Here is a 56,506-nt window from a genome sequence, read left to right as displayed (position 1 = left end):
AAAACCTGCTGCTCGTCCTCGTAAAAAAGTTAAAAAGACAGTGGTTGATGGCATCGCCCACATCCATGCATCTTTTAACAACACCATCGTGACCATCACCGACCGTCAAGGTAACGCTCTTTCCTGGGCTACCTCCGGTGGTTCGGGTTTCCGCGGTTCCCGCAAGTCCACCCCGTTTGCTGCTCAAGTAGCTGCTGAACGTGCTGGCCAAGCTGCGCTGGAATATGGCCTGAAAAACCTCGACGTAAACGTCAAAGGTCCAGGTCCAGGTCGTGAATCCGCAGTCCGCGCTTTGAACGGCTGTGGCTACAAGATCGCCAGCATCACCGACGTGACGCCAATCCCGCATAACGGGTGCCGTCCGCCGAAGAAGCGCCGCGTGTAATCCAGGAGATTGTAAAGAATGGCTCGTTACATTGGTCCAAAATGCAAACTCGCTCGTCGCGAAGGCACCGATCTCTTCCTGAAGAGCGGCGTGCGCGCGATCGAATCGAAGTGCAACATTGAAGCAGCACCTGGTATCCACGGCCAACGCCGCGGTCGCCAGTCCGACTACGGCACCCAACTGCGTGAAAAGCAGAAGGTCCGTCGTATCTACGGCGTTCTCGAGCGTCAGTTCAGCGGCTACTACAAAGAAGCTGCTGGCAAGAAAGGTGCAACCGGTGAAAACCTGCTGCAACTTCTCGAATGCCGTCTGGACAACGTTGTATACCGTATGGGCTTTGGTTCGACTCGTGCCGAATCCCGCCAGCTGGTATCGCACAAGTCGATCAGCGTCAACGGTCAGACCGTAAACGTTCCGTCGTATCAGGTTCGTGCTGGTGACGTGGTTGCAGTTCGCGAGAAAGCAAAAAACCAACTTCGCATTGTCCAAGCTCTCGATCTGTGTGCCCAACGTGGCCGCGTAGAATGGGTAGAAGTAGACACTGAGAAGAAGTCGGGCGTTTTCAAGAACGTTCCTGCTCGCAGTGATCTGTCCGCCGACATCAACGAAAGCCTGATTGTCGAGCTCTACTCCAAGTAAGGGCTAGAAAATAGGTGCATCCATGCAGATTTCGGTAAATGAGTTCCTGACACCCCGCCATATTGATGTGCAGGTTGTCAGTCCAACCCGCGCCAAGATCACACTCGAGCCTCTCGAGCGTGGTTTTGGCCACACCCTGGGCAACGCGCTGCGACGCATCCTGTTGTCCTCAATGCCCGGCTGCGCAGTAGTCGAGGCCGAGATTGACGGTGTGCTCCACGAGTACAGCGCCATCGAAGGTGTACAGGAAGACGTAATTGAAATCCTGTTGAACCTTAAAGGTCTGGCCATCAAGCTGCACGGTCGTGACGAAGTTACGCTGACCTTGTCGAAGAAGGGTTCGGGGGTGGTTACCGCTGCCGATATTCAGCTGGATCATGATGTCGAGATCGTTAATCCCGATCACGTAATCGCTAACCTGGCGTCTAACGGCGCCCTGAACATGAAGCTCACTGTAGCTCGTGGTCGTGGTTATGAACCAGCCGACTCGCGTCAGAGCGATGAAGACGAAAGCCGCAGCATCGGTCGCTTGCAGCTTGACTCTTCGTTCAGCCCGGTTCGCCGTATCGCATACGTGGTGGAAAACGCCCGTGTCGAGCAGCGCACCAACCTGGACAAGCTGGTTATTGATCTGGAAACCAACGGTACTCTGGATCCTGAAGAGGCTATCCGCCGCGCTGCAACCATTCTGCAACAGCAGTTGGCTGCGTTCGTCGACCTCAAAGGTGACAGTGAGCCAGTGGTTGTCGAGCAGGAAGACGAGATCGATCCGATCCTGCTTCGCCCGGTTGACGATCTGGAACTGACTGTACGTTCGGCTAACTGCCTTAAGGCGGAAAACATCTACTACATCGGTGACCTGATTCAGCGTACCGAAGTAGAGCTGTTGAAGACTCCGAACCTGGGCAAGAAATCCTTGACTGAAATCAAGGACGTTCTGGCCTCCCGCGGTCTGTCCCTCGGCATGCGCCTCGACAACTGGCCGCCTGCAAGTCTTAAGAAGGACGACAAGGCGACTGCCTGATCGTCGTAATCACCGAACGTTGTGTTTGGTAAGGAATGAACCATGCGTCATCGTAAAAGTGGTCGTCACCTGAGCCGCACCAGCTCGCACCGCAAGGCCATGTTCCAAAACATGGCGGTGTCGCTGTTCGAGCACGAGCTGATCAAAACTACTCTGCCAAAAGCCAAAGAACTGCGCCGCGTTGCCGAGCCGCTGATCACTCTGGCCAAGACAGACAGCCTGGCTAACCGCCGTTTGGCTTTCGACCGTACCCGTTCGAAAGCTATCGTTGGTAAGCTCTTCAACGACCTGGGCAAGCGTTACGCTACCCGTGAGGGTGGCTACCTGCGCATCCTCAAGTGCGGTTTCCGCACTGGCGACAACGCGCCTATGGCGTACGTTGAGTTGGTTGATCGTGCTACTGCTGGCGAAGCTGTATCCGCCGAGTAAGACGTCAGTCTGAAACAAAAAACCGGGCCTAGTGCCCGGTTTTTTGTGCCTGTAAGAAATGCGCCGTCCGTACAAGCCTTCAATGCGTTCGGGCTGCCACTATGGACGGGGAAGCATAATTAGTAATTATCTATCGATGCGTACAAGTTAATGAATTTGTAGCTGTCACAACGATGATTAATAATCCCTACCAAGCCATTAGCCGGCAGTTTCAAGACAGACAGAGGAAGAGAAGACCGCATGAGCCAGACCAAAACGCTTACAACCGCCAGTGGCGCACCTGTCGCTGATAACCAGAATTCCCGCTCCGCCGGTCCTCGCGGTCCGCTGTTGCTCGACGACTTCCATCTGATTGAAAAGCTCGCTCACTTCAATCGTGAAAACATTCCTGAGCGTCGCGTGCACGCCAAAGGTTCGGGTGCCTACGGCACATTCACCGTGACCCGTGATATCACCGAATACACCAGCGCCAAATTATTTGAAACTGTAGGCAAGCAGACCCCAACCTTCCTGCGCTTTTCTACTGTGGGCGGCGAGCGTGGCTCTGCGGACACCGAGCGTGATCCACGTGGTTTCGCCCTGAAGTTCTACACCGAAGAGGGCAACTGGGACATCGTCGGTAACAACACGCCGGTGTTCTTCATCCGTGATCCTCTGAAGTTTCCGGACTTTATCCATACTCAGAAACGTCTTCCGCAGAGCAACCTGAAAAGTGCGCAGATGATGTGGGATTTCTGGTCGCATTCGCCTGAGGCGCTGCACCAGGTCACCATCCTGTTTTCTGATCGCGGCATTCCTGACGGCTACCGCCACATGCACGGCTTCGGTAGCCACACGTACAGCCTGATAAACGCCAAAGCTGAGCGTCACTGGGTCAAATGGCATTACAAGACCCAGCAAGGGATCAAGAACCTTGCGCCAGCAGAGGCTGCACGCTTGGCCGGTACCGATCCGGACTACGCCCAGCGAGACCTTTTCGAGGCGATCGAGCGCGGTGAATTCCCGAAATGGAAAGTCTGCATTCAGATCATGACCGAAGCCCAGGCGGCGGCTCATTACGAGAATCCCTTCGACGTGACCAAAACCTGGTCGCAGAAAGAATTCCCTTTGATTGAAGTAGGTGATCTAGAGCTGAACCGCAACCCGCTGAACTACTTCGCTGAGGTCGAGCAGGCTGCCTTCGGGCCGAGCAACATGGTGCCAGGCGTTGGGCTGTCGCCGGACCGTATGCTGCAGGGTCGCGTATTCGCCTACGCTGACGCACACCGCTACCGTGTGGGTACCAATCACCAGCAATTGCCGGTGAATGCGCCTCGCAGCCCGGTCAATACCTATCAGCGTGACGGGTCGATGGCTTTCGGCAGCAACGGTGGTGCAGCGCCGAACTACGAGCCTAACAGCTACGTTGAATCGCCCAAGCAAGCTCCGCATTACGCCGAACCTGCCTTGGCGTTGAGCGGTGCAGCTGATCGTTACGATCACCGCGAAGACACTGATTACTACAGCCACGCAGGCGCGCTGTTTCGCCTGATGAGCGACGAGCAACGCGCTTTGCTGGTCAGCAACATCGCGGGTGCAATGGCGGGTGTTTCGAGCGACGTCGTCGATCGTCAGCTGCAGCATTTCTACAAAGCCGATCCGGCGTATGGAGAAGCAATCGCAAAGCTGCTCAACGTACAGCTTAACGAAGTCTAAACGAGAAGCAGAACCGCCCTCATTTGGGCGGTTTTTGCGTTATTTGGCCTGCTTTTCTCGGAATATCTTCGCTTTTATTGCGCGTGGCGAGTGACCTTCCGGTTAGCTTGGTTCAAACTACAGACTTTCAGGAAGGGAGATGTAGGGCGATGCAAGGCCACCCAGATGTAATCGATTACCTCAATACGTTGCTGACCGGCGAACTGGCCGCGCGTGACCAATATTTCGTTCATTCGCGGATGTATGAGGACTGGGGGTTCACCAAGCTCTACGAGCGAATCAACCACGAGATGGAAGAAGAAGCCGGTCACGCTGATGCGTTGATGCGCCGGATTCTGATGCTCGAAGGCACGCCGCGCATGCGTCCGGATGACCTCGATGTCGGCACTACCGTGCCTTCGATGCTGGAAGCCGATCTGCGCCTCGAATACAAAGTCCGCGCTGCGCTGTGCAAAGGCATCGAACTCTGCGAGCAGCACAGAGACTACGTCAGCCGCGAGATCCTGCGGGTCCAGCTTAACGATACCGAAGAAGATCACACTTACTGGCTGGAAAAGCAGCTGGGCCTGATCAAGCTGATCGGTCTTGAAAACTACCTGCAATCCCACGCGTCCTGATTGCAGCTACAAAAAAGCCCCTGTCACTTAACCAGTGACAGGGGCTTTTTCATGCCTGACGTTTAAGCCCGATCGCGGATCAGTAACGGCTTGAGGTAATGACCTGTGTGAGATTTTTTCATCTCGGCCACTTCCTCCGGCGTACCGGTGGCAATGATCTGCCCGCCCTTGGAACCACCTTCGGGGCCGAGGTCCACCAGCCAGTCAGCCGTCTTGATCACATCGAGGTTGTGCTCGATTACCACGACCGTGTTGCCGTGGTCGCGCAAGCGATGCAGCACGTCGAGCAGTTGCTGGATGTCCGCGAAGTGCAGACCCGTCGTCGGCTCATCGAGGATATACAGCGTCTTGCCTGTATCGCGCTTGGACAGTTCGCGAGACAACTTGACCCGCTGTGCCTCACCACCGGAAAGGGTGGTGGCCGATTGGCCAAGCTTGATGTACGACAGACCGACATCCATCAACGTTTGCAGTTTGCGCGCCAGCGCCGGCACCGCGTCGAAGAATTCCCGGGCTTCCTCGATGGTCATCTCGAGGGTTTCATGGATGCTCTTGCCCTTGTATTTGATCTCAAGGGTTTCGCGGTTGTAGCGTTTGCTCTTGCACACATCGCAGGGCACGTAGATGTCTGGCAGGAAGTGCATTTCCACTTTGATCAGGCCATCGCCCTGGCACGCTTCGCAACGACCGCCCTTGACGTTGAACGAGAAACGCCCCGGGCCATAACCCCGTGAGCGCGACTCAGGCACGCCGGCGAACAATTCACGGATTGGCGTGAACAGCCCGGTATAAGTCGCCGGGTTGGAGCGAGGCGTACGACCGATTGGGCTCTGGTCGATATCGACGACCTTGTCGAGATGCTCCAGGCCTTTGATGCTGTCGTGAGCTGCGGCTTCCAGCGTGGTCGCGCCATTGAGTGCCGTGGCGCTCAGCGGGTACAGCGTGTTGTTGATCAGCGTTGATTTGCCCGAGCCCGACACACCGGTTACGCAAGTCAGCAACCCGATCGGTATTTCCAGATCGACGTTACGCAGGTTGTTGCCGCGAGCGCCCTTGAGCGACAGGGTCAGCTTCTTGTTGCGCGGCGTGCGTTTGGCCGGCACTTGGATCTTCACCCGACCTGACAGGTATTTGCCGGTCAGGGAGTCCGGGTGTGCCATGACTTCATCCGGCGTGCCTTCGGCGACGATCCGCCCGCCGTGCACACCGGCACCCGGGCCGATATCCACGACGTAGTCCGCCAGGCGGATCGCGTCTTCGTCGTGCTCGACCACAATCACCGTGTTGCCGATGTCACGCAAATGCTTGAGCGTACCGAGCAAACGATCGTTATCGCGCTGGTGCAATCCGATCGAGGGTTCGTCCAGGATGTACAGAACGCCGACGAGACCAGCGCCGATCTGACTGGCCAGGCGAATCCGCTGTGCTTCACCGCCGGAAAGCGTGTCAGCACTGCGATCCAGCGACAAATAGTCCAGACCTACGTTGACCAGGAACTGCAGGCGCTCACGAATTTCCTTGAGAATCTTGTCGGCGATTTCGCCACGGCGACCGGTCATCTTCAGCTTGCCGAAGTATTCGCAGGCATCACCGATCGGCAGATTGGTCACCGCGGGCAGCGTTTTCTCACCCACCCATACGTGACGCGCTTCTCGACGCAGGCGCGTGCCCCGGCAGTCCGGGCAGGCCTGATGGCTGAGGAACTTCGCCAGCTCTTCGCGCACGCTTGTCGATTCCGTTTCGCGGTAACGACGCTCCAGATTCGGCACGATGCCTTCGAACGGGTGCGAACGTTTGACGATGTCGCCACGGTCGTTCAGGTATTTGAAGTTGACGTTCTGCGAACCGCTGCCGTGCAGGATGAATTTCTGCTGGTCGGCCGGCAGTTCGTTGAACGGCTTCTCCAGGCTGAAACCATAGTGCGAAGCCAACGAGCCGAGCATCTGGAAGTAATAGACGTTACGCCTGTCCCAGCCGCGAATCGCGCCCTCGGCCAAAGTCAGGTCGCCGTTGACCAGTCGCTTGATATCAAAGAATTGTTTGACGCCCAGGCCATCGCAGGTCGGGCAGGCGCCGGCCGGGTTGTTGAAGGAAAACAGCTTCGGTTCCAGCTCGCTGATCGCATGGCCGCAGACCGGGCAGGCGAAGCGTGCGGAGAAGATCATTTCTTCGCCCGGCTCGTCGTCCATCGGTGCAACCAGAGCGATGCCATCGGCGAGCTTGAGTGCCGTCTCGAAAGATTCGGCCAGACGTTGCTGCAGATCGGCGCGAACCTTGAAGCGGTCGACGATGACATCGATCGAGTGCTTCTTCTGTTTATCCAGTTTCGGCAGCTCGTCGAGCTCGCAGATGCGGCCATTGACCCTGGCGCGGACGAAGCCTTGCGCACGCAGCTCTTCGAAGACCGAGAGGTGTTCGCCTTTGCGCTCGCGGATCACCGGCGCCAGCAGCATCAGCTTGCTGCCTTCCGGCTGGGCCAGCACCAGGTCGACCATCTGGCTGACGGTCTGCGCTTCCAGCGGGATGTCATGATCCGGGCAACGTGGCGTACCGACACGTGCATACAGCAGGCGCAGATAGTCGTAGATTTCGGTGATGGTGCCGACCGTGGATCGCGGGTTGTGCGAGGTCGACTTCTGTTCGATGGAGATCGCCGGCGACAAGCCTTCGATGGTGTCGACGTCGGGTTTTTCCATCATCGACAGAAACTGACGGGCGTAGGCCGACAGCGATTCGACATAACGGCGTTGCCCTTCGGCATACAGCGTGTCGAACGCCAGGGACGACTTGCCGGATCCGGACAGGCCGGTGATGACGATCAATTTGTCCCGTGGCAGGGTCAGGTCGATGTTCTTCAGGTTGTGGGTACGGGCCCCACGTATCAGGATCTTGTCCAAAGTGGCCTCGCTCGGCGGGCGTCGAAAACGTAGGAGTATACGGGCAAATACTGGATGGATGCACACTATCGAGCCAAGGGTTTTCTGCCCTTGATGAAGAGTGTTTCATCTATGCGTGGCAAAGCGTCGCGATATACCCCGTATTCCGATGGGACTGGTAGAATCGCCGCCGGTTCACACGAGGTTTTTCCATGCACGATCCCCACAGCGAACGCATGAGTGGCAGCGAGACCCGCGCGGCGAGCGGTCTGGCCCTGGTGTTCGCCTTCCGTATGCTTGGCATGTTCATGGTGTTGCCGGTACTGGCGACCTATGGCATGGACCTGGCAGGCGCGACCCCCGCGCTGATCGGGCTGGCCATCGGTGCGTATGGCCTGACCCAGGCAATCTTTCAGATTCCGTTCGGGATCATTTCGGATCGCATCGGTCGCCGCCCGGTGATTTATCTGGGATTGATCGTCTTTGCCCTCGGCAGTGTGCTGGCCTCGCAGGCCGATTCGATCTGGGGCGTGATCGCCGGCCGGATCCTGCAGGGCGCCGGGGCGATTTCCGCTGCAGTCATGGCGCTGCTTTCGGACCTGACCCGCGAACAGCATCGCACCAAAGCCATGGCCATGATTGGCATGACCATCGGCCTGTCCTTCGCCGTGGCCATGGTGGTCGGGCCACTGCTGACCCGTGCGTTCGGGCTGTCCGGACTGTTTCTCGCTACCGGCGGCATGGCGCTGGTTGGCATCCTGATTATCATGTTCATGGTGCCGCGCTCGACCGGGCCGCTGCAGCATCGTGAGTCTGGCGTTGCGCGCCAGGCGTTGATGCCGACGCTCAAGCATCCGGATCTGCTGCGCCTCGATCTGGGCATCTTTGTGTTACATGCCATGTTGATGTCCAGCTTCGTTGCATTGCCTCTGGCGCTGGTGGAAAAAGCCGGTTTGCCCAAGGAACAGCACTGGTGGGTCTACCTGACGGCGCTGCTGATTTCGTTCTTCGCCATGATCCCGTTCATCATCTATGGCGAGAAGCGACGCAAAATGAAACGAGTTTTGCTCGGCGCCGTCATGACGCTGATGCTGACTGAGCTATTCTTCTGGCAGTTCGGCGACAGCTTGCGGGCTCTGGTGATCGGCACGGTGGTTTTCTTCACCGCGTTCAATCTGCTGGAAGCTTCATTGCCATCGCTGATCAGCAAGGTTTCACCGGCAGGCGGGAAGGGCACGGCCATGGGCGTGTATTCCACCAGCCAGTTCCTCGGTTCGGCACTCGGCGGGATACTCGGCGGCTGGCTGTTTCAGCACGGCGGTCTGTCGGTTGTGTTCCTCGGATGCGCCGGTCTGGCTGCCATCTGGCTAGTCTTTGCTGTTACCATGCGCGAACCTCCCTACGTGACGAGCCTGCGCTTGCCGTTGTCGCCCGAAGCGATCCGCGAAGCGGGTCTGGTCGAGCGCCTCAAGGCCCTCGTAGGGGTAACGGATGCAGTGATAGTCGCGGAAGAGGCGGCTGTTTACATCAAACTGGACAAAGAATTAGTGGATCGTGACACCCTCGAACGCCTGGTGAACAACCCGGCCGGGGCTGCTTGCGAAGCCTAGGAGAACGTTATGGCCCGTGGGGTTAACAAAGTCATATTGGTCGGCACTTGCGGCCAGGATCCCGAAGTTCGCTACCTGCCTAACGGTAACGCCGTGACCAACCTGAGTCTGGCAACCAGCGAACAGTGGACCGACAAGCAAACCGGTCAGAAGGTCGAGAAGACCGAGTGGCACCGTGTTTCGATGTTCGGCAAGGTGGCCGAGATTGCCGGCGAATACCTGCGCAAGGGTTCGCAGGTTTACATCGAAGGCAAGCTGCAAACCCGCGAGTGGGAAAAAGACGGTATCAAGCGTTACACCACCGAAATCGTGGTCGACATGCAAGGCACCATGCAACTGCTCGGTGGCCGTCCTCAACAGGGCGAGCAACAGGGCGGTGGCAATAACTACCAGCAGCAGGCCCCACGCCAACAGGCTCCGCGCCCGCAGCAATCGGCTCCGCAGCAGCGCTCGGCCCCGGCCCCACAACAGGCCGCGCCGCAACCCGCTCCTGATTTCGACAGCTTTGATGACGATATTCCGTTCTGATTCCTGCTGAATCCGCAGTAACCGAAAAGGCCCGTCGCCTCAAGCGACGGGCCTTTTTTTGCGTAGAAATATTTGATCCCCGGATCACCTGTAGGCGCTGTCGAGTGAAACGAGGCTGCGATCGTCTGATCTCCAATCCCGGTCAAATCAAAAGATCGCAGCGTGCCGCAGCTGCTACAGGGGAGGCGTGTTTCAGTCGAGGATCAGATGCGGCAAGAAGCGGCTCGAGTCTTTTGTGATCAGGCTGTTGTCTTCCCGTACGCCGATTCCCGCAGCCTGATCGCCAATCACCCAAGAGCCGATCAGCGTGTAGCTGTCACCAAACTTGGGCAGCGGGGCAAACTCCTGCAGGATGAACGGCGCATCGGTGTAGGGCCCGTCCTCTTTTACGATCAGACCGTCAGCGGTTTGCAGTTCAATGTTTGCGCCTTCCCGGGAAAAGTACGGTTTGCGCACCCAGCCCCTGGGCACAGCACTCGCCGGGTCCGGATCCAGGTGCGCGGCGAGCAGGTTCGGATGGCCCCTGTGCAGTTCCCACAACAACGGCAACGCACCTTTGTTTGACAGGATCGCTTTCCAGGCCGGCTCAAAAAACTGCGTATCGCACTCGGCAATCGCTGCGCCGAACGGCTCGTGAAAAATGAACTCCCAGGCGTGCAGCTTGAACAGGTGCGGGATCCAGCGATCCTCCAGATCGACAAAGCGACCTTCAGCCGTCAGGCCGATGTCTTCGATGTCGATGTGCCGGGATTCGATGCCGACCTTTTCCGCGATCAGGCGCAAGTAATCCGTCGTGCCCTTGTCTTCGACAGAGTCTTTCATCGAGGCGAAGTAGAAAGGCCGCGTCAGCTTCAGTTCGGCAAAGGCCTGATGCAGTCGGGTGTCGATGCTGTTGAACTGGTCAGCATGGCGCGGCAGGGTGCCGCGCTCGATGCATTGCTCCAGCCAGCCCCACTGAAACGCCGCTGCTTCATAGAGGCTGGTCGGCGTGTCGTAGTTGAGTTCCAGCAATTTCGCCGGGCCGCTGCCGCTGTAGGAAAAGTCCATGCGCCCGTACAGATGCGGATGACCTTCGCGCCAGGAAGTGCGGATCATGTCGTAGTACGGGGCCGGAATACTCAAGCGATCCAGCAGTTCTTCGCTGTGCACCACACGGTCGACCAGGTCCATGCACATCTCGTGCAGCTCGGTGGTCGGGTCTTCGAGATCGTTCTCTATCTGCGCGAGCGTGAATTGGTAGTACGCGTTTTCGTCCCAATAAGGCTCGTCATCGATCGTATGGAACATGAAACCGAGACTTTCGGCCGTCTGCTTCCAGTCCGAGCGCTCGGCGCAATGGATCTTTTTCATGGTCAGCTGCTCGAGCGACCGGAGCTGCTGCCCCAGCCACCCCAACCGCTGCGGGCACTGGACTGGCTGCCGAAGCCGCCGCGAGAAGTCGAAGAGGCAACGTTGACCGGTTTGCTTTTACTGCTCTCGTAGTCCGGCTGGCTACGCGGTGCCGATTCGATCCTGCGGTACTGCGACGAGGTGTTGTAGGTCTGGCGCGTATCGCGGTCGCGGTCGCGGTAGACGGTGCGATTGGCGTTGTTGCTCAACGCATTGCCGATCAGCCAGCCGGTGAGCCAGCCATTACCGCCACCACCGGAGTAGTGCGAGGTGTTCTGGCTGGCCTGGCTGGCGGTGGTATCACCCGCTGGCATCTGCGCGTCGGCAATCGCGTCAAGGTCCTGCGCGGCTTCGCCGGCCTGCGGTATTTTGAAACCGCCGAGCCTGGGCACGAAGCGGCCATCGGAATTTTTCTGACACCAGTCGGCGGCAAAGTCGGCGTCGCACCTGGCTTTGTCGTCGTACGCCGGGGCAATGCGTCGATGTTCGGTCAATGCGGCAACATAGGCATTGGAGCAGACGTCGGCGGCCACTTCGGCATCGACGCACTGTTCCACGCTCTGAAAGTTGCGTGGCTGATCCACCGCCGCCGCTTCACCGGAAATGGCCATGGCCACCGACGCTGCGAGAGACAGCTGAACGTATTTGCTTCGTTTCATCTCAAGGCTTCTTGCCGATCAGTGGGACGGTGTCATGCACGCAGCGTTGAGCATGCCGACGCTGATCGCCACTGCCGCCACGTAAATGCCGGCAGCGATTTCCCCGTTGGCGATGCGCTGCGAGGTGCCCTTGAGCACCATTGTCGTGCCCAGAAACGCCAGCAGTTGCACCACTGCGGCGATGACTGCCCAGAGGACGAAGTCCACTACGTTGATCGAGTAGGCAATCACGTTGCTGGCGGGGATGGCGAAACCGATGATTGCACCGGCCAGGGCGATCGCGGCTGCGGTATTGCCAGCGCGAATCAGCTCGAACTCTTTGTGCGGAGTGATGCGGGTGTAGACGAACTGGAACAGCATGAACAGCAGAACGGCGCCGATCAGGTAGACGATGAAACCGGTCAACGCGGTTTTGTTCAGGGAAACGGCCAGCACTTCCAGCATGGAAAAACTTCCTTATTCAAATGGCGCTCAGGTCAGTCGTGTACAGCGAAATACCCAACGAAGTGCTCAGGCTGACGGTGCCTTCTTCGTCCTGCTCGACGGAGAACAGCAGCAGCTCGCGGCGATCGGTCAGGCCGGTTTCGCGGGCGTAGAGCATCGAATGATGCTTGATGGTGTAGCCCTCGTCGGGGTTGGCCACCTGTTCGGTCATCGGCACCAGTTCGGTCTGACCTTGTTCGGTGCCCCATTCGCGGGTGTATTCGACACCTTCGTGAAGGTAAGTGGGCAGGCCGATCAGGCTGTTCGGGCCGGCCAGGCGCTGGAGTTCGGCGTCGCTGTTGACCGTCACGTAGCTGAGGTAGTTGAACAGCGTGACCGATTCGATCTGATCGTCGCCGGTGACGTGGATCTGCAACCAGAACTCCTCGTCATTCATGTAATAGCGGCGCAGTTTGTTGGACTGGCCAAGCTCGATCCAGCCGGCACTCCAGATCGCTTGATCAAGGGGCACCCGCACCGTGGTCGATCCGTCGAGCAGCAACGCCAGCGTCGAATCGAATCTGACGCCTTTGCCCAGTGCCAGGCCAAGCGGCGCGCTGGCAACGGTGGGTGTCGGCGTCGGCGCAGCGGTCTGCCAGTTGCTGGTGCCCAGCAAGTCTTTAAACCATCCCATGGGTACGTTCCTTGAAGCGGGTGGAGGTGTTCGGTGGCGCAAAAGTGGCGGTAGTGTACCGGGCCGCGCGGGAACGAACAGGCAAAATGAAAGGTTGTGCGAGTGAACGAATCCCTGTGTAGGCGGTGCCGAAGGCTGCGATCTTTTGATTTTGTCTTTAAAAAAACATCAAAAGATCGCAGCCTTCGGCAGCTCCTGCACAAGTTGCGGTGTTACTGCGCGGACTTCTGCTTCAGACGCTCAAGAATCGCATTGGCGCTGCCTTCGTTCGGCGTGATGCCGGCGTCGCGCAGTTTGCGTTCCAGGTCGTTGCCGGTCGAGGCATCGGCCAGTTCGTCCGCGGCGCTCAGTTCCGCAGCGCGCTGCTGCTGTTTGGCCTGCAGGCGGTTCAGTGTGCCGACGGCAGTTTCCAGTTTGCCGTTGGCGCCGCCGCTGGCAATCGAAGCGCTGACTTGTGCCTTCTGCACGCTGTCGCGGGCCTTGGCCATGTCCACTTGCTGGCGCAGGCTCTTGATCCGCGATTCGGCTTTGCCGATGTCCTTGCGCATGTTGTCGGCGTAGGTGCCGAATTCATCGCTGAGCTTCTTCTCGGCGTTGAGGTCGTTGGTCAGGGTCGAAATCGCTTCGGCCACTTCCATCGCCAGGTCTTCGCGGCCGGCGTTCAGCGCGGCAACGGCCTTGGCTTCCAGATCCTTGATCTTGGCATCGTATTCGCTGACACGATCAGCGGCGAGTTTGTGCTTGGCCATGATCGTGACCAATTCGCGACGAGCGTTCGACAGCGCCGTGTCGGCGTCGCGGATTTCCTGGTCGAGGATGCGCAGGGCCTGCTGGTCGGCGATCGCTTCGCCGACTTCACTGGCGCCGCCGCGCAGCGCGGTGAACAACTTGCTCCAGATGGACTGAGTCATTGGATATTCCCTGTTGATTACTTGAAGAAGTGTTCGAAGGCTTCGCTGGCGCGCTGCACGTTGTCGACCAGGGTTTTCACCTCGGTGACGACGTTGGTCAGACTCGAATCGGCGCTGAGTGCGCCGAACATGTTGTAAACGGTCTGCCCGTTGGGCATCGACTCGATACCGATCGACGACAGCGGGAACATTTCCCGGCTGCGCAGTACGGCGTCGTTGAAGGCGTGAATGTCGGTGATCGAATCGATGTCCACCAGCACGGTGTCGACGATGATCTGCTGACCCGCCAGCGCGATGTGGATCGGCAGGCCGCCGAATTCGTTCATCTCCAGCTTGATGCTCGGTTCGGAGCTCTGGATCAGGGACAGCGAAATCTCTTGTGAAACCACCTCGTCCAGGGCCTTGAGGGCGCTGTGGAGGCTATCGATGGTCCAGTTGTTGCCTGCGCTCATGTAGTTCTCCGACATGAAAGAGCCAGCCAGAATCGGTTGGCGTAGCTGTTGTTCCATTTGCTTGAGCAAGCTTCGGTTTTCGGGAAGCACCCAGGTTTCGTGTTTCACATAACCGGCAGCCGCGAGGCCTGCGCGCATCTGCTTCATGTAAAAGCTCGACGGTTTTTTCGCGGACACTTTGGCGCGCTCGCCTTTTGGGCTTGCTGCGGCAGTCGTCGGGGAGCGGCTTTTCATGGCTTGGGTCCGGTTATGAACATCTCACGCGTGAGCCACACTACATCCAATCCAAAGTGCCATCAATGACTCACGCGTGAGATTTTGATGACAGACGCAAAAAGGCCCGCAACGTGGCGGGCCAGGGTGTTCTGCGTTTGTTGCTAGGCGTTGCGGCTCAGGAATTCTTCGGTCGACACCACGCTGGCGTAAGCGAAACCCAGCGCCGACATGAACGCCGCATGCACGCTCGCGGCCGGTACGGTCAGGCCATTGAATTCCAGATCCCGGCTGGCGCAGGCATCGTGGATCACCGTGACGCCATAGCCCATATCTGCCGCCGCGCGGGTGATGCCATCAATGCACATATGGCTCATGCTGCCGACGACTACCAGTTCACTGATGCCTTGTTCGTCGAGAATCGATTGCAGTTCGGTCTCACGGAACGAGTTGACGAAATGCTTGAGCACCACAGGCTCGTCAGCGCGGTTGAGCACTTTGGAATGCAGTTTGGCGCCCTCGGAGCCTGGAGTGAAAAACGGCGCATCCTCTGAGGTGAATTCGTGGCGAATGTGCGCCACCGAATCACCCGCCTCGCGAAAGGCTGCGATCAGTCGAGCGGCATTGTCGGCAGCGGCGTCGGCACCGGCCAGCGGCCACTTGCCTTGGGGGAAGTAGTCGTTCTGGATATCGACTACGATGAGCGCTTGCTTGGCCATGGGGGTGTCCTCGATGCAGTGATTGGGTGTGGCGTCAGTATTGGCGCTGGGCGAGGATTCGAGGATTGGCCGCACCGACAATAAACAGGGGAAAACTGACAATGGCTGCAGAAAGAGCCGCCACGGCGCAATTGGGCGTGCTGATTTATCCTGGCGCGCAAATGGCGGCGGTGCACGGTCTGACCGATCTGTTTGCAGTGGCCAACCGGATTGCCGCCGAGTATCAGGCTGCGCAATTGCCCTTGTTGCGGGTCAGTCACTGGCGCATCGAAGGTGATCAATTGCCGACGCGGGTTTACGACAGTCATCCGGGCGCCGAAGACGCTTTGCTGGCCGTGCTGATTCCGCCCTCGCTCGGCGGGTTCAGTGCGGCGCAGATGCCGGCGAGTCTGGCGCAGTGGCTGCGTGATCAACATGCACGCGGCGCGACCCTCGGCGGCGTATGCGTGGGATCGTTGATGCTCGCTGAAAGCGGTCTGCTCGATGGCCGTAGCGCCACCACCCACTGGACCTCGGCCCAGGCGTTTGCCGAGCGTTATCCGAACATCAAGCTCAAGGCCGATACGCCGATTGTCGATGACGGCGACCTGATCACCACGGCCGGCCTGATGGCCTGGTCGGAGCTGGGTTTGCGTCTGGTCGATCGCTTGCTCGGGCCGAGCATCGCCACCGCGACCGCGCGGTTTCTGGTAATGGAGCACAGCGACAGCGCCAGTGAGTGCGGGAGTAATTTCGCGCCGATCCTCAGCCATGGCGACGCGGCGATTCTCAAGGTGCAGCACTGGCTGCAAAGCACCGGGGCGACGGACGTTTCGCTGACGGCAATGGCAGAGCGAGCCGGGCTGGAGGAGCGCACCTTTTTGCGACGGTTTCGCGCCGCGACCGGTTTGAAACCGACCGAGTACTGCCAACATCTGCGTGTCGGCAGGGCGCGGGAAATGCTCGAGTTCACCAACGGTACGATTGATCACATCGCCTGGACGGTGGGCTATCAGGATCCAGGCGCGTTTCGTGCGATCTTCAAGAAGATTACCGGGCTGGCGCCGAGTGATTACCGGGGGCGGTTCGGGCTGACGCGCTAGCCCAAACACAGCAGCTCCCACAATGTTTTGCATGTGATCCGGGATCGTGCAATTTGCCGGATATTTACGCGCGGTCGTGCACATTGAAACAGGCGTCGTGCCAGCACCGTTTTGCCAACGGCCCGATTGCCGGGCGTTTCCAGCGGATCAGCCATTGGCCTGATCTCTGCACCTTTCCTGGCTGAACTCACGAACTGATGAAAGGGGAACGCATGACCCCGACACCCGGCAGGAAAATCGTTGTTGCTCATTCGGTGCGCGTCGACGCACCACAACATGAAATTCAGACCAACAAAGCCCTGGCCCGCTGGCTGGCGCAGATACTCGGGCTGAAGTTCGGCGGCAGCTATGATCCCGAGAAACACCGTGACCGCGAACTCTACTTGCTCCCGACGCAGACCATCGTCGGCTCAGCCCGCGCGAGGGAGCTCGGTATCAAAGGCCCGGACGATCTCTGGGGCGGATTCGTCGAGCACGACTTCATCTGCACCAAAGCCATCACCCACGGTTTGCGCAGCCATTTGGCTCAGGCGCCTGAAGGCTGGTCGCCGCTGTTTTCCGAGCGGGTGCGCAACGTCGTGCTCGACGGACTCAGCGTGTTTGCGCTTGAAGATGCGCGGCCGGCCGCCGAGCATTTGCTGTACGCCGGGCCGATCCGCTTGAAGCCGATTCATGCCTGCGCCGGCCGTGGGCAGGAAGTGATTAAAAGCCTCGATGGCTTCGACGAAATCCTTGCGCGGCCCGAGGCGCAACAGATCTTCAGCGAAGGCGTGGTGCTGGAGCAAGACTTGAGCGAAGTTGTCACCCACAGTGTCGGCCAGTCATTCATCGGTGGGAAAGTGTTGAGCTACTGCGGTGATCAATATTTGACCAGGGATGGTCAAGGGGAAGAGGTTTACGGCGGCTCGAATCTGTTGGCGGTGCAGGGCGGCTATGAACAATTGCTGGCGCTGGATCTGCCCGGCGACGTGCGTCTGGCCATCGAGCAGGCGCAGGTTTTTGATAGCGCCGCCGATGAAGCCTACCCGCGATTCTTCGCCTCGAGGCGCAATTACGACATTGCCCAAGGGCTGGACGCCAGTGGCAGGAAGCGCAGCGGCGTACTCGAACAATCCTGGCGCATGGGCGGCGCCAGCAGCGCCGAGGTCGCCGCGCTGCAAGCCTTTGCCAACGATCCGCAGATGCGCGCCATTCGGGTGTCGTCCGTGGAAACTTACACCGATCAGGCGCTGCCGGCGGACGCCATCGAGGTCTATCGCGGCCCGGCCGAAAACAGCGCGTTCCTTCTCAAATACGTAACGGTCAAATCCTATGACGGCTAGAAGCGAAAGCATTCAAATCGACATTGATGACGAACAGATGAGCGGGACGTTTCTCAGTCCCAAGTCGAAGGTGCCGGGCGTGTTGTTTGTCCACGGCTGGGGCGGCAGTCAGGAGCGCGACCTGGAACGGGCCAAAGGCATCGCCGGCCTGGGTTGCGTTTGTCTGACGTTTGATTTGCGTGGCCACACAGGGGGAACCGGCATTCCCCTGTCGCGGGTGACCCGCGAAGACAATCTGCGTGATTTGCTGGCGGCGTACGATCGTCTGCTGGCGCACCCGGCGCTCGATACGTCGGCGATCGCCGTGGTTGGCACCAGTTATGGCGGTTATCTGGCCTCGATCCTGACGTCATTGCGCCCGGTGCGCTGGCTGGCGTTACGAGTGCCGGCGCTGTATCGAGACGAGCAATGGCACACGCCCAAACGCGATCTGGACAAGGCGGATTTGCGCGACTATCGCGGCACATTGGTGCCCGCCGACAGCAACCGTGCGCTGCACGCCTGCTCGCAGTTCACCGGGGACGTTTTGCTGGTGGAGTCGGAAACCGATGACTTCGTCCCCCACGCGACCATCATGAGTTACCGCGCTGCGTGTCAGCAGACCCATTCGTTGACGCACCGGATTATCGATGGCGCCGATCACGCGTTGAGCGATCCGGTGTCGCAGCAAGCCTACACCTCGATTCTGGTGGACTGGATTACCGAGATGGTCGTGGGTGAGCGGTTGAGCATTATTCAATCCCGGTGATTCACTGCTTGTACCGGCCCCTTTGCGAGCAGGCTCGCTCCTACATTTGGAATGCGTCCAACCTGTGGGAGCGAGCCTGCTCGCGAAGGGGCCTTCAGCTTCAACAAAAACTCAGGAGGGTTTCTTCTCGATTCGCAGCGCTTTCGCCTTGGCTTCCACCACCAGATACATCACCACCGTAATCAACAACGGCAAGAGAAAGTAAATCGCCCGATACGCCAGCAGCCCTGCCACCAGACTGCCCCGTGATGCCTCATGCTGCAGCAGCGCGACAAACACCGCTTCCAGCACGCCAAGCCCTGCCGGAATGTGGGTAATGACCCCGGCAATCGCGCTGATCAACAACACACCGAGCACCAACGGGTAATCCAGCTTGCTTGGCAGCAAGGTGAAAATCACCGCCGCCATCAACGACCAGTTCAAAGCACCAAGCAGCAATTGCAGGACCGCCATGCGCAGTGAGGGCAGGTTGATTTCAACACCGCGAATCGTCCACTCGCGGCGTTTGGAGAACTGACACGCGGCCAGATATCCGGCGCTGACAAGCAGCAACACAACGCCCACCAGTTGCAGCGCATCGCTGCTCAGTTTCCAGCCCGGCGGCATGCGCACCAGACCGCTGCTGAATACGACGCCAGCGATGGTCATGTAGCCGAACCAGTTGGTTGCCAGGCTCAGACCGAGGATCTTGGCGATGTTGCCTTTACTCACGCCCAGCCGCGAATACAGTCGATAACGCATGGCGATGCCGCCGACCCAGGCGCTGAGATTGAGGTTGAACGCGTAACTGATGATCCCCACCGGCAGAATCTGTTTCCAGGTCAGGTCCTGACGGATGTAGGTGCGGCCGATCAAGTCGAAACTGGCGTAGGTGAGAAAGCTCAGCAACGTCACGCTGGCGGCGATGATCAGCGTGCGCACCTTGAAGTCGGCGAGGGTTTGCAGGACCTCGGCCCACTCGATGCGCGTGGCGAACATTGTCAGCAACACGATCAGCGCGAGGAAAAACAGGATTGTCAGCGGTCGTTTCCAGCGACTCCATTTCGACGGTGCTGCCGACGGCGAATGGCTACTGGAATGCGCTTCGGAATGACTCATGGGCGCGCACCTCGAAAAGGCTTCAGGCGCGGTTTGTGCGCCGGCAGCCAACCCGCCATCGCCGGGAAGTGCCGCAGGAAGTGAAACACCAGAAAACCGACCGTCATGTGCCAGATTCGCCCGCGCGGCAACAGCTTCGCGTCCATGGCTTTGCAGTGGTTCCGGCTGAGGTCTTCGAGGCGTTCGAACAGATGCTGATTGAAGGCGCGGTCGCGGATCAGCACGTTGGCCTCAAGGTTCAGCGACAGGCTCAGCGGGTCAAGATTGCTTGAACCGACCGTGCTCCAGTCATCGTCCACCAGCGCGACTTTACCGTGCAGCGGACGTTCGCAATATTCATGAATCTGCACCCCGGCTCGCAGCAGATAGTCGTAAGTCATCCGCGCCGCCAGTTTGGCCACCAGCATGTCCGGCTGGCCTTGCAGAATCAGCCGCACCTCGACGCCGCGCCGTGCCGCGTTGCGGATCTCGCGCAGCAAGCGGTAGCCGGGGAAGAAGTAGGCGTTGGCAATGATCACGCGGTGCCTGGCTTTGCGCAGCACCTGCAAATAGACGTCTTCGATATCAGTGTTGTGTTGGTCGTTGTCGCGGAATACCAGGCGCACCTGTCCGTCGTGCTCGGTGAAGGCCATGTCGGCGAGACGCTGACGCCGGCGCTGCCACCAGAACCGGGCGCGACCAGGGCGACCGCTTTGCAGCAGGGCGAAGTGATGGATGTCAGCGACCACCGGGCCCTGAATTTCTACCGAATAATCCTGTTTGGCTTCAGGGCCGAAATCGGCCAGGTGATCGCCGGAAAAATTGATCCCGCCAATGAATGCGACCAAGCCATCCACCACCACGATCTTGCGGTGCAGGCGCCGGAACCAGTTGGTGCGGATGCCCAGATGCTTGGGCGCAGGATCGAAGATCTGCAGATGCACGCCGGCGTCGCTCAACGCGGTGAGGTAACCGGTGCTCAACTCGCCACAGCCGAAGCCGTCGAGGCTGACCGTGGTGCGCACGCCACGCTGAGCGGCTTCGATCAGAATCTGCTGTAACTCGGCACCGACCTTGTCCTCGAAGACGATGAAGGTTTCCAGCAGGATTTCACTCTTGGCCGCGCGCATCGCTTCAAACACCCGAGGGAAGTATTCCTCGCCGTTTTCCAGCAACTGCACGCGGTTATTGCCGTGCCATTGATATTCGACATCGACGTGACCGGGCTCGCGTACCGGCGGGTTCAACGGCACGGGGTCCACGACGGCTTTTTCCAGTGGCGCACTGTTCATAGTTCAATCTCCACCGATAACGGTGCGTGGTCGGAAAGATGGGACCAGGGGCGGTTGGTCAGGACTTTCGGCCGGCTGGCCTTGAGGTTGCGCACGTAAATACGGTCCAGCCGCAATGCAGGCAGTCGCGCCGGAAAACTGCGCGCCGGTTTGCCGTGAAGCTCTGTAAATACCTCACGCAGGCCGCAGGGTTTGAGCTGCGCATCGGCGCGCTGGCGCCAGTCGTTGAAGTCACCGGCAACGATCACCGGGGCGTTCTCAGGCAGCTCGGCGAGGCGCTGCATGAGCAGATCAAGCTGGGCGTTGCGATGGCTTTCGCGCAGGCCCAGATGCACGCAAATCGCATGCACTTCGGCGCCGTCACCGGGCAGTCGCAGTACGCAGTGCAACAGCCCACGGTTTTCATGGCCGCTGATCGACACGTCGAGGTTGTCGTGGCGGATGATCTGGAATTTCGACAGCAACGCATTGCCGTGATCGCCCGCCGGGTACACCGCGTTGCGTCCGTAGGCAAACTGCGGCCAGAGGCTGTCGGCGAGGAATTCGTACTGCGGCATCGTCGGCCAATTGTCGTAGCTTTTCGGATGCTGCTCGTGCGTGCCGTGGACTTCCTGCAAAAACACCACATCGGCGGCAACGCTGCGCACCGCCTCACGCAGCTCCGGCAGGATGAAGCGCCGGTTGAGGGCGGTGAAACCCTTGTGGGTGTTGACCGTCAGTACGGTGAATGTGCGCACCGATGACTCCACGACAGCGCCTTCATCGGTGAACCCCACCGGTTCTGGAATGCTCATGACAGGACTCCTTCGGCGGCGACCTGGCCGGGAGCGGTGGCGAGGTTTTTATCGAGGCCGAAGTGCTGCAACAGGCTGCGGGCGTCGTAGGGCGCGCGGACTTTGATGTCGTTGTCGAAATAGCAGAACACTTGGCGGGATTTGCGCGCTCGCGGTTTCAGGCTTGGCGCGATCAGATGCGCATCGTCCGGCTGCCGGCCCTGATGCCAGGCGTCGATGCGTTCGGCCCAGCGTTTGATCGCGTCCGCCGAATAACCGCTGGCATAAAGCTCCTCGGCCCCGTGCAGGCGCAGGTAGACAAAGTCGCTGGTGAGGTCTTCGCGGTAGGGCCATTTCCCGGCAGTGTCGGCGACCACCAGCGCGGTGTTGTGACGCTTCAACAGGCGCACGAATTCGGGATCGATAAAGCTTTCGTTGCGGATTTCAACGGCATGACGCAGCGGCATTTTGCGCCAGGCTTTGACGCTGGCGTGGCCGGGCAGGTGTGAGTCGTGCTGGCGGGCGAGGGCGGCGGCTGCTTCAGTGTCGTGGGGCAGTTGCGCGAGAAACTGCTCGAAACGCTCAGTCTCGAATTTGAAATTCGGTGGAAATTGCCAAAGGATCGGGCCGAGTTTTTCTTTCAGTTCCAGTACCCCTGACGCAAAGAAATTCGCCAGCGGCTTTTCGATCTCGCGCAAGCGACGTACATGGGTGATAAAGCGCGGCGCCTTGACGCTGAAAACGAAGTCATCAGGGGTTTCGGCGTACCACTGGGCATAGCGTTCAGGTCGTTGCAGAGCGTAGAACGATCCATTGATTTCGATACTGTTGACCGCCCGGGAAGCGAACTGCAATTCGCGCTTCTGCGCCAGACCCTTCGGGTAGAAGTCCCCGCGCCACGGGGCGTAGCGCCAGCCTGAAATACCGATGTGAATCGTCGCCATCCCGTCCTCCCTTGGAAAGTCCTCGTGTTGCCGGTGTTTTGTGATGACTGTGGGCGAGGCGTGAAAGTTTCGATGGCGTTACGGACGGTCGATTCAGCCGGGCGACGCCGTCCCCCTGTGGGAGCGAGCCTGCTCGCGAAAGCAGTGTGTCAGTCAACGAGCTTTTCTCTGGCGGTCCAATTTCGCGAGCAGGCTCGCTCCCACAAGGGATTGTCTGGTGTTCATGGCTGAACTTGCCGCGCAATTACCGATCAGTTCCTTACCAGGGTCAGCCACGGGAGATCGGAGTTTTGCTCAATTTCAGGATCGCCATTCTGCTGGGAGCGCTGCTGTGCTTCGGCGTCAACACATCGCAAGCCGCCGCGCTGCCGGGCGTTCCGGCCCCTGCTGAAACGGCTGAAAAACCCGCCGAACCGGAACCGCTGGTTCAGGGCGGTCTGCTCGGGGCGATCAGTTCGAGCATCGATGATGTGCAGGAAAAACTCGACCTCAACGAACACCTGGTCGATGCCTGGCGACTGCGCGCCGATCGTGCGGCGGATGAGGTCGACCGGCTGGTCAAGCAGCCGTCGAACCGCTCAGGCTGGAGTGTGGCCGGGGACTTTCTTGCGCTGTCGGGTGTGTGGCTCGGCAGTTTCGCCCTGCTGACGGTCCTCGGCAGTCTGTTGACCAAGCGCCTGCGTGAGGGCCGCTGGCTGCGTACTCGCCAGCGCAGCCAGGATTTGCTCGGTTACGTACTGCCGTTCACTGTGCCGGCACTGATCTGTCTGCCGTTGACGCTGTATGTCAGCCATTTTTTACAAGGCTCGGTGGGCCGGGCGCTGGCGCTGTGTCTGGCCTATGCCACCAGCAGCGGTATCTTTTCGACCTCAATGCTGCTGTGCGTCGTGGTGATGTTCAACCTCGGCCACAAACGCACGGCCGCGCGGATCATCCGCGAGTACTGCCCGCGCCCGCTGTTTCTGATCGGCTTTCTCGCTGCCCTCAGCGATGCCTTGACCAGCCCACAGATTGCCCGGCAACTGGGTGGCAATATCACCAGCAGTATCGCCGTGTTCACAGGACTGATCGCCTCGGTCATCTTTGGCTTGTTGGTGATTCGCTTGCGCCGACCGGTGGCCCATCTGATCCGTAATCGTCCGCTGGCCCAGCGTCTGAAACAACCGTCGCTGCAGGAGTCGCTGCGGATTTTTTCCGGGCTGTGGTATTGGCCGATCGTGCTCATGGTGCTGGTCTCGGCGGTCAGTCTGATCGGCATCGGCGAGGACAATCAGAAAGCCCTGCGCTGTGCCTTGTTCACCACGGTGTTGCTGATCGCCACGGTATTTCTCAGCACGGTGTTGCAGCACCTGTTCAGGTCGCGCAAGGCCGAGGCGATCCAGCGCAGCAGTGCCTACAAGGAGCGTTTTCTCAGTTTGCTGCATGCGCTGCTGCGGATAGTGATTGCGATTGCCTTCATCGACATCCTCGGGCGGATCTGGGGCGTGTCGTTGCTCGATTTCGCCCAGAGCAGCACGGTCGGCCGAGCGATCAGCAATGCCTTGAGCAGCATCGGCCTGATCTTCCTGGTGACGTGGCTGCTGTGGGTGGTGCTCGACACAGCGATCCAGGAAGCGCTGAAACCGCCGCTCAGCAAACGCGCGGCCCGCCAGCCCAGCACCCGGGTGAAAACCATCCTGCCGCTGCTGCGCAACGCGATCAAAATCATCCTCGTGGTGATTTGCGCGATCACCACAATGGCCAATCTCGGCATCAACGTCGCGCCGCTGTTGGCCGGTGCCGGGGTGGTCGGTCTGGCCATTGGTTTTGGTTCGCAGCAGTTGGTGCAGGATGTGATCACCGGGTTGTTCATCATTATCGAAGACACCCTGTCGATCGGCGACTGGGTGGTGCTCGACTCCGGCCATGCCGGCACGGTCGAAGGCCTGACCATCCGCACCCTGCGCCTGCGTGACGGCAAGGGGTTCGTGCATTCGGTGCCGTTCGGACAAATCAAGGCTGTGACCAACCAATCACGTCAGTTTGCCTTCGCTTTTTTCTCGGTGCAGTTCACCTACGACACCGACGTCGACAAAGCCATCGAGCTGATTCGCGAGGCCGGCGATTCGATTCGTGAAGACCCGTTCCTCAAGTACAACCTGCAAGGGCCTTTGGATGTGTTTGGCGTGGACAAGATGGATCTGAACGGTGTGGTGCTGACCGCGCAGTTCAGGACGGTTTCCGGTGGGCAATACGCGGTCAGCCGGGCCTTTAATCAGCGCCTGAAAAAGCTTGTGGATAACACGCCGAATGTGCACTTTGCGCAGACTTATCCACAGCAGGTCTTTTTGCCGAAGCGGCGGCAGGCTGATGACGTGGCACCGGAGCATTCGGCGGTGGTGCTGCCGCAGGAATCGCGGACCTGAAGCATGATTTTTGTGGTGGCAGGGCCGGCCAACATTAATGCCGGGTCAGTCTCCTGCCCACCTGCTCCATGACCACCTGATCCAGCTCCACCCAGACCTGCGGCTTGCCGGCGATTACCGCCGCAACCGGTATCCCGTCGCGATACACCAGCCGGTTGCTCGCCAGCGCTGGCACTTTCACGCCGGGTAACAACGTCCCGGCCAGATTCAACGGATCAACCCCACACACCGCCACCAGGCTGCCGTCATGCGCACGCCGACGCACTTCGCGCAACAACGGGATGGCCTCAGGCAACGCAAACTGTTCGCCCGCCAGACCGCTGACAAACCGCCCGCCACGGATTTCGCCCCGCGCTTCCAGCCGATGAAACGTGCGCAGCAGTTCCCGCCAGCTCGGCAGCCAGTCCGCTTCGCGCTCGAGCAAGCGCCAGAACACCACGCCATAACGGCGCAACAAGGTCATGGCGACGTGCTCCAGTGTTTCGGACGCATCCACCGCCGAGCCGCGGCGCAGCAATGCCCAGCGCCCGGCATCGTCCATCCCGCCAATAAAGGCCCCGCGCCCGCGTCGACTGCTGCGTTGCTGGCGCTTGCTCGCCGGTGTGATCAGCGCGCGCAGGCCGGCGAAGCTGTCGGCATTCACCCGCCCGGCGGCCACTAGTTCCTGCAAAGCGATCTCCAGTTCGGTGCGCAACAAGTGCGCTTCGTGAATCAGCTCATCGAAAAACAGCGCACCGTGCTGACTCAACGCTTCGAGGACTTTTTGCGCTTTGGGCGACAGCTCACTCACTGGCGTCTGCTCGGCCAACGCGCACCACAGGCCGACCTGGCTGCGCGGCAGCAGGACAATCGGCGTACTGCGCAGCGCCGAGCCGCTGGTTTTCTGCCGCGCGCTGATCCGTGTCCACACCAGTTTGCCGTTGCGGCACAGGTCATCCAGCCAGCTCGGCGAATAGTCCTTGAGGCGTGCCGGCAGGATGTCGCTGTCCCACGCCGAAGCTGCCGCCGGGTAGCCTTCGAACTGGCCGACAATCGCCGGCAACACCGCGCTTCCCTGACCTTGAGTAACTGGCGTCAGATGCTGCCAGTCGAACAGGAAACGCACAAAATCCTGCAATGCCACCGGTTCGATTTCCCGGCGCAGGCGTTTGACCGTGTAGCGATGGATACGCGCCAACAGGTGGCGTTCGCACCACTCTTCTACGGCAGGGCCCGGCGTGAACTGACCGCGCAACACATACCCTTCGCGTTCCAGTCGGGCGAGGGCCTGAGTGACGTGCACCGCTGCCAGCGCAAGGGGGTCAGCGATGGCGGCCAACGGTATCGGCCCGAAGGCTCCGAGGCGGGCGCGGATCACTTCAACCAGCGCTTCATCGAATGTCCAGGGTTCGTCGAAACCCGGCAGTGCGACCGCTGCGGTCTGCAACGTGGCGTGTGGAAACAGCGCCTGCAGGCAACTCAACCGCTCGCGAGCCAGCCATAACCGATGGTCGGCATCGATCTGCAACAGGCAGGCGCGCCCACTGGTCATCAGCGTTTGCAGCCAGCCCGGCCAAGCCGCGTTGGCGCAAGCCTCGGCGTCGCTGATGCAGGCGAGGCTCATCAGCGCTTCGTGCATTTCATCGATGGAGTTCGGCGCCGGCCACGCCTCTTCCCGCACTGCCGTGATGGCATCGGCGTCCAGTGCGCCGAGGTCATCGGTCGATTGCGGATCGCTCCAGCGCCGGTTGATTACTGCCTGAGTGCGGCGTTCTTCCAGCGGTGCATCATCGAGAAAGGTGTACGGCCGGGCGCTGAGGATTTCTGCCGCCAGCGGCGAGGGCGCTGGCAGGTCACGGCTGATCAGGCGCACCTCGCCACGTTCCATGCGCCGCAGCAGCGCCAGCCAACCCTCGCTGTCCATCGCTTCGTGCAGGCAATCATCGAGAGTCTGTTCCACCAGCGGGTGTTCGGGGATCTCTCGCTCGCCGGCGAGGTTTTCCAGGCAGGCGATCTGATCGGGAAACACGCTGGCGATCAGGTCTTCGCTTTTCATGCGCTGCAACTGCGGGGCGACTTTGCGTCCGCCGGTGAAGCGCGGCAATGCCAGCGCCACCCCGGCATTCCAGCGCCAGCGCACGCCGAACAATGGCGCATCGAGCACGGCCTGGATGAGGATATGTTCGGCGCTGTTGCTGTGCAGATAACGCCAGACCTCGTCGAGCTCGAAACTGTGGCTGGTGGAGAGCGACAGCACGATTGCATCTTCGCTGGCGGCGGCCTGCAACTCAAAGTTGAACGTGCGGCAGAAACGCTTGCGCAAGGCCAGGCCCCAGGCGCGGTTGATGCGGCTGCCGAACGGCGAATGGATGATCAGTTGCGTGCCGCCGGACTCGTCGAAAAAACGCTCCATCAGCAGCGTGTCCTGCGAGGGCAGGGCACCGAGTGTCAGCCGCGCGCGGGCCAGATACTCGACCAGTTGCTCGGCGCTGGCGTGGTTGAGGCCGAGTGTGGCCGTCAGCCAATCGAGCGCCGGTTGCAGATCGCCGGGGCTGGCGCTGAGCAATGAATCGAGCTGCGCCTGCAAACGCGCGACGGCGCCCGATAGTTCATCACTGCGTCCCGGCGCTTCGCCGAGCCAGAATGGAATGGTCGGCGGCATGCCCTGCGCGTCCTCGACCCGCACCTTGCCGCTCTCCACCCGCAGGATGCGATACGAGGTGTTGCCGAGCTGGAACACGTCGCCGGCGATGCTCTCAACGGCAAAGTCTTCGTTGACGCTGCCAATGTTCAGACCCTGCGGTTCGAGCAGCACGCTGTAATCGGCGTTGTCCGGGATGGTGCCGCCACTGGTCACAGCGGTCAGTTGCGCGCCACGCCTTCCGCGCAACGTGCGGCTGACCGCGTCGCGGTGCAAGTAGGCGCTGCGGATGCCCTGCCGACCGTTATAACCTTCGGCGAGCATGCTCAGCAGGGCCTGATAGTGCTTTTCGTCCAGATCACGATAAGGCCAGGATTTGCGGAACATCGCGAGCAAGGCGTCTTCTGACCATTCCTGACAACTGACCTCGGCGATGATCTGCTGCGCCAGCACGTCCAGCGGCGCTTCGGGAATGTGCAGCGTATCGAGCTCGCCCCGACGTACGCAGTCGAGCAGGGCGGCGCATTCAATCAAGTCGTCACGGGTGGTGGCGAACAGGCGCCCCTTGGGCGTGCCGCCAACCTGGTGTCCGGAACGGCCGACCCGTTGCAGAAACGCGGCAATCGAGCGCGGCGAACTGATCTGGCAGACCAGATCGACTTCACCGATATCGATCCCCAATTCCAGCGACGCCGTGGCAATCAACACTTGCAGCTCGCCGCGCTTGAGACGCTGTTCGGCATCGAGGCGAAATTCCTTGGCCAGGCTGCCGTGATGCGCGGCCACTGCATGCTTGCCGAGACGTTCGCTCAGATGCCGGCTCAGGCGCTCGGCCAGTCGCCGGGTGTTGACGAAAATCAGTGTGGTGCGGTGCTCGCGGGCGAGTTCGGCGAGGCGATCGTAAACCAGCGCCCAGACATCGTTGGCCATCACCGCCGATAACGGCACCGCAGGCACTTCGATGCCCAGGTCCCGTGGCCGCGCATGGCCAATGTCGATGATCTCGCAGGGGCGGTCGTGACCGACAAGAAACTGCGCCACGGCGTCCACCGGTTTTTGCGTCGCCGACAGGCCGATGCGGGTCAGCGGCTCGCTGCACAGCGCTTGCAGTCGTTCAAGGCTCAACGCCAGATGGCTGCCGCGCTTGCCTGCGGCCATGGCGTGGATTTCGTCGATGATCACCGTGCGCGTGGTGCCGAGCATTTTGCGCCCCGACGCCGAGCCGAGCAGCACGTAGAGCGATTCCGGGGTGGTCACCAGAATGTGCGGTGCGACTTTGCGCATCGCTAAGCGATCTTTCTGCGGCGTATCACCGGTGCGCACGGCAGTGGTGATGGTCAGCTCCGGCAGGCCCATCTGCCGTAACTGCTCAGTGATGCCGGCCAGCGGGTTTTGCAGATTGATCTGGATGTCATTGGACAGCGCTTTCAGGGGCGAGACGTAGACCACGAGCGTTTCGGCGGGCAAACCGTCCGGGTGTTCAAGGCCACGGTGAACAAGGTCATCGAGCACGGCGAGAAACGCGGTGAGGGTTTTGCCCGAGCCGGTGGGCGCGGCGATCAGCGTCGAGCGGCGCTGGCGAATCAACGGCCACGCGCGAGCCTGGGCAGCGGTGACCGCCGGGAACGTATTGCTGAACCACGCGCTGACGGCGGGGTGAAAGCCAGCCAGGACGCTGGTGGCGGGGAGGGGCAGATTCATGGTTAAAGTTATGCGGGCGGGGGCGGGAAGATGCAAGTACCGTTCGGACCCCTTCGCGAGCAGGCTCGCTCCCACCTTGGAATGCGCTCCCCTGTGGGAGCGAGCCTGCTCGCGATTGCGCCAGTGAGGGCGATACAAATCCCCGCATCTACACTTTACGGATGACGGTTGCGCACTAAACCCGCAAAATGCAACGATTCCGGCAATTATCGACGACGGTTCTACTCGTCCCGTCGCCAAAGCCATCGTTCCAATCAGACTGGGCCTGCTGACTCTATGCGAATGCGCCTTATGTTACTGGGCGGCGGAAATGCCCTTGGGCAGGCGCTGATTCGCCTCGGTGCGGAAGAAGATATTGGTTTCCTCGCCCCCCGCCCGCCCGAAAACGGCTGGGATGCCGCAAGCCTCACGCAACTGCTCGACGACACCCGTCCCGATGCGTTGATCAACCTTGCCTACTATTTCGACTGGTTTCAGGCCGAGAGCGTGAGCGAAAGCCGCATGGCCGGGCAGGAACGCGCGATCGAGCGCCTGGCCGAGCTGTGCCAGCACCACAATATCGTGCTGGTGCAACCGTCGAGTTATCGGGTTTTCGACGGCTCTCGTGCCACGGCCTACAGCGAAAAAGACGAGCCGGTGCCGCTGGGCCTGCGCGGTCAGGCGCTGTGGCGTATCGAGCAAAGCGTACGCGCGACTTGCCCGCAGCATGTGTTGCTGCGCTTTGGCTGGCTGCTCGACGACAGCCCGGACGGCACGCTTGGGCGCTTCCTCGCTCGCGCCGAAAATCCGGAAGAGTTGTTATTGGCCGATGATCGACGCGGCAATCCGACGCCGGTCGATGACGCCGCGCGGGTGATCATTTCCGTGCTCAAGCAACTCGACTGCGCCGCGCCCCTGTGGGGCACTTATCACTACGCCGGCCACGAGGCGACGACGCCGCTGGCGCTGGGCCAGGCGATTCTCACCGAAGCACGCAGCCTGCACGCACTCGCCATCGAAGCGCCGACCGCCCAGGCGCACGCCGCGCGCCCGGACGCTGCCGAGGAGCCGCAACACGCAGTGCTGGCCTGCAAGAAAATTCTGCACACTTTCGGGATCAAGCCGCGCGCCTGGCGTGCAGCACTCCCGGGCTTACTGGATAGGTTTTATCGCCATGGCTGAAGGCACTGTTTTAATTACCGGCGGAGCCGGGTTCATCGGCTCGCACCTGACCGACGCCTTGCTCGCCAAAGGCTACGCAGTGCGGGTGCTCGACGACTTGTCCACCGGCAAGCGCAGCAACCTGCCGCTGGACAATCCAAAGGTTGAATTGATCGTCGGCAATGTTGCCGATGCGGTACTTGTGGCCCAAGCGATGCAGGGTTGTAACGCGGTCGCTCATCTGGCGGCGGTGGCTTCGGTGCAGGCGTCGGTGGACGATCCGGTGAAGACTCACCAGAGCAATTTCATCGGCACGCTGAATGTCTGCGAAGCCATGCGCCTGGCCGGGGTCAAGCGTGTGGTGTATGCCTCCAGCGCAGCGGTGTACGGCAACAATGGCGAAGGCGAGTCGATCGATGAGGACACACCGAAAGCGCCGCTGACGCCGTATGCCTCGGACAAACTGGCCGGTGAGCATTACTTCGATTTCTATCGTCGCCAGCATGGCCTGGAACCGGCGGTGTTTCGTTTCTTCAACATCTTCGGCCCGCGTCAGGATCCGTCGTCGCCGTACTCCGGCGTGATCAGCATCTTCAGCGAGCGCGCCCAGAAAGGCCTGCCGATCACCGTGTTCGGCGATGGCGAGCAGACGCGCGATTTTCTCTATGTCGGCGATCTGGTCGATTTGCTGGTACAGGCGATCGAAAAGCCCGAAGTACAGGAAGGCGCGGTCAATGTCGGCTGGAATCAGGCGATGAGCCTCAAGCAGATGCTTGAAGCCCTGAAAACCGTCGTCGGCGAGCTGCCGCCGATCAGCTATGCCCCTGCGCGCTCTGGTGACATCCGGCACTCGCGAGCCAACAACCGACGCTTGCTGGAGCGTTTCGACATGCCGCCGCAAACGCCGATGAGTGTGGGGCTGGCGCGGTTGTTGGGGCGTCCATGAAAAGCCCCTCACCCTAACCCTCTCCCGGAGGGAGAGGGAACTGACCGAGGTGACGGGGCGAGATGCGCCGACGTGAAATACCGAGTCGCACCCAAGTTGCAAACCACCCCGATGCCGAGCCGAACCCGGATCTTGAATAGCACAAAAATCGGCTCCCTTTCCCCTCGCCCCTTTGGGAGAGAGGGTTGGGGTGAGGGGGTAAAGATCTTGGCTCCACCACCGAGCCCCAGTCCAAATGAAAAAGGCGCCCTTCAACAGGCGCCTTTTTCACGGCCGGAATATCGCTATTCCTGTGGCAAGGGGACGTTATCCCCCGATCAACTGCGTACGGTCGCCGTCAGTTCCAGGCCTGCTCGCCACCCAGCCTCATTCACCACCACGTGAACGTTCGGTAAATCGGCTTAGAACTTATAGCCCAGACCGACCATGTAGATGAACGGATCGACGTCGACATTCACCCGTGCGCGAGTGCCTGGTGCAACGGCATTGTTCTCGACGGTGGCGCGGGTATCGATGTCGATGTAACGCACCTGGGCGTTGAGCATGATGTTGTCGGTGATCATGTAGTCGGCGCCGACCTGCCACGCCAGACCCCAGGAGTTTTTCGCCTTGAAGTTGCTGAAACCGTTGGCCTGGGCTTCGCTCCCAACGTGTTCATCGTAGATCCAGGTGTAGTTGATACCGCCGCCGACATAGGGCTGGAACGCTGATTTCGAATCCAGTGGGTAGTAGACGACGCTGAGGGTCGGCGGCAGGTGTTTCAGCGTACCGAGTTTGCCGTTGGCGGCGGGCAGGGCGGTGCCCTTGAGTTTCACGTCATGCTCGAACGGCGTGGCCGCGAGCAGCTCGAGACCGACGTGGTCGGTGAGCATGTAGGCGAAGTTCAGGCCCAGTTGCGTGTCGCTGCTCATGGTTGCCTTGCCACCCAGATTGGTGCCGCTCAGCGGACCCTGATCGACCTTGACGCTGGAGCTGTCGGCCTTCGGGTTGACGGTGATCGCACCTGCGCGAATCAGAATGTCGCCGGCCTCGTGTGCGTGGGCGAGCGGGGCTGCGAGCGCGAAAGCGAACAGCGAGGCGCTGAGCAAGGACTTGTTCATGGGGGCTCCAGAAGGACTCAAAAATATTCGATGTCCAATGGTACGAAGCCCTCTGATACGGTCTTTTGACTCAGCTCAATGAAACAGTGATGAGGCGTCTGTGCCGGCCTCTTCGCGAGCAGGCTCGCTCCTGCACTTGAATCGCAGTCCCCGTGGGAGCGAGCCTGCTCGCGAAGAGGGCCGTATAGCCAGCACAAAACTACCGGGATTCACTCCGGCAGCTCATACGCATAAATCTTGTCCGCCTCCATCTGATACCCGGCGTCCGCCAGTTCACTGCTCGATGCTTTCACCTGCAACGGCCCTTCAACCCAGTACGGCTGATACAGCTCATCAAGCTTCACACCGAGTTCGCTTTTCACGTGCACGATCTGGTTCGACGGCGGTGGCGGAACGTGGATGCAGGCACCGAAATATGGCACCAGCAGAAAGTCTGTGGTGCGGCCTTCTTCGCTCACTTCCAGCGGTACGATGTACCCCGGCAGGCGGATATTCTGCCCATCGAGACTCTGCACTACTGGCGCGTTCGGCATGTCCTGCTTCGCCGCAGGCGCGGCTTCGGCGGACAGCGCGTCGCCCATCTTCGACAGGTCGTGCAGCGGCGTCATGTTCGGTACTTCAGGCGCGGCGTCCGGCGGGATCATTTCCGACCAGGTCAAATCTTTTGGCGCCGCTGCCGACACGGGCAGGGCAATCAGCAACAGCAGCGCAAGCAAGGCGCGGGGCATGGTGAACATCCTCATAAACGGATCGACAAGCCATCGGCCAAGGATTGGCGATACGCGCGCCAGGCCGGCACGCTGCCCATCAGCAGCGCGGCTGCCAGAATGCCACCGAGCAGCGTCCATTCATACTCGCTCGGCCACGCCAGCGGCAGATACAAACCGTAATTGGCCTGCACATAACCTTGTGCGGCGGCGATGCCGATGTACAGCAACGCGAGCCCGGCGATCACCCCGGTCAGCGCCAGCGCGAACGCCTCGAGTACCAACAGGCTCGCGATATGCCACGGTCGCGCACCCACCGAACGCAGGATTGCCATCTCGCGGCGGCGCTCATTCAGGCTGGTCAGAATCGCCGTGAGCATGCCGATCAATCCGGTCAGCACGACGAACAGCGACACCACGAACAAGGCCTTTTCCGCCGTGCTCATCAGGCTCCACAACTCCTGCAGGGCCACGCCCGGCAGAATCGCCAGCATCGGCTCGCCACGGAACTCGTTGATCTCGCGTTGCAGTGCAAACGTGGAAATCTTGCTGTTGAGGCCAAGCATGAACGCGGTGATCGCCTGGGGTGTCAGGTCCATGTTGCGTGCCTGATCAGCGCTGATCCGCCCGTTGCCTCGTGCCGGCACGCCGTTGTGCCAGTCGATGTGGATCGCCTCCATGCCGCCGAGGCTGATGTGCAGCGTGCGGTCAACCGGCGTGCCGGTACGCTTGAGGATGCCGACCACGGTGAACGGTTTGTCGTCATGTTTGACCAGGCTGATCGCCGCCACGCCATGGGCCAGCACCAGCTTGTCGCCGAGCTTGTAATGCAGCGCTTCGGCGACTTCGGCGCCGAGTACCACTTCGAACGGATCGCTGGCGAAGGCGCGGCCATCGGCCAGCGCCAGATGTTGCTGGCGACCGTATTGGTAATGTTCGAAATAGGCTTCGGTGGTGCCCATCACGCGATAGCCACGGTGGGAATCGCCGAGGGACATCGGGATCGCCCACTTCACTTTCGGGTTGCTGGCGAAGTGTTCGAAGCTGTCCCAGCGGATGTTGTTGGTGGCATTGCCGATGCGGAACACTGAGTACAACAGCAGATTCACCGAGCCGGAACGCGCGCCGACGATCAGGTCGGTGCCGCTGATGGTGCTGGCGAAACTGGCTTTGGCCTCGGTGCGCACCCGCTCGACGGCGAGCAGCAGGCACACCGAGAGGGCAATGGCGAAGGCAGTCAGTAACGCGGTGAAGCGGCGGTTGGCCAGGCTGGCCATGGCCAGACGAAACAGATACATCTCAGACCTCGGCGGACGTGGCGGCGCGATTGAGTTCGGCCAGGGACAGATGACGATCGAACAGCGGGGCCAGGCTCTGGTCATGGCTGACGAAGAGCAGGCTCGATCCGGCTTCGCGGCATTCGGCAAACAGCAGGCGAATGAAGTTTTCGCGGGCGTCGTAATCCAGCGCCGAAGTCGGTTCGTCGGCGATCACCAGCTCTGGCTGACCAATCAAGGCGCGGGCAGCGGCGACACGTTGTTGCTGACCAATGGATAACGAGTCGGCACGACGGCCGAGCAGGCTTTCATCCTTGAGCCCCAAGTGGGCAAGCAGGGTGGCAGCGGCTTGATCGACGCTGCCATGACGTTGCTTGGCGCGTTGAGCACGCAGCTTTGAGAAGTGGCACGGCAGCTCGACGTTTTCGCGCACCGATAGAAACGGCAGCAGATTGAATTGCTGGAAAATGTAGCCGGTGTGATCGACGCGGAAAGTGTCGCGAGCGCCGGCGGACAGCTCGGTCAGTTCCTGGCCGAGCAGGCGAATACTGCCGCGACCGGGTTTCTGCACACCGCCGAGCAGGCCGAGCAGGGTGGTCTTGCCACTGCCGCTGGGGCCTTTGAGAAACAGGGTTTCACCGGGTTCGAGGCGAAACGCCGGGATGTCCAGCAGCGTCGGGTGCCCGGGCCAGTTGAAGCCCAGGTCGGAAAGTTCGATGAGTGCTTGGGTCATGGCGCCGATTTCATGGTTGGACATTAACCCCTGTAGGAGCTGCCGAAGGCTCGGGCCGCGATCGGACGATCTTTTGATCCTGGTTTTTTACAATCAAAAGATCGCAGCCTCGTTGCACTCGTCAGCTCCTACAAGGGATTTTCATTCTGTTCAGAATTTCAGCGCGGCCGATTTCGCCGTCACTTCCGTGCCCTGCTGACCATTCGCGCTGATCAGTTGTACCTGAATCTTCTGCGTGGCCGGGAAGGTCTTGAAGAGATTTGCCAGATCGAGCGTCTTCAACGCGCCCGGCGTGGCGCAACTGAATTGGAAATGCGCATGGATTTCGCTGTGGTCATGGTGATGCTCGTGACCATCCTTGTCGGCTTCATCTTCATGGTGGTCATCAGCATCCGGCTTGTCGCCAAACAGCGGGCTTTCCAGTTCCTGGCTGACCACTTTGCAACCGGCAGCGGCGGGTAGGCCGAACAGCGCCAGGGGTTTTTCCAGTTGCGCACGTGCGGCAGCCACCTTGGCCTTATCGGCATCGGAAGTCGCGGCGTGTTCAAAACCGACCAGATTCATCGCCGGGCTTTCCAGCTCCAGTTCGAGGGTCTGGCCGTCGAGCGCCGCGTTCAGCCGGCCGACGCCATGCTCATGGGCGCCAAGGCTGCCGTGTTCATGGTCGTGATCATGGTCGTGATCATGATCGTGCTCATCAGCCGCATGGGCAATGGCCAGCGGCAACAGGGCAAACGGCAAGGCAAGCAGCAAACGGCGCATGGCGGACTCCGGGAAGTAAAATGAAAAGTTTGTTATGTAATCTTATAACGAAAGCGCGCAGAGTTTGCCCGTGCGCTTGGCGTTGCACAAGTCCCGTGGGAGCATGCAGGTCATAAATGTGCAGGAGCGAACTCGATGTTGCGGATACGCGGAACGGTCGGCGAGGTGCCGGTGGATCTGACGGTTGAGCTGGATGACAGTGATTGGGCGAAGCTCGGATCGGCCTTGAATGGGCAGTCGCCAATGGCTCAACCTGAAGCGGTTGCTGGGACCCCTGCGGCGAAACCGGTGAATCAGGACGATGCGTTGTGGCAGGTTGCACGGGATCTGTTGCGCAAGGCCGGGCAGCTCAGCGGGCCGGATCTGCTTGAGCAACTCGAAAGCCTGACCGGCAATGCGGTGTCAGGCAAACGCCTGCTGGTGCGCCTGCGCCACAGTTCGGATGTGAAAGTGATCAGTGGTGGGGATACGCCGCTCTATAGCTGGATCGGGTAAGCCGTAAAAGATCGCAGCCTGCGGCAGCTCCTACAAAGGCGTATACCGTCCCAATGTAGGAGCTGCGGCACGCTGCGATCTTTTGACTTTAATAAAGCGCCGCAAACACCTTGCGCCGGTACACGTTCACCAGCGGATGATCATTGCCCAACAACTCGAATACCTGCAGCAAGGTCTTGTGCGGCAACCCTTCGCCATAGCTGCGATTGCGAATGAACAGCTTGAGCAGCGCATCGAGCGCCGCTTCGTACTGCTGGCGCGCCAGTTGCTGGATCGCCAGTTGATACGTCGCTTCATCGTCCTGCGGGTTCTGTGCCAGACGACTTTTCAGGTCGGCGGCGTCCGGCAAATCGCGGGCGAGCCCGAGGAATTTGATCTGCGCCTTGGCACCGGCGAGGGCGGCTTTGTGCTCATCGCTCTTGACCGCATCGAGCACGGTTTGCGCTTCGTCCAGTTCGCCGCGTTCGGTCAGGCAGCGTGCATACAGGATCAGCGCTTTGGCGTTTGAGTTGTCGTCGTTGAGCAAGACCACCAGCGCCGCTTCGGCGTCGGCGAAACGGCCTTCGTCAAATAACGCCTGAGCCTGTTCGAACGGATCGGCGGCGGCCGTTGGTGGCATCTGCACGTGAGGCTCAAGCAGGGCGCGCACGGCGGATTCCGGTTGTGCGCCGGCAAAGCCATCGACCGGCTGACCGTCCTTGAACAACACCACGGTGGGCAGGCTGCGAATGCCGAAGCGCGCAACGATGTCCTGCTCGACGTCGCAGTTGACCTTGGCCAGCAGCAACTCGCCCTGATAACTCTCGGCAATGCCTTGCAGCATCGGCATCAGTGCCTTGCAGGGCGCACACCATTCGGCCCAGAAATCCACCAGCACCGGTTTGTTGAAGGATGCTTCGATCACTGACTGGTCGAAATCAGCCGTCGTGGCGTCGAAGATGTACGGCGTTTGCTCACTCATGGGGGATCTCGTCAAAAAAGCCTAGATGGTGCAACTATAAGGCTTGGTGGGATGTAGCCGGAAGCGGGGCAGGTTTTGGAGATGTGTCCCCCCGGATGGCGCCTTCGCGAGCAGGCTCGCTCCCACACGAGACTTGCAAACGCCACAGATCCAATGTGGGAGCGAGCCTGCTCGCGAAGCTCTTAACCGCGCCGCGCATGGTACAGGCTGACATGCCGAAATTCTTCCGGCTCGGCGAGATCGGGAAGGGTCATCGCCTGGAGCATTTCCATGCGCTGATACAGCGGATGACGAAAGTCCCTGACCCGCGAATCCGCGACCAGTGCCTCGCGCCCGCGACTGAGAAACGCATCGAGCAGTGGCAAGTTCGCCCGGTCATACAGGACATCGGCCACCAGAATCAGGTCAAAGCGATCCGCTTCGGCAAAAAAGTCCGATGAGTAACTCATCTGCACATCATTGAGCTCGGCGTTTGCCCTGCATGCGGCGATTGCCAACGGATCGAGGTCACAGGCCACCACTTCCAGCGCCCCGGCTTTCACCGCTGCGATCCCGGCAATCCCGGAACCTGCGCCGAAATCCAGCACCCGTTTGCCGCGCACCCATTCGGGAAACGCCGCCAGATAGCGTGCCACCGCCAGACCGCTGGCCCAGCAGAAAGCCCAATACGGTGGCTCGTGCAGAATGCGCTGAATTTCTTCCTGGCTGAATTCGCGGGCCATGTTGTCGCCATCGATCAGCCACAACTGCAAATCGGTGTCCGGCAACGCGCAGGCTTTCAGTCTGGCGTCACCGAGCAACGCACCCAACGCCTGTTGCAGGTCGAGCGGTGCATTCATGGGGCTTTGACGAATTGCAGCTGGCCCAGCGCCTGCGTCGTTGGCTGGGTAATGGTCTGCGAGGGCAGGTGCAGGATCAGTTGGCCGGACTGGCTGGCGCGGCCACGCAGTTCAACCCGGGCACCGACTGGAAACGCCTCGGGGTTGAAACGCAGATGAAACGGCAGGATCTGGTTATTGCCGATCAGACTGGAGCTGGCGAGCAGTTGTTGCGGGCGGTCCTTGTCGTCGATCACCAGCAGCGCCAGTTCGACTTCGGCGCCAGCCGGCACGCCTTGCAGGGTGCCGCTCAGTTCGCGCTGATGCGCGGGCAGCGGGCCGAGTTCGGCGGCCTCCTTGGCTTTTTTCTGTGCTTGCGCGGGCGCGGGGCCTGGCGTCGGCGGTTGCGGCTTGGGTGCATCGCTGCCACAGGCCACCAACAGGCTGAAAAGGCTGAGCAAAACGAGCGGACGTAACGGCATTGGAGGCTCCGGCAGAATGAATTCCATGGATCAGACGATCATGCCGTTCTGTATACCGCAAAGCCTATGGCTTGTCTTGCCACGGGGATGCGCTACCATGGCCCTCCCATTTTTTGTTGCCAGCCACCATGCACTGTCCCTTCTGCGGTGCCAACGACACCAAGGTCATCGACTCGCGTCTGGTCGCCGAGGGCGAACAGGTGCGCCGCCGGCGTGAATGCCTGGCCTGCGGCGAACGTTTCACGACGTTCGAGACGGCCGAACTGGTGTTGCCGCGCCTGATCAAAACTGACGGCAGCCGCCAACCGTTCGACGAAGAAAAACTCCGCGCCGGCATGCAACGCGCCCTGGAGAAACGTCCGGTGAGCGTCGAGCGCCTCGAGTCCTCTCTCGTCCACATCAAGCACAAGCTGCGCGCCACCGGTGAACGCGAGGTCAAATCCCTCGTGGTCGGCGAGCTGGTGATGGCCGAACTGCAAAAGCTTGATGAAGTGGCGTACATCCGTTTCGCCTCGGTGTACAAGCGCTTCCAGGACCTCAATGAATTCCGCGAAGAGATCGACCGCCTCGCCCGCGAACCGGTGAAAGAATGACCACCGCCGCCGAGCAGGCGATCCTCGACGCCCATTTCATGGCCCGCGCGCTGGAACTGGCGCGCAAGGGTCATTACACCACCCACCCCAATCCACGGGTCGGCTGTGTTGTGGTGCGCGACGGACAGATCGTCGGTGAAGGCTGGCACGAGCGCGCCGGCGAACCCCATGCCGAGGTCCATGCCTTGCGCGCCGCCGGTGAACTGGCCCGGGGCGCGACCGCTTACGTCACTCTCGAACCTTGCAGCCACCACGGGCGTACGCCGCCGTGCGCCGATGCGCTGGTGAATGCCGGTGTCGCACGGGTGGTTGCCGCGATGCGCGATCCGAACCCGCAAGTGGCGGGGCGAGGTCTGCAACGTCTGGCCGATGCAGGCATCGCAGTTCATAGCGGTGTGCTGGAAGCTGAGGCGCGCAAGCTCAATGAAGGTTTCCTGAAACGCATGGAACTCGGCTTGCCGTTCGTGCGGGTCAAACTGGCCATGAGCCTCGACGGGCGCACGGCGATGGAGAACGGTGAGAGCCAGTGGATCACCGGCCCGGCGGCGCGTTCGGCAGTCCAGCGCTTGCGTGCACAGGCGGCCGTCGTGCTGACCGGCGCCGACACGGTGCTCGCCGACGGCGCGCGCTTGACCGTTCGTGCCGAAGAGCTGGGGCTGGATGCCGCGCAAACCGCGCTGGCCATGAGTCGCCCGCCGCTGCGAGTGCTGATCGACGGACGCCTGCGGGTGCCGCTCGACGCGCCGTTCTTCAGGGCGGGGCCTGCGCTGGTCGCGACGTGTGTGGCGGTTGAAGAACAATATGCCAATGGCCCGGAATGCCTGATCGTGCCGGGTGATGACGGGCAGGTCGATTTGCGCCAGTTGCTGATTGAACTCGGCAATCGTGGCGTCAACGAGGTGCTGGTCGAGGCCGGACCGCGTCTTGCCGGGGCGTTTGCCCAGCTCGGGCTGGTCGACGAATTCGTGATCTTCATCGCCGGCAAGTTTCTCGGCTCTACGGCGCGTCCGTTGCTGGACTGGCCGCTGGCGCACATGAAGGACGCGCCCGAGCTGAAAATCACTGAAATCCGCGCGGTGGGCGATGACTGGCGAGTCACTGCCATCGCGCTCCCGCCGGCAAGCGTATAATTCCCGGCCATTGCGTTTGCGCTGGCCCAGTTCTCAAGGAGAACCCCATGTTCACCGGCATCATCGAATCCATCGGCAGTATCCGCGCACTGACCCCCAAGGGCGGTGATGTGCGGGTCCATGTCGACACCGGCAAGCTTGATTTGAGCGACGTCAAACTGGGCGACAGCATCGCGGTCAATGGCGTTTGCCTGACCGCTGTCGAGTTGCCGGGCAACGGCTTCGCCGCCGATGTCAGCCGCGAAACCCTCGACTGCACCGCCATGAATGACCTGAAAAGCGGCAGCCCGGTCAATCTGGAAAAAGCCCTGACCCCGACCACGCGCCTCGGCGGCCACCTGGTCAGCGGTCACGTCGATGGCGTCGGCGAAGTGGTCTCGCGCAGCGATAACGCCCGCGCCGTGGAATTTCGCATTCGCGCGCCGAAAGACCTCGCCAAATACATCGCCCATAAAGGCTCGATCACCGTCGACGGCACCAGCCTGACGGTGAACGCAGTCGATGGCGCCGAGTTCATGCTGACGATCATTCCGCACACCTTGAGCGAAACCATCATGGCGTCCTACAAGCCGGGCCGCCGTGTGAACCTGGAGGTCGACTTGCTGGCGCGTTATCTGGAGCGTCTGCTGTTGGGCGACAAGGCCGCCGAATCCGTTGCCGGCGGCACTATTACCGAAAGCTTTCTGGCCCAAAACGGCTACCTCAAATCCTGAAGCTCAAAATTTCAAAAGAAAGGGGGTGCCTTGTGGCGCTCAATAGCATCGAAGAACTGGTTGAAGATATCCGCCAAGGCAAGATGGTCATCCTCATGGATGACGAAGACCGCGAGAACGAAGGCGACCTGATCATGGCCGCCGAGTGCTGCCAGGCTGAGCACATCAACTTCATGGCCAAGCACGCCCGTGGCCTGATCTGCATGCCGATGAGCCGTGAGCGCTGCGAACTGTTGAAGCTGCCATTGATGGCGCCGCGCAACGGTTCCGGTTTTGGCACCAAGTTCACCGTTTCGATCGAAGCGGCCGAGGGCGTGACCACCGGTATCTCCGCTGCCGACCGCGCCCGCACGGTGCAAGCAGCTGCCGCCAAAGACGCGAAAGCCGAAGACATCGTCAGCCCGGGCCACATTTTCCCGCTGATGGCTCAGGCCGGCGGCACCCTCGCACGCGCCGGTCACACCGAAGCGGCTTGCGACCTGGCGCGCATGGCCGGTTTCGAGCCAAGCGGCGTGATCTGCGAAGTGATGAACGACGACGGCACCATGTCCCGTCGCGCCGAACTTGAAGCCTTCGCTGCCGAACACAACATCAAGATCGGCACCATTGCCGACCTGATTCACTACCGGATGATCCACGAACGTACCGTTCAGCGGATTGCCGAGCAGCCACTGGACAGCGAACTGGGCCAATTCAACCTGGTGACCTATCGTGATTCCGTGGAAGGCGATGTGCACATGGCCCTGACCCTGGGCAATGTCTGCGCCGAAGAACCGACCCTGGTTCGCGTGCACAACATGGACCCGCTGCGTGACCTGCTGATGGTCAAGCAACCCGGCCGCTGGAGCCTGCGCGCCGCCATGGCCGCGGTAGCCGAGGCCGGCAGCGGTGTGGTGCTGCTGCTCGGTCACCCGCTCGATGGCGACGTGCTGCTGGCGCATATCCGTGAAACCGCTGATCAGGCGCCGGTGAAAAAACCGACCACTTACAGCATCGTCGGTGCCGGTTCGCAGATCCTGCGGGACCTCGGTGTGCGCAAAATGCGCCTGATGAGCGCACCGATGAAATTTAATGCGATATCCGGTTTCGATCTGGAAGTTGTAGAATACGTGCCCTCCGAATAATGACCGGCTGTTTGCGGACTTCAATTCGCGGCAAATAAATCACTGAGGGACGCGTAGCTGACGCGTCCCGGCTCTTTAAGAGAACTGACGAATGACCCTGAAGACCATCGAAGGTACCTTCATCGCCCCCAAAGGCCGCTACGCTCTGGTAGTGGGCCGCTTCAACAGCTTCGTGGTTGAAAGCCTGGTCAGCGGTGCCGTTGATGCCCTGGTTCGCCACGGCGTGAGCGAAGACGACATCACCATCATCCGCGCACCGGGCGCCTTCGAAATCCCGCTGGTTGCGCAGAAAGTCGCCCAGAAAGGCGAGTTCGCAGCGATCATCGCCCTCGGCGCGGTCATTCGTGGCGGCACCCCGCACTTCGAATACGTGGCGGGCGAGTGCACCAAGGGCCTGGCCCAGGTGTCCATGGAATTCGGCGTACCGGTCGCGTTCGGCGTCCTGACCGTTGATTCCATCGAGCAAGCCATCGAACGTTCCGGCACCAAGGCCGGTAACAAAGGTGCCGAAGCTGCCTTGTCCGCTCTGGAAATGGTCAGCCTGCTGGCACAGTTGGAGGCCAAGTGATTAGCGACGAAAGCGATCGTTTCAACCCGCGCGATCCGCGTCCAACGGACGCCGGCAAGCCTTCGAAAAGCGAAAAGCGCCGCGCTGCCCGTCAGTTGGCGACTCAAGCGTTGTACCAGCGCCACATGGCCAGTACTTCGCTGAACGAAATCGAAGCGCAGTTTCGTGTCGATAACGATTTCACCTTCGCCGATGCCAGCTACTTCCACGACATCCTGCACGGTGTTCCGGCCAGTCTGACCGAGATCGACACTGCGCTGGCGCCGTGTCTGGATCTGACCATCGAAGAGCTGGACCCGGTTGAACTGTGCGTACTGCGCCTGTCGACCTGGGAGCTGCTCAAGCGCGTTGACGTGCCGTACCGCGTTGTGATCAACGAAGGGATCGAACTGGCGAAAGTCTACGGTTCCACCGACGGTCACAAGTTCGTCAACGGCGTGCTCGACAAGCTGGCCCCGCGCCTGCGTGAAGCTGAAGTCAAGGCGTTCAAGCGCTGATCCGCGCTTGATAGTCCTATGGGTGAGTTCGAGCTGATCCGCAATTTCTTTGCCGCCGCGCCATGTGCGCAGGGCGGCGAAGGCGTTGCACTGGGGATCGGCGACGACTGCGCCTTGCTGGCTGTGCCCGGCGGGGAGCAGTTGGCGGTTTCTACCGATACGCTGGTGGCCGGTGTGCATTTCGCCGACCCCTGCGATCCGTTTCTGCTCGGTCAGCGTTCGCTGGCCGTCGCGGTCAGCGATCTGGCCGCCATGGGCGCCACGCCCATTGCCTTTACCCTTGCCCTGACCTTGCCGACGGTAACCGCCGATTGGCTGCAAGCCTATGCCCGTGGTTTGAACCGCATGGCGCAGAGCTGCGGCGTAGCGTTGGTCGGCGGCGACACCACGCGAGGGCCGTTGAGCCTGACGGTGACCGTGTTTGGTCGGGTGCCGGCTGGCCAGGCGCTGACCCGCAGCGCCGCGCGTCCGGGCGATCTGCTGTGTGTCGGCGGTGAGCTCGGCAATGCCGCCGGTGCCTTGCCGCTGGTGCTGGGCCAGCGTGACGCCAAACCCGAGATCGCCCAGCTGCTGCTTGATCACTACTGGTCGCCGCAACCGCAACTGGCGCTCGGTCTGGCCCTGCGTGGCAAAGCGACTTCGGCGCTCGATATCTCTGATGGCTTGCTTGCCGATTGCGGCCACATCGCCTTGGCATCGAAGGTACAACTTGAAATTGAACGCGAGCGCGTACCGCTGTCGGATGCATTAGTCGCGTTTCTCGGTCAACGAGGTGCCGAGCGTGCGGCATTGAGTGGTGGCGATGATTACGTGCTGGCTTTCACCTTGCCATCTGCCGAATTGCCGGCACTGATGGCCGACGGCTGGCCGATTCATGTGATCGGCCGCGTCAGCGAGGGCCAGGGCGTGGTGCTGCTGGACCGAGACAGGCACGACATCACCCCGCAAATCCGCGGCTACCAACATTTTCAGGAGACACCGTGACAGATCACCCGAAACAGGTACCGGCCGAATTCGTGCCGCCGTCGGTCTGGCGCAATCCGTGGCATTTTCTCGCGTTCGGCTTCGGCTCCGGCACGCTGCCCAAGGCGCCAGGCACGTGGGGCTCGTTGGTGGCGTTGCCGTTTATTCCGTTGTGGCAGATGCTGCCCGACTGGGGTTACTGGCTGATGCTCGGCATCACCATGCTGTTCGGCTTCTGGCTGTGCGGCAAAGTCGCCGACGATCTGCGGGTTCACGACCACGAAGGCATCGTCTGGGACGAAATGGTCGGCATGTGGATCACCCTGTGGCTGGTGCCGGAAGGCTGGTACTGGCTGCTCGCGGGTTTCCTGGTCTTCCGCTTCTTCGACATTCTCAAACCGTGGCCGATTCGCTGGATCGACAAGCATGTGCACGGCGGCGTTGGCATCATGCTCGATGACGTGCTGGCCGGTGTGTTCGCCTGGCTGGCGATGCAGGGGCTGGTGTGGATTTTCGTCTGAGCCTATACGGGCCGGGTGCCGTGTGAGGAGGCTGGGAATGGCTCGACGCTGGTTGGCGTTTCTGATTCTGGCTTTGCTGGGTACAGTCGCCAGTGCGCACGAAGTTATGCCGAGGCCTTCGGTCATCCATCTGGCCAGCGAAGAATGGGAAGACTACACCGCCGCCGACGGTCATGGCTTGGGGTGGGACGTGTTGCGCAAGGTCTTCGAGCCGGCCGGAGTGAGGCTGGATATCCGCACCGAACCCTACACGCGCGCCATGGGGCTGGCGCGGCGTGCCGAAGTCGATGCCTGCGTCGGCGCCTATTTTCAGGAAGACAGCGGCCTGCTGTATCCGCGCTGGAATTTCGATACCGACCACGTGTATGCATTGGGCCTGGCCAGCAGCCCGACACCCACGGCACAGACGTTGGGCAACTACCGACTGGCCTGGGTGCGCGGCTACGATTACCAGAAATACCTGCCCAATGTGCGCAGTTTCAACGAAGTCATCCGGCGCACCGGCATCCTGTCGATGCTCACCTATAAACGCGCCGACTATTACATCGACGCGTCGACCGAGGTCGACTACGTGCTCAGCCGTGCCCGGGATCCCTCGCTTTTCCGCCGCACGCATGTCGCCGAGTTGCCGCTGTATCTGTGCTTCGCCAACACGCCACGGGCCCGCTCGCTCATGACGCTGTTCGATCAGCGCATGGAGCAATTGGTGAGGAGCGGCGAGCTGAAGCCGATATTCGAGAAATGGAAGCAGCCGTATCCGTTTGACTCGAATCGAAGTCAAGACAAATCCTTGTAGGCGCTGCGGCACGCTGCGATCTTTTGATCTTGAGTTCACAAGCCAGATCAAACGATCGCAGCCTCGTTTCACTCGACAGCTCCTACATTGAAGCGGCAGTGCTGGCCGGGCTGTCATCAAACTTTTTGATCGTTATGCCCGATAATTCAGCCTAAGCGTCTGTAAGAACCTGCTGTTACAATGCCGCCCAGCGAATCTTCAGACTTTTTTAGATCAGGAGCACACCGGTGCCTGTCGTTTTTGTCGCCGCTTCCAAGCTGCCAACGCCTTTTGCGCAATTCACCATGCACGGGTTTCTCGACGAGAGCACTGGCCGCGAGCACGTGGTCCTCAGCCTGGGCGATTTTGCCGACGGCGCCCCGGTGCTAGGCCGCCTGCACTCCGAATGCCTGACTGGCGATGCCTTGTTCAGCCAGCGCTGTGACTGCGGCTCGCAACTGGAGGCCGCGCTGCAGGCGATCGCCCGTGAAGGGCGTGGCGTGCTGCTGTACCTGCGCCAGGAAGGTCGCGGTATCGGTCTTCTGAACAAGATCCGCGCCTACGAATTGCAGGACGGCGGTGCCGACACCGTTGAAGCCAACGAGCGTCTGGGTTTCGCCGCCGACCAGCGCGACTACGCCATGTGCCTGCCAATGCTCGAGCACCTGGGCGTGAAATCCCTGCGGCTGATGACCAACAACCCGCGCAAGGTCAAAGCCATGACCGACATGGGTATCGTCGTCGCCGAACGCGTGCCGTTGCACACCGGTCACAATCCGCACAACAAACTCTATCTGGCGACCAAAGCCAGCAAGCTCGACCACATGATGGGCAACGAGCATCAAGGCGAGGTCGACCGCGCGTGACCCGCGGTCAGGTGCGGCGCCGGTTGTCGGTGGCCTGGTGGCAATACCTGGCGCTGGCCCTGCTGCCGCTGTTTGTGCTCAACGCGCTGTTCGGCGAGGGCGAAGGCCTTCTGCCCGTGCTGGCGATGCCATTGTTCATCGCCGGCATCGCGTCGATGTTTGTCAGTCTGAAGTATTTCGGTCGCTACAAGCATGCGCTGATCGCCACGCAAAAAGCCCTCGACACCGACGATGAACCGGCCGCATGGATTGCCCTTGCCGCTCGCCGACGTGCGGCGCTTCTCGTGGCGTCCTTGCCTGCGTGGATTGGCGCACTGGCGGTGTTCGTCGGTCTCGAAGCGGTGCCGCTGATGCTGCTGGCGCTGTCCACGGCAGTGCTGTTCTACCTTTATCGAATTCCGCGTCAACTCGGTTGATGCGCCGTCTGTGGCTGGCGGTTCTGCTGCTGGCTGTCAGCGGTTCTGCGCTGGCTGGCCTGCGCGTCGTCAGCCTCGCGCCTTCGCTGTCTGAAATCGTCGTTGAGCTGGACTCGGCCGATTTGCTGGTCGGAGTGCTGGACGCCGGCGAACGGCCTGCCGTCATCGCGAACGTTCCGTCGGTGGGCCGTTATGGCCAGCTCGACATGGAACGCCTGCTCAGCCTCAAGCCTGATTTGCTGTTGCTCTGGCCCGGCAGTGTCGGCCCCGCCCAGCGGGACCAACTCAAGCGCCTGAACATTCCTACTTTTGTCGCCGAGCCACACACATTGGCGCAACTCACGACGCAAATCGAAGCGATCAGCGAACAGATCGGGCGCCCTGAGCGTGGGGCGAAACGAGCAGCCGAATTGCGCAAGGAGCTGAATGCACTGCGCCAGCGCTATCACCGGGATTCCCCGCTGCGCGTGTTCTATCAGGTTTGGGACAGGCCGCTGTACACCGTCGGTGGCGGCCAGATCATCAGCGATGCGCTCGAAGTGTGCGGCGCGCGCAATGTGTTCGCTGACCTGAGCCTGCCGGCTCCGCAGGTGAGTATTGAGGCGGTATTGCAGCGTGATCCGCAAGTGATTCTGGCGGGTGATCAGGCGCAGCTTGAGGCGTGGCGGGCATGGCCGCAGGTGGCGGCGGTCAAGCAAGGCAGATTGCTGCGGGTCACCGACAAAGGCCTTGAGCGACCGAGCGGACAGATGATCGCGGCGACCGCGCAGCTTTGCCAATCACTCGCCTCTGATCGCTGATCATGTAGGAGCTGCCGAAGGCTGCGATCTTTTGATCTTGTTTTCAGCGATCCTTACCATCAAAACCAAGATCAAAAGATCGCAGCCTTCGGCAGCTCCTACAGTTGGAGTTATCGGAGTTCAGGGGTCCAGGTCACCCCGAACATCCACGCCCGGCCGTCTTCGCGATAGCCATACTGGCTGCCTTCATAGCTGTAATTGGCCCGGCTATAGCCCTTGTCCAGAACGTTATCCACTTTCAGATCCAGCTTGATCTCTCGGCTCAACGCCCAGCTGCCGCGCAACCCGAACAGCGCATAGCCGCCCAATGATTGCTGGTTTTCACGGTCGTCGTAGCTGCTGCTCACTGCCTGCCAACTGGCGCCGAGGCTCAGTCGGTCAAACTGGCGATCCAGATCCCAGCTCAACGTGCGCCGAGCCCGTCGCGCCAACGTGTGGCCGCTGTCACGGTCACGCGGATCGATGATCGACACACCGAGATTGCTCTGCCAGCCGAGCAGGTCCTGCTTCAGCGCCGCTTCAAAGCCATTGATTCGTGCCGACGCCACGTTCTCGGGACGCGAGTTGCTGCCGAAGATGATCGCGTCTTCCAGGTCGGTGCGGTAAATCGAGGCTTCCAGACGCGTGCTATCGCTTAATTGGCTGCGCCATTGCAACTCGTAGCTTTTCGAAGTTTCCGGTTTCAGGTTCGGGTTACTGAAGTCCGGGTAATACAGATCGTTAAAGGTGGGAGCGCGGAAGCCTTCGCTGTAGCTGAGCAACACGTCATTGTCCGGATTCAGCGGCAAAGTGAAGGTGCCGCTCCAGGTGTTCTGACTGCCGAATTGCTGGTTGTCGTCGTGACGCAGGCCCAGTTCGGTGGAGAAACTGTCGCCCTGATAACGATGCTGAATGAAGGCGGCGCGGTTCCAGCGGCTGTCTTCGTCGAACGCGGTGCTGCTGTTGACCCGGTCTTCGTACCAGTCGCCGCCGACGATCAGGCTGTTACGCGCGTCCAGCGTCAGGTCGTTCTGCCAGTTCACCGAGTCGCGATAGGTATTGAACACCGTGCGCTCGTCGCTGAGTTTGTCGAAAGTTTTTTCGCGGTTTTCGGTATGCCCGAACTCGACGCGGGTTTTCCAGGTTTCGTTGACGCGCGCATCGACATAACTGCTGACGCTGCTGACATTGAAATCGCTGTAAGGCTGCTGCTGCACCGACTCGAACGTGTTCATGTCGAAGCGGCCGAACGGATTGTCGAACTCGCTCTTGCCGCGGTTATCCAGCAGATTGGCGCCGACCTCAATGTCGTCGGTCAGCGCATGGCTCAGGCTCAGGCTGAGGGATTTGTTGCGGTACGCGTCGTGATCGCCGTCGCTAGGATACGAGTCGTGTGTGCGGTCGATCCCGGCGGTCTCATCGAGGCTGGCGCCAAGATTGAAGCGGGTTGTCTCGTCGCCACCGGACAGGCCGAGGCTACGCTCCCAGCTTTGGTGACTGCCGAACCCAAGGTGCAGGCGTGGCTGCAGGCCTTGCTCAGTGCCGCGCCGAGTGAAAATCTGGATCACTCCGCCAATGGCATCGCTGCCGTAAATCACCGAGCGCGAACCGCGCAGCACTTCGATGCGTTCGATCTGCTCGATGTTCAAATGCTGCAGATTGCTGTCGCCGGAGGTGGAATTGCCGATGCGTTGGCCATCCACCAGCACCAGGCTCTGCGCCGACTGCGTGCCTCGGATGTAGATGCCCGGCAAGCTACCGCGCCCGCCGGTCTGCGCCACTTGCACACCCGGTACACGACGCAGCAGGTCGGGCACGTCGCTCGGCTGCAGGCGGTCGATGTCTTCGCGGGTGAACACGGTGTTGGCGGCGCTGCTGTCGTTGCGCGCCTCGACCTGGCGGTTGGCGCTGATCAGCATGTCCGGCAGCTTCAGCGCCTGATCGCGTTCGAATGTGTCAGCGAGGGCGCTGGCGGCGGGCAGCAGCAGGAAGGGCAGGGCGAGGCGCGAGAGGTTCATCGGTGATCCGTAGGTATTTCATGTGTTCGCAAATCAAATGTGGGAGCGAGCCTGCTCGCGAATGCGGTGTATCAGTCAGCACTGATGACTGACAGTCCGCATTCGCGAGCAGGCTCGCTCCCACAGGGTATGGCGTTTTACTTGTTGAGCAATTCCAGCCGCCCGCGAACCGAAGCCTCGATCCCGGCCTCGTCCAGCCCGCATTCCGCCAGCATCTGCGCCGGTTTTGCGTGCTCAACGTAAATGTCCGGCAAGCCCAAGTGCAGCATCGACTTGAGGATGTTCTCGCGCGCCAGGAATTCGCTGACCGCGCCACCGGCGCCGCCCATGATTGCATTCTCTTCGATCGTCACCAGCAACTCGTGGCTGCCGGCAATCTCACGCACCAGCGCCTCATCCAGCGGTTTGACGAAACGCATGTCGACCACGGTCGCATCGAGTTTTTCGGCAACCTTCAGAGCCTCGGTCAGTTGCACGCCAAACACCAGCATCGCGACGTTGCTGCCCTGACGACGGACGATACCCTTGCCGACTTCGATCGGTTCGAGATCTTTGTCGATAGTCGCGTTCGGGCCGCTGCCGCGCGGGTAACGCACCGCCGCCGGGCCGTTGTACAGATGGCCGGTGGTGAGCATTTTGCGCAGCTCGTTTTCATCGCTCGGGGTCATGATGACCATGCCCGGGATGCAGCGCAGGTACGACAGATCGAAGCTGCCAGCGTGGGTCGGGCCGTCTTCGCCAACCAGACCCGCGCGGTCGATGGCGAAGAGCACGTCGAGGTTTTGCACCGCCACATCATGAACAAGCTGGTCGTAACCGCGTTGCAGGAAGGTCGAATAGATCGCCACCACCGGTTTCGCGCCTTCGCAGGCCATGCCGGCAGCGAACGTCACCGCGTGCTGCTCGGCGATCGCCACGTCGAAATATCGCTCGGGGTAACGCTCGCTGAACGCCACCAGATCCGAGCCTTCCTTCATCGCCGGGGTGATCCCCACTAGGCGGGAATCAGCCGCAGCCATGTCGCACAGCCACTCGCCAAACACCGCCGAATACTTCGGCCCGCCGGCTTGCTTCGGCGCGGCGGCCGGGGCGTCGAGGGGCTCGAGCTTGGTGATGGCGTGGTAACCGATCGGGTCGACTTCCGCCGGGGCGAAGCCCTTGCCTTTTTTGGTGACGATGTGCAGGAACTGCGGACCTTTGAGGTCGCGCATGTTGCGCAGCGTGGCGATCAGCGTCGGCAGGTCGTGGCCGTCGATCGGGCCGATGTAATTCCAGCCCAGTTCTTCGAACAGGGTGCCGGGCACCAGCATGCCTTTGGCATATTCTTCGGTGCGACGGGCGATCTCCCAGGCGCCAGGCAGGCGCGACAGGACTTTCTTGCTGCCCTCGCGCATGCTCGCGTAAGTGCGGCTGGAAAGGATCTTCGCCAGATAATTCGACAGACCGCCGACGTTGCGCGAGATCGACATGTCGTTGTCGTTGAGAATCACCAGCATGTTGGCGTTCACTTCTGGCGCGTGGTTCAGCGCCTCGAAGGCCATGCCGGCGGTCAACGCGCCATCGCCGATCACGGCGATGGCCTTGCGATCGCTGTCCTGCAGGCGGGCGGCAATGGCCATGCCCAGTGCAGCACTGATCGAGGTGCTGGAGTGGCCGACGCCAAAGGTGTCGTACTCGCTCTCGGAACGGCGCGGGAACGCAGCGATGCCGTCCTTCTGGCGCAGGCTGGCCATGCGCTCGCGGCGCCCGGTGAGGATCTTATGCGGATACGCCTGATGACCCACGTCCCACAACAGACGGTCGTCTGGCGTGTCGAAGACGTAATGCAGCGCGATGGTCAGCTCGATCACGCCCAGGCCTGCACCGAAATGCCCACCGGTCTGGCCGACCGTGTAGAGCAATTCCAGGCGCAACTCATCGGCCAGGGTTTCCAGCTCGGCTTCGCCTAACCGGCGCAGGCCGTCCGGCGTGTTCGCGCGGTCGAGCAGGGGCGTGGTCGGGCGCTTGCGGGGAATCTCATGAAACGTCGTGGGCATCAGGCGAATCGTTATAGGTATAGAAGATGCGGCAGTTTACCTGATGCATCGCCCCCTGCCCACGCGTTGGTCTTTTTTGGCTGATACGCCGTCAGTTGCGCCGCTCGACGATATACCGGGCCAGCTCGCGCAACGGCTCGGCTGCCGCGTCAAACGGTCGCAGGGCGAGCAGGGCCTGATCGCGCAGCTCCAGCGCGTAGTCCTTGGCTGCGTCCAGACCCAACAGCGCCGGGTAGGTCGGCTTGTCGCGGGCGATATCGGCGCCCTGGCGCTTGCCGAGGGTGGCGGTATCGCTTTCGACGTCGAGAATGTCGTCCTGCACCTGGAAGGCGAGGCCGATGGCTTGCGCATAAGTCTGCAGGGCTTGCAGTTGCGCCGGCTCGGCACGACCGCTGGCGAGGGCGCCTAGCCTCACGCTGACCTCAATCAACGCGCCGGTCTTGTGCCGGTGCATCTGTTCGAGCGCCTGCTGATCGAGCTTCAGTCCCACCGAGCCAAGGTCGATGGCCTGACCGCCGACCATGCCTGCCGGGCCGGCCCCGAGGGACAGCGCGGTGACCATTTGCAGGCGGATATCACTGGCACAATCGCTCAGGCGCGGATCAAGCAGGGCGCTGAACGCCAGGCTGTGCAAGCCGTCGCCGGCGAGGATCGCGCAGGCTTCGTCGAATTTTTTGTGGGTGGTCGGCTGGCCGCGACGCAGATCGTCGTCGTCCATGGCCGGCAGATCATCGTGAACCAGCGAATAAGCGTGGATCAGCTCGACGGCACACGCCGCGCCGTTGGCCTGCTCGGCCTTGCCACCGAGCGCTTCGCAAGCGGCATAGGCCAGCAGGGGCCGCACGCGCTTGCCGCCGTTCATGACGCTGTAGCGCATGGCTTCGTAAAGCCGCGCCAGTTCGGGCAACGGCGCGATGAACAGGGTTTCCAGTGCCGCGTTGACCCGCGCCTGGCTGGTCGCCGTGTACGCTGCAATCATTCTGGCTGTTCCGCGTCGAAAGGTTCTTCGGCGAGCTCGCCATCACGCTCCAGCAGCACCTGAACCTTCTGCTCGGCCTGCGCCAGCGCCGCCTGGCAGTCACGGGTCAGGCCGATGCCCTGCTCGAAAGCGGTCAGCGAGTCTTCCAGCGACAGTTCACCGTTCTCCAGACGCTCGACCAGTGTTTGCAGGTCGGCGAGGGACTGTTCGAAATCCAGTGCAGCTTTTTTGCGGGCCATGGCGGCAATTTCCGGTAGACGTTAAACCGGCGCGACACTAGCAGATAGGGGGGGTATGGGCAAATGAGAGGGCCATCGCCACCCCCCTCCTTAAGGGTCGACGAGTCAGTCTGGATAGTTGATTTTGTAGCGCGTACTGCGTCCGCCGCCTGGCAAACGTTGCAAGCAGCCTTTGTCCAGCAACTCCGCCAGATGTCGCGTCGCGGTGGCTTTGGACACCTTCGCAACCGCCTGATACTGCGCGGCGCTGAGTCCCTGTTCGAAACCGCGCTCACCGCCATCGAGCAAGCGATTGAGTACCTTGATCTGCTCCGCTGAAAGGTCGGATTCGCGGTACGTCTGCCAGAAGCGGGTTTTGCTCAATACCGAGTCGATCCGGATGATGGCTTGCTGCAGGCTGCGCAGCAAAGTCTGCAAAAACCACGTCAGCCAATCGGTGATATCGAGCGTGGCCTTTTGGCTCGACTCGAGAATCCGGTAATAACCGGCGCGATTCTCGAGAATGCTTGCGGACATGGCGTAGAAGCGGATCGCCTGCGCTTCGCCTTGAGCCAGCGCCAGATCGGTGATGGTGCGGGTCAGACGACCGTTGCCGTCATCGAAAGGGTGCAGAGTCACAAACCAGAAATGAGCGATGCCGGCGCGTAACAGCGGATCCAGCGAAACCTGATCGCGGCTGGCTTCGAACCAGTTCAAAAATCGCTCGAGTTGCTGTTCCAGCCCTTGGCGGGGTGGTGCTTCAAAGTGAACCGTTGGCCGGTCAAGTCGTCCGGACACCACCTGCATCGGTTCGTCGCCGCGTAAGGTACCGACGAGCATAGGCCGTGCGCTAAACATCGCTTCCTCGGCCGGGAAAAGCCAGGTGTGCCATTCCAGCAATCGGGTGAGGGTCAGCGGTTGCTCGAAGCCGTGGGTGGCATCGAGCATCAATTGCGCCAACCCTTCGCTACGCTGGCTGACGCTGTCGCGATCAGCCCATTCCAGGCCCAGGCGTCGGGCCAGAGAAGAACGCACGGAGCCGACATTCAGTTGCTCACCTTCGATGGCGGAAGAGGTCACGATGTTCTCAAGCAACGCATCGAGTTCGCTCTGTGCGCTCATCGAGTCGCCCACTGAGCCGGCCATTCCCAAGAGTCGGCCCTGCGTCAGCACGCACTCGCGCAGCAGCGGTGCGAGGCATTCGGCCTGCCAGTTGAAATGGGGCCAACCGGGTTGTTGCCAGATCCAATGCGCAGTCATTGATCACCTGTGAGGAAGCGTGAGCCGAATAAAAAAGATATTCGGCTCATTTGGTGAGCCGAATATGACGACTATTCGGCTCACCGTCCACCCGACTGGCTTGATTCCTACAGCATCAGCCGCTGTATCCGATTGTTAAAAAACTGCCGAATCGCTAATCTTCGCGCCTTCTACGGCCCGATACTCATGGGCCTTTCAGACGGAACGCAGCTTCATCGCTGCGAAGCGCCGAGGATAGGGCGCAAGGTTTCGTTCAAGGCATGGCAGGAGGCGTCACATGCGTTCATTTCTTTTGCTGCTGATCGGCCTCGCCTGCGCGCCTGCGCTCTGGGCGGCGCCGACTGCAGAATTGTCCGAGCCGGTCGGCGGCTGGCGCTATCACGGCTTGCTCGATCGCTCGGAAAACCCGCAAGTCGCCTACCCGACGCCGCCAATCGATCGCGGCGTCCAGCGTAATCGCACGATGATCCAGGGCCGGCTCAAGGCGCTGGGCCATGTACGCCCGCCGCACAGTCTCGCCGTGAATGGCAATCCGTTGAATCTGTACACCGACGATCAGGGTCGTTTTGCGCGGCCCTATGCGTTCGGCGCCGGCTCCAACAGCGTTGAAGTGATCAGTGCAGGCGGCGAATCGCTCAAGCGCGTGCAGTTTTACGAAGCCAATAACCTGCGCACCCCGGCGCGCATTCGTCTTGTTCTGGGCTGGGACGACCCGAAAGCCGAGCTCGATCTGCACATTGTCACGCCCGACGGTCAGCATGCGTTCTGGGCGCGGCCGGCACTGAGCAATGGCGGCGGTCTCGACCCGGATGGCGTCGATGGCCCCGGCCCCGAAATGTTCACCATGACCGCGCCGCTGCACGGTATCTATCTGGTTTACGTCAACTATTGGGGCAACTTCGGCAACGGCGGCTATAACTTCGAGGAGACCAGCAACCAGAACGAGGTGATCACCTCGCAAATCACGCTGGTGCTCAACGAAAACACCGTCGACGAAAAACGCGAAACCTTCATCGTGCCCCTGCGGGCGATCGGTGATCTGCTGCTGGTCAAGACTTTCAACTATTAAGCATCCCGCCACGGATGAATTCGGATGTTGTGCACATGAGCGATAACACTGTTACTCCGGCTGCCGACTCGCCAGCAGCCAAACCCTCGCGGCGCTGGCCGTTGCTGGCGCTCGGGCTTTGCCTGGTCGCCGGCGTGGCGGGCGGTTTTGGCTGGCTGCTGCTCAAGCCCAAGGCGCCGTCCGCTGAACTGGCGGGTGACAAGCTCGGCCTGAGTCGCCCAGATGCCTTGCTCGAATCCCGCTCACTGAGCCAGTTGCCCAAAGATCTGCTGACGGTGCCGTTCCTCAAGGCCACGCTCACCGAGGATTTCGTCTTCTATTACGAAACCCACGCCGACCGCCTCGGGTTGATCGGCAGTCTGCGCCGGATCATCTACGAGCATGATCTGAAACTGCAGGACAGCCTGATCGAGCAGCTTTTCGATCAGCCGGCCGACGTGGCGCTGTGGCGCGGGGTGGATGGCCGTTTGAAGGATTTCCTGTTGGTGATGGATCGCGGCGGGCTGGCGAAGCTGCTTGAACCGTTGGCAAAAGTCGCGCTGGACGACACGCAGCTCAGCGTCTTCGGCAATCTCAAAGTCGGCAGCGACGAGGTGCCGCTGTATCAACTCAGCTACAACGCGAGCAAGTCCCTGCTGTTCGCTTCTCGCGGCGACAAGCTGGTGGTGCTGTCCAACCCTGCCAAGTATTACGACCCGCAAAGCGGCGCGTCCGAAGAATCGGGCCATGTCTCGCCGCAAGCACTGGCGGCACTGCTCAACGGTGAGAAACTGTTCCCCGAAGCCTTCGGCCTGCCAGCGAAGAGCCCAGAAACCAAACAGCGGCTGTCGGTCAATTCCAGCGTTCTGGCGATGGGGTATCAGCGCTTTATCCCCAACTTCGCCGGGCTGCGTTTCGACATGGACGACAAAGGCTGGCACAGCTACCTCGCCATGGATGAGCTGGAAAACCAGCCTGACTTCGATTTCAAACCGGTCTGGCAAGCGATGCCGCTGGGTGCCAGCGCTTGTGTGACCCTGCCGGTGGCGGCCGAACCGCAGAAACCGATTTTGATGAAGCTCGGCGCAGAAGAAACCGTGGCGCAGGCCCTGACCGAACACGTGGCCGGCGCGGCAGGGCTGTGCTGGTACGCCGACTCTCGGTTGTATACGCCGCTGCTGGTCGCCAGCCTCAAGGATGAAGACAGCAGCAAACTCGACGGCGATCTGGGCAAACTGTTCGGCTCGATGGTCGGCGCGTTCGAGTCCCGCGTTGAAGGAAACGTCTTCCCGGTGGTCGAGAAACAGGAAGGCCAAAGCCACGTCTGGCAGCGTCAGGTCAGCTCCAGTTTCGG

General features: G+C 60.8%; 55 protein-coding genes (2 of these 55 only partly in view). 29 read left to right on the top strand and 26 right to left on the bottom strand.

Annotated features, from left to right (window positions below; all coding sequences use genetic code 11):
* The 6 genes from rpsK to bfr all read left to right on the top strand — a co-directional run.
* On the top strand, positions 1-385 hold the 3' portion of the coding sequence (gene rpsK / locus HU727_RS14545) for a 30S ribosomal protein S11 (protein WP_002555466.1). The gene continues 5 nt to the left of window position 1, outside the view; only the last 385 of its 390 coding nucleotides appear in the window; the start codon falls outside the window, past its left edge; the stop codon is at positions 383-385.
* An 18-nt stretch (positions 386-403) separates the two neighbouring features.
* Positions 404-1,024, top strand: a complete 621-nt coding sequence (rpsD, locus tag HU727_RS14540) for a 30S ribosomal protein S4 (RefSeq protein ID WP_003176404.1) — start codon at positions 404-406, stop codon at positions 1,022-1,024.
* 22 nt (positions 1,025-1,046) lie between these two features.
* Entirely contained in the window at positions 1,047-2,048 is a 1,002-nt protein-coding gene (locus tag HU727_RS14535; protein WP_003186012.1) for a DNA-directed RNA polymerase subunit alpha, read from the top strand.
* A gap of 42 nt (positions 2,049-2,090) precedes the next feature.
* Positions 2,091-2,477: a 50S ribosomal protein L17 gene (gene rplQ, locus HU727_RS14530; protein WP_007918448.1), complete on the top strand. Its 387-nt coding sequence runs from the start codon at positions 2,091-2,093 to the stop codon at positions 2,475-2,477.
* 240 nt (positions 2,478-2,717) lie between these two features.
* Complete coding sequence (locus HU727_RS14525; protein WP_186532291.1) at positions 2,718-4,172, top strand: catalase; 1,455 nt, start codon at positions 2,718-2,720, stop codon at positions 4,170-4,172.
* Between the two features lie 149 nt (positions 4,173-4,321).
* Positions 4,322-4,789, top strand: coding sequence for a bacterioferritin (bfr, locus tag HU727_RS14520; RefSeq protein ID WP_186532292.1), 468 nt, complete (start codon positions 4,322-4,324; stop codon positions 4,787-4,789).
* 62 nt (positions 4,790-4,851) lie between these two features.
* On the opposite strand, the gene uvrA is transcribed toward bfr, so the two are convergent.
* Positions 4,852-7,686, bottom strand: a complete 2,835-nt coding sequence (uvrA, locus tag HU727_RS14515; RefSeq protein WP_186532293.1) for an excinuclease ABC subunit UvrA — start codon at positions 7,684-7,686, stop codon at positions 4,852-4,854.
* Between the two features lie 191 nt (positions 7,687-7,877).
* Between uvrA and HU727_RS14510 the strand changes: the two genes are divergently transcribed.
* A complete protein-coding gene (locus HU727_RS14510; RefSeq protein WP_186532294.1) occupies positions 7,878-9,275 on the top strand; it encodes an MFS transporter in 1,398 nt (465 codons plus the stop codon).
* Between the two features lie 9 nt (positions 9,276-9,284).
* A complete protein-coding gene (locus HU727_RS14505) occupies positions 9,285-9,803 on the top strand; it encodes a single-stranded DNA-binding protein (protein ID WP_095109681.1) in 519 nt (172 codons plus the stop codon).
* Between the two features lie 192 nt (positions 9,804-9,995).
* Here the strand turns inward: HU727_RS14505 and HU727_RS14500 are convergent, their stop codons facing one another.
* From HU727_RS14500 to HU727_RS14470, 7 genes are all read right to left on the bottom strand, one after another.
* Positions 9,996-11,153: a glutathionylspermidine synthase family protein gene (locus HU727_RS14500; RefSeq protein ID WP_186532295.1), complete on the bottom strand. Its 1,158-nt coding sequence runs from the start codon at positions 11,151-11,153 to the stop codon at positions 9,996-9,998.
* Between the two features lie 2 nt (positions 11,154-11,155).
* The gene (locus HU727_RS14495; protein ID WP_186532296.1) at positions 11,156-11,851 is read right to left on the bottom strand and encodes a DUF1190 domain-containing protein; all 696 of its coding nucleotides are present in this window, start codon (positions 11,849-11,851) and stop codon (positions 11,156-11,158) included.
* An 18-nt stretch (positions 11,852-11,869) separates the two neighbouring features.
* On the bottom strand, positions 11,870-12,295 hold the full coding sequence (locus HU727_RS14490; RefSeq protein WP_186532297.1) for a DUF350 domain-containing protein: 426 nt from the start codon (positions 12,293-12,295) through the stop codon (positions 11,870-11,872).
* Positions 12,296-12,311: 16 nt separating this feature from the next.
* Positions 12,312-12,968 (bottom strand): DUF2491 family protein, encoded by a 657-nt coding sequence (locus HU727_RS14485; protein WP_186532298.1) that lies wholly within the window; start codon positions 12,966-12,968, stop codon positions 12,312-12,314.
* Between the two features lie 212 nt (positions 12,969-13,180).
* Positions 13,181-13,879, bottom strand: coding sequence for a PspA/IM30 family protein (locus tag HU727_RS14480; protein ID WP_186532299.1), 699 nt, complete (start codon positions 13,877-13,879; stop codon positions 13,181-13,183).
* A gap of 17 nt (positions 13,880-13,896) precedes the next feature.
* Positions 13,897-14,565, bottom strand: a complete 669-nt coding sequence (locus tag HU727_RS14475) for a YjfI family protein (RefSeq protein ID WP_186532300.1) — start codon at positions 14,563-14,565, stop codon at positions 13,897-13,899.
* A gap of 143 nt (positions 14,566-14,708) precedes the next feature.
* Positions 14,709-15,263 carry a cysteine hydrolase family protein gene (locus HU727_RS14470; RefSeq protein WP_186532301.1) on the bottom strand — a complete coding sequence of 185 codons (555 nt, stop codon included), beginning with the start codon at positions 15,261-15,263 and terminating at the stop codon, positions 14,709-14,711.
* A 101-nt stretch (positions 15,264-15,364) separates the two neighbouring features.
* Here HU727_RS14470 and HU727_RS14465 point away from each other — a divergent pair, with 101 nt between their 5' ends.
* The 3 genes from HU727_RS14465 (at position 15,365) to HU727_RS14455 (ending at position 18,415) form a co-directional block, all read left to right on the top strand.
* Positions 15,365-16,345, top strand: a complete 981-nt coding sequence (locus tag HU727_RS14465) for a GlxA family transcriptional regulator (RefSeq protein WP_186532302.1) — start codon at positions 15,365-15,367, stop codon at positions 16,343-16,345.
* A 212-nt stretch (positions 16,346-16,557) separates the two neighbouring features.
* The gene (locus HU727_RS14460; protein ID WP_186532303.1) at positions 16,558-17,667 is read left to right on the top strand and encodes a DUF3182 family protein; all 1,110 of its coding nucleotides are present in this window, start codon (positions 16,558-16,560) and stop codon (positions 17,665-17,667) included.
* Positions 17,657-18,415 (top strand): alpha/beta hydrolase family protein, encoded by a 759-nt coding sequence (locus HU727_RS14455; protein WP_186532304.1) that lies wholly within the window; start codon positions 17,657-17,659, stop codon positions 18,413-18,415. Before HU727_RS14460 ends, HU727_RS14455 begins: the two co-directional genes overlap by 11 nt.
* 111 nt (positions 18,416-18,526) lie before the next feature.
* On the opposite strand, the gene HU727_RS14450 is transcribed toward HU727_RS14455, so the two are convergent.
* From HU727_RS14450 to HU727_RS14435, 4 genes are read right to left on the bottom strand one after another with little or no spacing between them, the layout of a single operon-like run.
* Positions 18,527-19,513, bottom strand: coding sequence for a lysylphosphatidylglycerol synthase domain-containing protein (locus HU727_RS14450; protein ID WP_186532305.1), 987 nt, complete (start codon positions 19,511-19,513; stop codon positions 18,527-18,529).
* The gene (gene clsB, locus HU727_RS14445; protein WP_186532306.1) at positions 19,510-20,784 is read right to left on the bottom strand and encodes a cardiolipin synthase ClsB; all 1,275 of its coding nucleotides are present in this window, start codon (positions 20,782-20,784) and stop codon (positions 19,510-19,512) included. Before clsB ends, HU727_RS14450 begins: the two co-directional genes overlap by 4 nt.
* Positions 20,781-21,578, bottom strand: a complete 798-nt coding sequence (locus HU727_RS14440) for an endonuclease/exonuclease/phosphatase family protein (RefSeq protein ID WP_186532307.1) — start codon at positions 21,576-21,578, stop codon at positions 20,781-20,783. Before HU727_RS14440 ends, clsB begins: the two co-directional genes overlap by 4 nt.
* Complete coding sequence (locus tag HU727_RS14435; RefSeq protein WP_186532308.1) at positions 21,575-22,501, bottom strand: DUF72 domain-containing protein; 927 nt, start codon at positions 22,499-22,501, stop codon at positions 21,575-21,577. The genes HU727_RS14440 and HU727_RS14435 overlap by 4 nt, the downstream gene beginning before the upstream one ends.
* A 290-nt stretch (positions 22,502-22,791) precedes the next feature.
* On the opposite strand from HU727_RS14435, the gene HU727_RS14430 reads away from it, so the two are divergent.
* The gene (locus HU727_RS14430) at positions 22,792-24,906 is read left to right on the top strand and encodes a mechanosensitive ion channel family protein (RefSeq protein WP_186532309.1); all 2,115 of its coding nucleotides are present in this window, start codon (positions 22,792-22,794) and stop codon (positions 24,904-24,906) included.
* Positions 24,907-24,940: 34 nt separating this feature from the next.
* Here the strand turns inward: HU727_RS14430 and HU727_RS14425 are convergent, their stop codons facing one another.
* Positions 24,941-29,227: a DEAD/DEAH box helicase gene (locus tag HU727_RS14425; RefSeq protein WP_186532310.1), complete on the bottom strand. Its 4,287-nt coding sequence runs from the start codon at positions 29,225-29,227 to the stop codon at positions 24,941-24,943.
* Between the two features lie 276 nt (positions 29,228-29,503).
* Between HU727_RS14425 and HU727_RS14420 the strand changes: the two genes are divergently transcribed.
* Both HU727_RS14420 and HU727_RS14415 read left to right on the top strand, forming a co-directional pair.
* Positions 29,504-30,388: a sugar nucleotide-binding protein gene (locus HU727_RS14420; protein ID WP_186532311.1), complete on the top strand. Its 885-nt coding sequence runs from the start codon at positions 29,504-29,506 to the stop codon at positions 30,386-30,388.
* On the top strand, positions 30,381-31,313 hold the full coding sequence (locus HU727_RS14415; protein WP_186532312.1) for an NAD-dependent epimerase/dehydratase family protein: 933 nt from the start codon (positions 30,381-30,383) through the stop codon (positions 31,311-31,313). The genes HU727_RS14420 and HU727_RS14415 overlap by 8 nt, the downstream gene beginning before the upstream one ends.
* A 401-nt stretch (positions 31,314-31,714) precedes the next feature.
* Here the strand turns inward: HU727_RS14415 and HU727_RS14410 are convergent, their stop codons facing one another.
* The 5 genes from HU727_RS14410 to HU727_RS14390 all read right to left on the bottom strand — a co-directional run bounded on the left by HU727_RS14410 (position 31,715) and on the right by HU727_RS14390 (position 35,892).
* Positions 31,715-32,413, bottom strand: coding sequence for an OmpW/AlkL family protein (locus HU727_RS14410; protein WP_186532313.1), 699 nt, complete (start codon positions 32,411-32,413; stop codon positions 31,715-31,717).
* A 209-nt stretch (positions 32,414-32,622) separates the two neighbouring features.
* Complete coding sequence (locus HU727_RS14405; protein ID WP_186532314.1) at positions 32,623-33,141, bottom strand: DUF3299 domain-containing protein; 519 nt, start codon at positions 33,139-33,141, stop codon at positions 32,623-32,625.
* Positions 33,142-33,152: 11 nt separating this feature from the next.
* A complete protein-coding gene (locus HU727_RS14400; protein WP_186532315.1) occupies positions 33,153-34,418 on the bottom strand; it encodes an ABC transporter permease in 1,266 nt (421 codons plus the stop codon).
* Between the two features lies 1 nt (position 34,419).
* Complete coding sequence (locus HU727_RS14395; protein ID WP_186532316.1) at positions 34,420-35,130, bottom strand: ABC transporter ATP-binding protein; 711 nt, start codon at positions 35,128-35,130, stop codon at positions 34,420-34,422.
* A gap of 150 nt (positions 35,131-35,280) precedes the next feature.
* Positions 35,281-35,892: a DUF2796 domain-containing protein gene (locus HU727_RS14390; protein ID WP_186532317.1), complete on the bottom strand. Its 612-nt coding sequence runs from the start codon at positions 35,890-35,892 to the stop codon at positions 35,281-35,283.
* Positions 35,893-36,027: 135 nt separating this feature from the next.
* Here HU727_RS14390 and HU727_RS14385 point away from each other — a divergent pair, with 135 nt between their 5' ends.
* A complete protein-coding gene (locus HU727_RS14385) occupies positions 36,028-36,387 on the top strand; it encodes a hypothetical protein (protein ID WP_186532318.1) in 360 nt (119 codons plus the stop codon).
* An 88-nt stretch (positions 36,388-36,475) separates the two neighbouring features.
* Here HU727_RS14385 and trxA read toward each other — a convergent pair whose 3' ends face one another.
* The 3 genes from trxA to HU727_RS14370 all read right to left on the bottom strand — a co-directional run bounded on the left by trxA (position 36,476) and on the right by HU727_RS14370 (position 38,648).
* Complete coding sequence (gene trxA, locus HU727_RS14380; RefSeq protein WP_186532319.1) at positions 36,476-37,348, bottom strand: thioredoxin; 873 nt, start codon at positions 37,346-37,348, stop codon at positions 36,476-36,478.
* A gap of 182 nt (positions 37,349-37,530) precedes the next feature.
* A complete protein-coding gene (locus tag HU727_RS14375) occupies positions 37,531-38,187 on the bottom strand; it encodes a class I SAM-dependent methyltransferase (RefSeq protein WP_186532320.1) in 657 nt (218 codons plus the stop codon).
* Positions 38,184-38,648: a YbaY family lipoprotein gene (locus tag HU727_RS14370; RefSeq protein WP_186532321.1), complete on the bottom strand. Its 465-nt coding sequence runs from the start codon at positions 38,646-38,648 to the stop codon at positions 38,184-38,186. The genes HU727_RS14375 and HU727_RS14370 overlap by 4 nt, the downstream gene beginning before the upstream one ends.
* A gap of 128 nt (positions 38,649-38,776) precedes the next feature.
* Here HU727_RS14370 and nrdR point away from each other — a divergent pair, with 128 nt between their 5' ends.
* The 12 genes from nrdR (at position 38,777) to HU727_RS14310 (ending at position 47,614) form a co-directional block, all read left to right on the top strand.
* Positions 38,777-39,241 carry a transcriptional regulator NrdR gene (nrdR, locus tag HU727_RS14365; protein WP_007910946.1) on the top strand — a complete coding sequence of 155 codons (465 nt, stop codon included), beginning with the start codon at positions 38,777-38,779 and terminating at the stop codon, positions 39,239-39,241.
* Positions 39,238-40,371 carry a bifunctional diaminohydroxyphosphoribosylaminopyrimidine deaminase/5-amino-6-(5-phosphoribosylamino)uracil reductase RibD gene (gene ribD, locus HU727_RS14360; protein WP_186532322.1) on the top strand — a complete coding sequence of 378 codons (1,134 nt, stop codon included), beginning with the start codon at positions 39,238-39,240 and terminating at the stop codon, positions 40,369-40,371. The genes nrdR and ribD overlap by 4 nt, the downstream gene beginning before the upstream one ends.
* 47 nt (positions 40,372-40,418) lie before the next feature.
* Positions 40,419-41,084: a riboflavin synthase gene (locus HU727_RS14355; RefSeq protein WP_186532323.1), complete on the top strand. Its 666-nt coding sequence runs from the start codon at positions 40,419-40,421 to the stop codon at positions 41,082-41,084.
* Between the two features lie 32 nt (positions 41,085-41,116).
* Positions 41,117-42,208 carry a bifunctional 3,4-dihydroxy-2-butanone-4-phosphate synthase/GTP cyclohydrolase II gene (gene ribBA, locus HU727_RS14350; protein WP_186532324.1) on the top strand — a complete coding sequence of 364 codons (1,092 nt, stop codon included), beginning with the start codon at positions 41,117-41,119 and terminating at the stop codon, positions 42,206-42,208.
* A gap of 91 nt (positions 42,209-42,299) precedes the next feature.
* Positions 42,300-42,776, top strand: coding sequence for a 6,7-dimethyl-8-ribityllumazine synthase (gene ribH / locus HU727_RS14345; protein WP_186532325.1), 477 nt, complete (start codon positions 42,300-42,302; stop codon positions 42,774-42,776).
* Positions 42,773-43,273, top strand: coding sequence for a transcription antitermination factor NusB (nusB, locus tag HU727_RS14340; protein ID WP_008081844.1), 501 nt, complete (start codon positions 42,773-42,775; stop codon positions 43,271-43,273). The genes ribH and nusB overlap by 4 nt, the downstream gene beginning before the upstream one ends.
* 18 nt (positions 43,274-43,291) lie before the next feature.
* Positions 43,292-44,257: a thiamine-phosphate kinase gene (gene thiL / locus HU727_RS14335; RefSeq protein ID WP_186532326.1), complete on the top strand. Its 966-nt coding sequence runs from the start codon at positions 43,292-43,294 to the stop codon at positions 44,255-44,257.
* Complete coding sequence (locus HU727_RS14330; protein WP_186532327.1) at positions 44,254-44,757, top strand: phosphatidylglycerophosphatase A family protein; 504 nt, start codon at positions 44,254-44,256, stop codon at positions 44,755-44,757. The genes thiL and HU727_RS14330 overlap by 4 nt, the downstream gene beginning before the upstream one ends.
* Before the next feature lie 37 nt (positions 44,758-44,794).
* A complete protein-coding gene (locus tag HU727_RS14325) occupies positions 44,795-45,553 on the top strand; it encodes a transporter substrate-binding domain-containing protein (RefSeq protein WP_186532328.1) in 759 nt (252 codons plus the stop codon).
* Positions 45,554-45,780: 227 nt separating this feature from the next.
* Positions 45,781-46,398, top strand: coding sequence for a GTP cyclohydrolase II (gene ribA / locus HU727_RS14320; protein WP_186532329.1), 618 nt, complete (start codon positions 45,781-45,783; stop codon positions 46,396-46,398).
* Entirely contained in the window at positions 46,395-46,814 is a 420-nt protein-coding gene (locus HU727_RS14315; RefSeq protein ID WP_186532330.1) for an MFS transporter, read from the top strand. The genes ribA and HU727_RS14315 overlap by 4 nt, the downstream gene beginning before the upstream one ends.
* A complete protein-coding gene (locus tag HU727_RS14310; RefSeq protein WP_186532331.1) occupies positions 46,814-47,614 on the top strand; it encodes a cobalamin-binding protein in 801 nt (266 codons plus the stop codon). The genes HU727_RS14315 and HU727_RS14310 overlap by 1 nt, the downstream gene beginning before the upstream one ends.
* A gap of 110 nt (positions 47,615-47,724) precedes the next feature.
* Here HU727_RS14310 and HU727_RS14305 read toward each other — a convergent pair whose 3' ends face one another.
* The 5 genes from HU727_RS14305 to HU727_RS14285 all read right to left on the bottom strand — a co-directional run bounded on the left by HU727_RS14305 (position 47,725) and on the right by HU727_RS14285 (position 54,104).
* Positions 47,725-49,611: a TonB-dependent receptor domain-containing protein gene (locus HU727_RS14305; RefSeq protein ID WP_186532332.1), complete on the bottom strand. Its 1,887-nt coding sequence runs from the start codon at positions 49,609-49,611 to the stop codon at positions 47,725-47,727.
* 137 nt (positions 49,612-49,748) lie between these two features.
* Complete coding sequence (gene dxs, locus HU727_RS14300) at positions 49,749-51,647, bottom strand: 1-deoxy-D-xylulose-5-phosphate synthase (RefSeq protein ID WP_186532333.1); 1,899 nt, start codon at positions 51,645-51,647, stop codon at positions 49,749-49,751.
* 91 nt (positions 51,648-51,738) lie between these two features.
* Positions 51,739-52,626 (bottom strand): (2E,6E)-farnesyl diphosphate synthase, encoded by an 888-nt coding sequence (gene ispA / locus HU727_RS14295; protein WP_186532334.1) that lies wholly within the window; start codon positions 52,624-52,626, stop codon positions 51,739-51,741.
* Positions 52,623-52,865 (bottom strand): exodeoxyribonuclease VII small subunit, encoded by a 243-nt coding sequence (locus HU727_RS14290; protein ID WP_003228627.1) that lies wholly within the window; start codon positions 52,863-52,865, stop codon positions 52,623-52,625. Before HU727_RS14290 ends, ispA begins: the two co-directional genes overlap by 4 nt.
* 105 nt (positions 52,866-52,970) lie before the next feature.
* Entirely contained in the window at positions 52,971-54,104 is a 1,134-nt protein-coding gene (locus HU727_RS14285; protein WP_186532335.1) for a Fic family protein, read from the bottom strand.
* A 277-nt stretch (positions 54,105-54,381) separates the two neighbouring features.
* Here HU727_RS14285 and HU727_RS14280 point away from each other — a divergent pair, with 277 nt between their 5' ends.
* Both HU727_RS14280 and HU727_RS14275 read left to right on the top strand, forming a co-directional pair.
* Positions 54,382-55,173 carry a YfaP family protein gene (locus tag HU727_RS14280; RefSeq protein WP_186532336.1) on the top strand — a complete coding sequence of 264 codons (792 nt, stop codon included), beginning with the start codon at positions 54,382-54,384 and terminating at the stop codon, positions 55,171-55,173.
* Between the two features lie 35 nt (positions 55,174-55,208).
* Positions 55,209-56,506: the 5' portion of a DUF2138 domain-containing protein gene (locus HU727_RS14275; RefSeq protein WP_186532337.1), read on the top strand. It continues 415 nt past the right edge of the window; 1,298 of the gene's 1,713 nt are visible here — the first part of the coding sequence; it begins with the start codon at positions 55,209-55,211; its stop codon lies beyond the right edge, outside the window.

Source organism: Pseudomonas khorasanensis (genome assembly GCF_014268505.2).
Taxonomy (GTDB): domain Bacteria; phylum Pseudomonadota; class Gammaproteobacteria; order Pseudomonadales; family Pseudomonadaceae; genus Aquipseudomonas; species Aquipseudomonas khorasanensis.
Note: the sequence above shows the minus strand (reverse complement) of the source record. Positions and strands in the feature narration are given on the sequence as shown.

Coding starts and splice junctions, on each gene's coding strand:
- rpsD (WP_003176404.1), top strand. CDS start 404: ATGGCTCGTTACATTGGTCCAAAATGCAAACTCGCTCGTCGCGAAGGC.
- HU727_RS14535 (WP_003186012.1), top strand. CDS start 1,047: ATGCAGATTTCGGTAAATGAGTTCCTGACACCCCGCCATATTGATGTG.
- rplQ (WP_007918448.1), top strand. CDS start 2,091: ATGCGTCATCGTAAAAGTGGTCGTCACCTGAGCCGCACCAGCTCGCAC.
- HU727_RS14525 (WP_186532291.1), top strand. CDS start 2,718: ATGAGCCAGACCAAAACGCTTACAACCGCCAGTGGCGCACCTGTCGCT.
- bfr (WP_186532292.1), top strand. CDS start 4,322: ATGCAAGGCCACCCAGATGTAATCGATTACCTCAATACGTTGCTGACC.
- HU727_RS14510 (WP_186532294.1), top strand. CDS start 7,878: ATGCACGATCCCCACAGCGAACGCATGAGTGGCAGCGAGACCCGCGCG.
- HU727_RS14505 (WP_095109681.1), top strand. CDS start 9,285: ATGGCCCGTGGGGTTAACAAAGTCATATTGGTCGGCACTTGCGGCCAG.
- HU727_RS14500 (WP_186532295.1), bottom strand. CDS start 11,153: ATGAAAAAGATCCATTGCGCCGAGCGCTCGGACTGGAAGCAGACGGCC.
- HU727_RS14495 (WP_186532296.1), bottom strand. CDS start 11,851: ATGAAACGAAGCAAATACGTTCAGCTGTCTCTCGCAGCGTCGGTGGCC.
- HU727_RS14490 (WP_186532297.1), bottom strand. CDS start 12,295: ATGCTGGAAGTGCTGGCCGTTTCCCTGAACAAAACCGCGTTGACCGGT.
- HU727_RS14485 (WP_186532298.1), bottom strand. CDS start 12,968: ATGGGATGGTTTAAAGACTTGCTGGGCACCAGCAACTGGCAGACCGCT.
- HU727_RS14480 (WP_186532299.1), bottom strand. CDS start 13,879: ATGACTCAGTCCATCTGGAGCAAGTTGTTCACCGCGCTGCGCGGCGGC.
- HU727_RS14475 (WP_186532300.1), bottom strand. CDS start 14,565: ATGAAAAGCCGCTCCCCGACGACTGCCGCAGCAAGCCCAAAAGGCGAG.
- HU727_RS14470 (WP_186532301.1), bottom strand. CDS start 15,263: ATGGCCAAGCAAGCGCTCATCGTAGTCGATATCCAGAACGACTACTTC.
- HU727_RS14465 (WP_186532302.1), top strand. CDS start 15,365: ATGGCTGCAGAAAGAGCCGCCACGGCGCAATTGGGCGTGCTGATTTAT.
- HU727_RS14460 (WP_186532303.1), top strand. CDS start 16,558: ATGACCCCGACACCCGGCAGGAAAATCGTTGTTGCTCATTCGGTGCGC.
- HU727_RS14455 (WP_186532304.1), top strand. CDS start 17,657: ATGACGGCTAGAAGCGAAAGCATTCAAATCGACATTGATGACGAACAG.
- HU727_RS14450 (WP_186532305.1), bottom strand. CDS start 19,513: ATGAGTCATTCCGAAGCGCATTCCAGTAGCCATTCGCCGTCGGCAGCA.
- clsB (WP_186532306.1), bottom strand. CDS start 20,784: ATGAACAGTGCGCCACTGGAAAAAGCCGTCGTGGACCCCGTGCCGTTG.
- HU727_RS14440 (WP_186532307.1), bottom strand. CDS start 21,578: ATGAGCATTCCAGAACCGGTGGGGTTCACCGATGAAGGCGCTGTCGTG.
- HU727_RS14435 (WP_186532308.1), bottom strand. CDS start 22,501: ATGGCGACGATTCACATCGGTATTTCAGGCTGGCGCTACGCCCCGTGG.
- HU727_RS14425 (WP_186532310.1), bottom strand. CDS start 29,227: ATGAATCTGCCCCTCCCCGCCACCAGCGTCCTGGCTGGCTTTCACCCC.
- HU727_RS14420 (WP_186532311.1), top strand. CDS start 29,504: ATGCGAATGCGCCTTATGTTACTGGGCGGCGGAAATGCCCTTGGGCAG.
- HU727_RS14415 (WP_186532312.1), top strand. CDS start 30,381: ATGGCTGAAGGCACTGTTTTAATTACCGGCGGAGCCGGGTTCATCGGC.
- HU727_RS14410 (WP_186532313.1), bottom strand. CDS start 32,413: ATGAACAAGTCCTTGCTCAGCGCCTCGCTGTTCGCTTTCGCGCTCGCA.
- HU727_RS14405 (WP_186532314.1), bottom strand. CDS start 33,141: ATGCCCCGCGCCTTGCTTGCGCTGCTGTTGCTGATTGCCCTGCCCGTG.
- HU727_RS14400 (WP_186532315.1), bottom strand. CDS start 34,418: ATGTATCTGTTTCGTCTGGCCATGGCCAGCCTGGCCAACCGCCGCTTC.
- HU727_RS14395 (WP_186532316.1), bottom strand. CDS start 35,130: ATGACCCAAGCACTCATCGAACTTTCCGACCTGGGCTTCAACTGGCCC.
- HU727_RS14390 (WP_186532317.1), bottom strand. CDS start 35,892: ATGCGCCGTTTGCTGCTTGCCTTGCCGTTTGCCCTGTTGCCGCTGGCC.
- HU727_RS14385 (WP_186532318.1), top strand. CDS start 36,028: ATGTTGCGGATACGCGGAACGGTCGGCGAGGTGCCGGTGGATCTGACG.
- trxA (WP_186532319.1), bottom strand. CDS start 37,348: ATGAGTGAGCAAACGCCGTACATCTTCGACGCCACGACGGCTGATTTC.
- HU727_RS14375 (WP_186532320.1), bottom strand. CDS start 38,187: ATGAATGCACCGCTCGACCTGCAACAGGCGTTGGGTGCGTTGCTCGGT.
- HU727_RS14370 (WP_186532321.1), bottom strand. CDS start 38,648: ATGCCGTTACGTCCGCTCGTTTTGCTCAGCCTTTTCAGCCTGTTGGTG.
- nrdR (WP_007910946.1), top strand. CDS start 38,777: ATGCACTGTCCCTTCTGCGGTGCCAACGACACCAAGGTCATCGACTCG.
- ribD (WP_186532322.1), top strand. CDS start 39,238: ATGACCACCGCCGCCGAGCAGGCGATCCTCGACGCCCATTTCATGGCC.
- HU727_RS14355 (WP_186532323.1), top strand. CDS start 40,419: ATGTTCACCGGCATCATCGAATCCATCGGCAGTATCCGCGCACTGACC.
- ribH (WP_186532325.1), top strand. CDS start 42,300: ATGACCCTGAAGACCATCGAAGGTACCTTCATCGCCCCCAAAGGCCGC.
- thiL (WP_186532326.1), top strand. CDS start 43,292: ATGGGTGAGTTCGAGCTGATCCGCAATTTCTTTGCCGCCGCGCCATGT.
- HU727_RS14325 (WP_186532328.1), top strand. CDS start 44,795: ATGGCTCGACGCTGGTTGGCGTTTCTGATTCTGGCTTTGCTGGGTACA.
- HU727_RS14310 (WP_186532331.1), top strand. CDS start 46,814: ATGCGCCGTCTGTGGCTGGCGGTTCTGCTGCTGGCTGTCAGCGGTTCT.
- HU727_RS14305 (WP_186532332.1), bottom strand. CDS start 49,611: ATGAACCTCTCGCGCCTCGCCCTGCCCTTCCTGCTGCTGCCCGCCGCC.
- dxs (WP_186532333.1), bottom strand. CDS start 51,647: ATGCCCACGACGTTTCATGAGATTCCCCGCAAGCGCCCGACCACGCCC.
- ispA (WP_186532334.1), bottom strand. CDS start 52,626: ATGATTGCAGCGTACACGGCGACCAGCCAGGCGCGGGTCAACGCGGCA.
- HU727_RS14290 (WP_003228627.1), bottom strand. CDS start 52,865: ATGGCCCGCAAAAAAGCTGCACTGGATTTCGAACAGTCCCTCGCCGAC.
- HU727_RS14285 (WP_186532335.1), bottom strand. CDS start 54,104: ATGACTGCGCATTGGATCTGGCAACAACCCGGTTGGCCCCATTTCAAC.
- HU727_RS14280 (WP_186532336.1), top strand. CDS start 54,382: ATGCGTTCATTTCTTTTGCTGCTGATCGGCCTCGCCTGCGCGCCTGCG.